Origin of the sequence: Cyclobacterium sp. SYSU L10401 (genome assembly GCF_010993705.1) — a bacterium.
Classification (GTDB): Bacteria; Bacteroidota; Bacteroidia; order Cytophagales; family Cyclobacteriaceae; genus Cyclobacterium.
On sequence record NZ_WOFO01000010.1, the window covers coordinates 57,672 to 115,342 of the forward strand.

The window sequence follows — 57,671 nt, forward strand, 5'->3', positions numbered from 1 at the left end:
GGATGGATCTGGCCAGGTACGCAGATTCCAAAGGGTATGAAGCGGATAGGCCACGCCAAATCTGGAAATACAGGGATTGGTTGATTAAGGCTTTTAATGAAAACATGCCTTTTGACCAGTTTGTTACAGAACAGCTGGCTGGAGATTTATTTCCGGATCCCTCGGATGAGCAATACATTGCCACTGCCTTTCACCGCAATACCATGAACAATGATGAGGGGGGGACGGACAATGAAGAGTTTCGTACATCAGCAGTTCTTGACCGGGTCAATACCACCTGGACGGTATTGCAGGGAACCACCATGGAATGTGTGCAGTGCCACAGCCATCCCTACGATCCCATCAGACATGAAGATTATTACAAAAGCCTGGCATTTTTCAATCAGACAGCAGATGCCGACATTCCCAGTGAGGCCCCGGTGTTAATAAATTTTGAGTCACAGGAAGATAAGGGTAAGCTTGAAAAAATTCAGTCCTGGGTGAAGGGACATTCCGGTGAAAATGAAGGTCAGGATGTAACCTATTTTACCAATTTAATTCGTCTGGGTGAACCTAAACTTCATCCCCATTATTTTGAGCAGATGGATAAGGGCATACCTGTGAAAGGCACTGCCACTTTTAAAGTAGATCCCCTGATTTATTCACGGACCAAGGAGCTTCCTTTTGCAGGGGAGGACCGCTTGATGTTTAAGGTGCGGGCCAGTGATCATGGTGGAAAAATATCCTTTCGATTGGATAGTCTGGAAGGTAGCGAAATAGGATCATGGGTGGTTCGCAGTAAAACCAAAACCAGGTTTAACGAAGAGACAAAGGAGGAGAATTCCTTTGCAGTAATGGAGGTTGTTTCCCTACCTATAAAGCAGCTTCAGGGAAAGCATGACTTGTACCTGGTGTATGAAGGGGCGGAGGAAAAAGAGTTGACCTGTACCTTTGAGTGGCTGATGTTACATCATTCCTTGCCCGGAAAAGAAAACCCCGCCTACCAGGAAGTTGAAGAAGCATTTTACGAAATAAACAATTCCGAAAAGGAGAAAGAGACCACCCCGGTAATGGTCTCCTTGCCGGACCGGTACAAGCGGGAAACACGTTTATTCGAAAGGGGAAGCTGGATGGTTCCAGGAGATACCGTGTCCACAGGTGTACCTGACATTTGGAACGCATTCGATGATCAGTACGCACCCAACAGACTAGGATTCAGCCAATGGCTATTCAGCCCGGAAAACCCGCTAACGGCCCGGGTGATGGTCAATAGATTTTGGGAACAGCTGTTTGGCAGGGGGCTGGTGGCATCATTGGAGGACTTCGGTTCTCAGGGCTTTGCACCTAGTCATCCCGAATTATTGGATTGGTTAGCCCTGAGGTTCATGCAGGAGCACAAGTGGGACATCAAAAAGCTGCTCAAGGAACTGGTCATGTCAGCCAGTTACAGGCAATCGTCCCATTTCAGGGAGGATATTAAAGAAATAGATCCTTTGAATGAATGGTTGGCCAGAGGGCCGCGATTAAGACTAACCGCTGAACAGATCAGGGATCAGGCGCTTGCAGTGTCCGGACTGTTGAGTGACAAAATGTATGGACCAAGTGTCATGCCGGAACAGCCGGAGGGCATATGGCAGGTAGTGTATAGTGGGGACCAATGGCAAACCAGTAAAGGAGAAGACAAATACCGCAGGGCCCTATACACGTTTTGGCGAAGGACAAGTCCTTACCCTTCCATAATCGCCTTTGATGCACCCAGCAGGGAGTTTTGTCTGCCTGAAAGAATAGCGACCAATACACCTTTGCAGGCACTGGTATCGCTAAATGACCCGGTCTACCTGGAGGCAGCCCTGGCTTTGGGAAGAAAAGTGCTGGAGCTGGCTTCAGCTAATGAAGATGAAAGACTTTCCATGCTGTATAGCATGGCGGTAAAAAGAGGGATGAATGCGGATAAGCTGGAGGATTTGAAGACCCTGCACCAACAGACCAGGGTTTATTTTGAAGCCCAGCCTGAAGCTGTATGCCAATTGATAGGAGAAGAGAATGAAACACTGGCCATTTATACCGTATTGGCCAACGCCATAATGAATCTGGACGAATTTCTGATGAAATCATGAGTAAGCGAATAAGTTTAGCCGACGAACAACGATACCGGTACCTGCAAAGTAAAACCCGCAGGCATTTCCTAAAGCAATGTACTACCGGTCTGGGTGCCCTGGCACTGGGAGGAATGATGGGTTGCAGTCATTCGGCAGGTCCGGGATCCATGCAGGGAAAAATGGATGAGCTGCTCAGCCAGGTACCTCACTTTGCTCCAAAGGCCAAGCGAATCATTTACTTGCACATGGCCGGAGCGCCCTCTCAGCTAGAATTGTTTGATTACAAGCCTGAATTGGCCAAATTAGACGGAAAGGACTGTCCCCAATCCCTATTGGAAGGCAAAAAGTTTGCCTTTATTCAGGGCATACCCAAAATGCTGGGGCCACAGGCTAAATTCAGGCCCAGAGGAAATTCCGGCATGATGGTTTCGGATAATTTACCTCATTTTTCCAGCATTGTAGATGATGTGACCCTGATCAAAACCATGCATACGGATGAATTCAACCATGCTCCGGCACAATTGCTCTTGCAGACCGGTTCGCCCAGGCTTGGCAGACCGAGTATGGGGAGTTGGGTCACCTACGGCCTGGGCTCTGAGAACGAAGATTTGCCGGGATTTATGGTGTTGGTATCCGGAGGAAATACCCCGGATGCAGGAAAATCCGTTTGGGGAAGCGGCTTCTTGCCTTCGGTATATCAGGGGGTGCAATGTCGCTCTGAAGGAGACCCGGTGCTTTATGTTTCCAATCCATCAGGCATGGACGGAAATCTTCGCAAGCAAACCATTGAAGCCATTAACCATATCAACGAAAAAGAATACAGGGAATTTGGTGATCCCGAAACGCTAACCCGAATCTCCCAATACGAAATGGCCTACCGCATGCAAACTTCCGTGCCCGATGTCATGGATATAGAAGATGAGCCGGCATACATTCACGAGATGTACGGTACGGAGCCAGGAAAAACTTCTTTTGCCAACAACTGCCTGCTGGCCAGAAGGCTGGTAGAAAAGGGCGTTCGCTTTGTGCAGTTATTTGATTGGGGCTGGGACATGCATGGCGTGGCGGAACGGGAATCCCTGGATGAGGGCCTGCCGATTAAGTGCAAGCCGGTAGATCAGGCCATGACGGCATTGGTAAAGGATTTGAAGCAGCGGGGTTTGCTGGATGAAACCCTGGTGGTATGGGGAGGTGAATTTGGCCGGACCCCCATGCAGGAAAACCGGGGAGGCAGGGAATGGCCCTATAAAGGTAGAGACCACCATACAGAGGCTTTTCCGGTATGGATGGCAGGTGGAGGCGTAAAAGGAGGGTTTACCCTTGGTGAAACCGATGAAATAGGTTATTATGGTATCGAAGATAAGGTGCATGTCCATGATTTACAGGCCACCATTTTGCACCTCATGGGAATGGATCATGAAAAATTTACCTATTTTTCCCAGGGAAGGGATTTTAGGTTGACCGATGTGTCAGGAAAAGTAGTAAAAAAAGTTATCGCATAAATACATGGAGCAGTCGTCAGAAATCGTCATCTTCTTTGGAAGATTTCATCCTTTGTTATTACACCTACCCATAGGCTTTTTGGCCCTGGGATTCCTCATGGAAATATTATCCCGCAGGGAGCAGTTTGCCTACCTGAAACCGGCCATTGGTTTTGTGTTGGGTTTGGGCGCCATTTCTGCTTTCGGCACGGCCATCCTGGGCCTGATGCTGGCCCAGGCCGGTGATTATGGAGAAGATTTGTTGTTTGTCCATCAGTGGGCCGGCATCTTGCTGGTGCTTTTTGCCTTTGGGACCTGGTGGCTGTACCTTCAAAAAGAGAAAAAAGCTACGGTCAAACTGAGAAAAGCTTACCTGGGATCCCTTTCCCTGATGATGGTGTTTCTGGGGGTAGCCGGACATTATGGAGGTTCGCTCACCCATGGATCCAATTACCTGACCCAGTACATGCCCAATGGGCTAAAGAAACTGGCAGGTATGCCTGTAGAGGAGAAAGGCCCCAAGCTGATCGAAAACCTGGATGAGGCGGTAGTATATACGGATATCATCCACCCCATCATGGAAATTCGCTGTAACTCCTGCCACAATTCTGACAAGAAAAAAGGGGATTTGCAAATGCATACAAGGGAAGCATTGCTTAAGGGAGGTGAAAACGGGCCGATCTTTGAGGCAGGAAATGCAGCGGAAAGTGAAATGATCAAGCGGATTCACCTGGACCAAAACCACGATGATCACATGCCTCCCAAAGGCAAATCTCAACTGTCCGACGAGCAGGTGTTGTTGTTGGAGTGGTGGATCAATGAAGGTGCACCCTTTGATAAGAAAGTAGCCGAGCTGCAGGCCGATCAGGAGGTACAGTCCGTATTGCTCACGCTGGCGGACCCCAATGCCAATAAAACCGCCGTGGAAATTCTCCTTGCTGAGGGAACGGTAGTTCCGGATGAAGAAAAACTGAATGCCTACGTGAAGGAAGGTATCGCCATCAAGCCCCTTTCCAACGATGCCAACTGGCTGCAAGTCACCTTGTACAAAAATGATCCGGTTGATGAGGTATTGAACAGGCTGGCAGCCGATTTTCCCGAGCAGGTTACCTGGCTGGATGTGAAGGATACGCCATTGACAGACGAGGGTTTGGCAGCCATAGGGAAATTTAAGAATCTTACCCGTTTGCGGGCAGAAAAGACAGACATTTCCGACGCCGGACTGGCACATTTAAAGGACCTGCAATACCTCGAATCCCTGAATATTTATGGGACATCGGTAACGGATGAAGGCCTAGCCTCTCTAGAAAATCTGGAGAACCTGAGGAGGCTTTATGCCTGGGATACGCAGGTCAGCAAAGAGGGGGCAGCCAGGCTTCAGGAAGCCGCCACCCAGCTTGACATCAACCTGGGCTACGAAGTGGAGGTCATAGACTCCCTTACCGTAAAGGTTCTGCCGGTAGCGAATCAGGAGTAATAGGGTTCTGGTACGAGCAGGTATGATGGGAAAATGGTCGTAGGTGTACCGATATGGGTTCAATGGGATGGAAGGCGACGACGAGGTAAATGGACCTGGAAGGAGCTATACGACTGAATTCAGACAGTATGATCCTGTCGTAGGAAGGTGGTGGGGTGTAGATCCCCTTGTAGAAGAATTTCCGTGGCAATCGCCATACAGTCCGTTTAATAATAATCCGATTAAACTAGTAGATCCTGACGGGCGTGCAGCTGTTGACATTGACGTAACCAAAAATGATGATGGTACTTAGAATGTAGTCGGAGGTCAGGCTAATGCGGATAAAAATATTTATGTAGTTGATAGGAAGAGTGGCAACCGAACAGGAGAAGTTATTGGCGAAATGCTCACCGAATATTCTTTTCACGGAGAAGATGGAAATGCTGTGGTTGGGGCAGTTATCAATCCCAATGACAATTCTGGCCAAAATTTTATGAATAACGATATTATCAAAGGAAACCCCGGATTGTTTCACTATATGAAAAATGCAACCGGTGGTGAGAAATTTGATTTTAAAAGAGATGGAACTAAACCTGGTGACGCAAACTATAACAACCCTCAATATCACTATAGAGGGATGTCATTTAATGGCAAGATCGCTTCTGCTAGAGATATTGGAAATTATGCTGCTGGAACGTAGCGGGAGTAAAAGGGTTTAGTTGGGGTTCTTCTAGACTAGCTTTTGATGCTTTAGAAAGTTATCAAAAAGGAGGTCTAGCAACGGAAGGTCAGCTGACACAGCAAGCACAAAGAGCGGGACATAATGCAGGATATCCAATTTTTCAACAAAGAAAATTTGAAAGAGAATGGCAGAAAGCAACAAATCCATGGCCACCAGGACCGAAATTCTAAGGAAGCTCATGAAAATTGCCATTTTATTTATCCTTTTGATAATATCGTTTTTGGTTTGGTTTGATCAATCACGATCTTTTTATTGTTTGTCAAATGACAAATGCATCACAGTATGGAAACGATTAGGGAATAAGTGTTATATAATTCCGGGTAAGTATTATGGCTTATTAAGGCCTTCTGATTACGTTAAAACGACAAATGATAATGCTCTCACTATAATTTATGATGATTTATCTGGGTATGACTTTGTGATTTTCAATGAATATGGGAAAAAGTTGAAAATAAATTTATCAAGTGATAGAATAAAGTATTTTGAAAACTTTGAGAGAGATATTTTTATAAGTGAATTTTTTGTTAATGAACGGATCAAGGATAATTTAGCCTATCTACAAATAGATATAAAAGAAAATCTTGTTGTAATTAATGGGGTAAAACAATAGAATATAATGCTTAAAGCAAAAACCCGAACTTGCCGGGTTTTTGCCTTATAACGCCGCCACATTTTTATTAAAAAAGTCCTTGAATTTCTTTTTGGTAAGCATGGTGTCGATGATTTTAAATACGGTGCTACGGTAGTCCTCGTCGAGTTGGTTGATGAGTTTGATACGCTCAAACTCCGGTTTATCCTCCAGAGTCACTTCGCCGGGCAGCTCCCCTTCATAGTTGAGGACCTGATCTACGGTCATTTTGTCCCCGGCGAGGAATTCCGACGTAGACTAGTATCTGGTCGGTTCTGTGGTCATTTTGAAGAATTTTGCCGCTTTATAAAGCTCTTCTATGATGATTCCCCTGGTACCTTGTCCCAATTACCGAAGGCGGCAGAACAGAAACTACATTAGCAGAGATAATGGGGAATGTAATAAAATTAAAAATCGTTAACTTTATGGGATAATCAAAAAAATCATCAAATGGATATTGCGGTAAAATACAGGATCATATCGGAAATCATCAATACCAATGATGAGGGTGTTTTAAACGCCGTCAAATTACTTTTGAATATTGAGGACGAAATGGATTATTGGGAAGGGTTAAATGCGGAAGACCGGGCAGCCATCGATGAGGGTCTGGAGCAGTTGGATAAAGGACAACACGTGTCCCATGAATCGGTCCGTGAGGAAATCAAAAACCGGTTCAATTTTTAGGTTTGGCATTGGCGATCCGCTATTCTCTTCGTGCAAGGCATGAGGAAATAGAATTGTTGGAATATGTAGTTCGGAAGTTCGGACAACAGAAAACAAAAGAAATATATGTCAATATTGAAAAAACATTAGATCGGATATCGGAATCGCCGAAGATGTACCGGGAATCCAATAAAAGAAATGGCCTAAGAAAATGCGTTTTCAGTAAACAGACGAGCATTTATTACCGCATAAATGAAGACCATATAGAGATCGTGAGTTTTAGGCCTAATAGGAAAGATCCCAACAAGTTTAAAATATAAATTATCAGGTACGGGTCAACAGGTCTTAAAGAAGAGAAAATTCACGGTTACCAACCAGCTCAGGTTCCTTCTTTTTTTATTTTCCTTATAGTGAATTTCATTTAATGTATTCGACACCTCCTTTTTTTTCAACTGAAAATTTTTCAACTGAAAAAGAAAAAACTATCTTTATTGGTTGTCCAAAGGGGCGAATCGTTCTTTGTTTATCTGCCGGCAGGCCCGGAAAAAGGTTGTGAGGAGGTTGGAAAAGCTCAGGAAATAGTTGTGCGGGAGCGTACCGTTATGGGTTCAACGGTATGGAAGGCGATAATGAGGTAAATGGCCCCGGAAGGAGCTATACGACCGAATTCAGGCAGTATGATCCCGTGGTAGGGAGGTGGTGGGGTGTTGATGCCCTTTCAGATCAAATGCCACAATGGTCCCCGTATAATTTTGTTTTCGACAATCCGCTAAGAATGGTTGACCCGACCGGGCTTGCCCCAGATGATTGGGTAAAGGACAAGGAAGGTAAGGTTGAGTGGCGTGACAACGTAAACTCTGCTGAAGACCTGGACCCGTTGTCGGGAGATCAATATTTGGGAAAATCAGGAATAGGTTTGGATGAGACCTCGGGCAATACGCTGTTATACAATTCCGACGGTAGCATCGACCAGGGTGTCAGGTCAATGTCAGCGTTTACCGTAACAGGTGAAGCGACCTCTCATGGAAAGGTGATGAGCAATCCAGTTGTTAAGGAAATGAGGGCGAATAGTAAGCGAATAAGGAGCGAAGCCTTGCCCTTTGCCAAACACATGACTAAAAGCACTATTGATGGTGTAGGATATACGGGAGCGGGAATATCAGCAGTTGGGACAGTAGTAACTCCTTTTGTACCTCATTTAGGAGTTGGGTTATTAGCAGTTGGTGGCTCGGTTTCTACAATCTCTGGTGTGGCAAGTGCTACTATGAATTTTGCGGAGGGGAATATTAGTGGTGGTTTTGGTGATGTCGGAATGATGGTGGTAGGTAAGTATGGTAGTTCTTTGATAAAAAATCTCAGAAACAGAAGGAGGATAATCAACTGGACGGAACAGGTCGTTCTAGAATCCACCCTCGAATCCTCATTGAATATAGCTGACGGCATAAGGGAGAATATGCAAGATAGGAAATAAAATGGAGTTATTTTTAGGTTTACTTATGTTGTTTATTGGGCTTTACCTTAACAATAAGCAATTGAGAAAGGATAAAGCAGGTATTTCAATATTTAACATGTATTGGAAGTCCAAACGAATGGGTTTGGTTTATGTCCTCATATTAGGAGGATTAGCGATTCTTTTAAGATTCCTAGTAATTTGGATTAGTTCATTGTAAGCGGAATGTTGATTCAAAATTAATTCCACAGAAATAGGAATGTTATCACATATTAGTAACCCGACTAGGTGTAGAATCCGCTACACCCTATTATTCCGAGTCTCCTTTCAATTCATCATCCATTATAAGCCATTTGCAATGGCTCACTAAAGAACCTCTTGGTAAACAAATGTCTATAATTTTGAACAGTGGCTGGCTGAGGTTTGAAAAAGTATCCAAGCCAACCATCCCTTGGTTCATTAAATTAATTAGTAATTGCTGTTCGGATAAACTATTTTTAGCTATCGGAGAGGCTTACCAAATAAGAGATTATTGCGGTTAAAAAATGATGATGATTTTTATAGGGTTGTTGATTTTCATTTTGGGCGCATATCTTTACTTTCGGATTATCCGGAGAGATAAAGTAGGTGTCCATAAAAATTTAATGCAATTCATAAGATTGGTAGAAACCTGTTTATTTATGCTCTATTATTAGTAGGATTTATAACGGTAATGAGGGAGCTGATTGTATGGTTGACATCCTAAAAGGTAGAGTAAGTTTTTAAAAGGAAAGTCCGGTGGTTCGTCCTTGCTTTTTTGATTTTCAGTGCCGCCACATTTTTCTGGAAGAAGTCTTTGAATTTTTTGTTGGTGAGCATCTTGTCGATGAGTTTGAAGATGGGCTGCCTGTCCTCTTCATCGAGCAGTTGGATAAGTCTTAGCTGTTTGACTGCGGTAAAGACAAGGACATAGGTAAGCCGCCGTTCGTCACCGTGATCGGGCAAAAAGCAAGGCCTGCCTGTTGGATCAGCCTTTCTTGGAGCTTCCCATTACTCCCTGATTTGCTCAAATACAAATACCCCCTTTTTATTGGCGACCACGATATCCAACAGCCCATTGCCATTAAAGTCTTCTGTAATCACATGGACACCTACACCGGAATCTGTATCGATCACATGTTGGATCCATTGGGGGTCCGGTCCCGGAACAAATTCGTACCAGGACAGATAGGGCGTATCGTATTCGCCGGGGTCGTTGCCCATATGGGCAAAATACCGTTTGCCGGTAACCAGGTCCGGGTGTCCGTCTCCATTGATATCCACCAGTTCCAGTCCGTGCGTTTGCGTAAAGGAATCGTCGATCAGGTGGGTTTCCCATTGCCCGGATTTTTTCTGTTTATGCCACCAGATTCCCAATTGATGGGCCGAGGAGGAAACGACGTCAGCAAGACCGTCACCGTTAAAATCATGTACGTACATCTGAGCCGCCGGCTCGCCCAGGTTGGCGGGGTGAAATTTCCAGGGGCCTTTGGTAGGGTCTTCAGGGCCTTCCCACCAGCCTTCGGTGATGATTAGGTCCTTTCTTCCATCCCCGTTGATATCTCCCATGCCCAGTCCATGAGCAAACTGCGCTGTGCCCGGGCTTTCTTTTTCACTGATTGGGTATTTTGTCCATTCCAGATCATTTGGGCGGGTCGGAGCTTTGAACCAGATCATTTCGCCCGTCTCCGGAATGCTGCCTACGATATCCATGATGCCGTCCTTGTCCATGTCAAAAAAACCGGCCGACTCGTTGCCCAGCGATTCGGATATCATATGTACCGGCCAATGGCCCGGTTGGTTTTTGGGATTTTCAAACCACTGTACCTCCTTCCCCGGAAAGCCTATCCTGACAAAATCAACCCATCCGTCCTGATTGACATCCATGCCGTAGCTGATAAAGGCATTGCTGTAGCCCTTGTCGTAGTGAAATGCTTGCGGTTCCTCCAATTCGTGGGCCGTCCAGTCCGGTGCTTCAAACCAATAGGCCCCGGCCATCACGTCCATTAAGCCATCCTGGTTGACATCGCCTATGGCAGCTCCTTCCGCCAGAAAGGTGGTGCTTAGGGTATGTTTCTTAAAAGAAATGTGGGTAGCAGGAATTCCGGATGTATTTTGCCGGGCAAGGCAGTGACTGAACCCAATCAGTCCAATCAGGACGATTAGTGAGGCAATTTTTTTGGTAACAATTGAGATTGTAGAAAACATCTTATCTGAGGCTAAGTAGGTAATTCATTAAATCGTTGAACTGTTCCTGATTCAAGGCAGTGCTGAAATAATCCGGCATCAGGGTAATGGTAGAGGCGGTTTGTTCTTCAATATCATTCTTGGAGATGGTAAATTCTTTTCCGGCCTGATCGGCCATTACAAAAACCTGTCCCTCCTCACGTCTGAAAAGCCCGGATACGGACTGCCCGTTTTTCAGTTTGAGCGTATAGGTCCGGAAATTCTCGGAAATATTTCGGTTGGGATCCAGCACTTTGGTGGCCAGGGCGGAAAGTCCCCAATTGCCAATGCCGTCCAATTGAGGCCCGATCATGCCGCCGCCTTCATCGACCCGGTGGCACATGCTGCAATGCTGTTCGTACAAGGTTCTTCCGGTGATAATTTGTTGAGCGCTTTCTTCAAAGTTTTCAACCCGTTCAGCAATCAGGAGCTGCCGTTCTTCACTGATGGGCCGTAAATTTTCTGTAAGCAATCTGAAAGCTTCCATCTGGGCTTCAGAGGCGTTGGTAAGGTAATTTTCTTCTACTGTTCTTTGCTTTAAAATTCTGGCAGGAGCCTTACCTTCCCTTATATTGGCAATCAATAAGTCCTTACCCTCCCGGCTGGATGCAAGAAGGGCTGCCAGGGTTTCCTGTAGTTCCAGTGGAGCGTTGTTCATTGCCTCCCCGAGCAAGTCCCTGATATTGGAGCTTTTATCATAGTTAAGGGCGGCAGCTATTTTTTGCCGGAAACTCAAGGTGTTTTCAACATTGTTCAGGCTTTTCTGCAAAAAGCCGGCCTGGCTGTCGGGCGCTGTTTCCATCAAGGCCCTGGCGGCTGCAATGCGTACATCTTCCTGCAAATATTGTTTGTGTACCAGTTTTTGCAAAGGGGCGATCTGTGATTTTAACTGAAGAATGCGGGCGATTTCTGTAGCAAAAATCAATTGTTCAATTTCATCTTCGTTCCAGTGATTGGATTTGTCGATTAAATTACTGATAATGCTTTCGCTCAGGGAAATGTTCCAATTTTGTATGGGTTCAGGCCAGTCCTTTCCCTGAAGGTCTAATCCTTCATTCAGGGCATTTGCTTTTTTGAATTCAGCTATTCCATCACCTTGTTGCCTGGCAATCCGCACCACCCTTTCCATCCTGGAGGCGGGAAGATGGGCTGCCATTGCTGTCAGGTAGGGTAAAAGCCGTTCTTTAGAAACGTTTTGCTGTTGCAGGTGATGCAACAAATACTCTCCCGCAATTCGGGATGGCACATCTGAAAAAACCAGGGCTACTTCATCAGCCTCCTGATCCGACCAGGATTCTGCGGCAATAAACGCGGCAATTTCCGGTTGCTGCGCATGTCTGAAAAAAGCATGTTTTAGCGCATATTGCAGGTGGCTGTCCTGATCACTGGTTTCGAGCAGGGCAGTCATAATGGGACGGATCATGGCTGGATCATGATGAACGATCAGGTTTTCTGCTGCTACCCGTCTGATATGTGCCTGATCATCTACTAAACCGTTTCGGGTCCATTCAAAATGTTGGGGACTAAACTCCCGCCGGTTTCCAAGAATCCGGTGGGCATGGATTCTGACCAATAGATCGGGGTGTTGCAGGGCTTTTTCCAGCCTGCCCTCATCCAATTCACCTAACCGTTGGAGCGCCCATAAGCCTTGCACCAGTTGTCTGGAGGGTGTTTTTCTATGGTTGACGATCTTCTCAATGGCAGATTGGGCTTCCTTTCCATACCTGTCTACCAATTCATCTGTGGCCGTCATTCTGGTTTGAAGCACCGGATCCTTCAAAGCTTCAATCAACCTGGCCATGCTGGCTTTGGACCAGTCAGTAACTTCTTTTTCCTGTCCATTATAGGTGATTTTCCAGATTCTACCACTGTTGCGGTCCCTTTCGGGATGATCCAGGGGCACTTCATAGTGGCCGATGATGCTATTGTAAAAATCTGCCACATACAAGGCGCCATCAGGGCCTACTTTGATATCCACCGGCCTGAACCAGGGATCTTTGCTCACCAAAAAATCTGCCTGGCGCGTGGCTTTTGGAGTAGATCCGGTAAAACTCATGGTACTTCTACTGATCCTGCAGGTAACCACATCCCCAGAATAAAAACTATTTTGATAAGCTTCGGGGAATTGGGTATCTGTGTAATAGACAAGGCCGGAGAGGGCTGTGGAATTGAGCCCGTAATCCATCATGGTAGGAGCGAATCCCAAATTTGGTTCTTTTTTACCCCATTGCGTATAGTTTCCGTCCCTGATCAGCTGGTAAATGGGCAGGGTATGGCAGTCGGCAGAATAATGGTAGCCCAGTTCATCCAGGTCAGAACCAAAGGGGTTTATCCTTCCGTCACTGGTTTTTTCTACCCGATTTCCGTCCGGAGTAAACCTGAAGGTGTTTCCGGAAACCATTCGGATGGAGTCCCCGTCTTTACCGGAAACCGTAGATATATTACTGAAGCCATGGGACGCATGTATCCATCCATCCAGCCCCCGGAAAAGGTTATTGACCATACCATGGGTATCTTTGGTTTCAAAAGGCCCCAACAAAACTTCTCTCTGCTCAGCCTTATCATCTCCGTCCAGGTCATAAAAACGGTAAATATTGGGAATGCTGAAGCCTATCGCACCTCCTTTGATCGGTTGAATACCAATGGGTATATTCAGGTCCTCAGCGAAATGGGTGATTTTATCCGCCTTCCCATCGCCATTGCTGTCTTCCAGAATACTTATCCTGTCTGTACCCTCTCCTTCACCTGCCTTGATGGGGTATTCCGAAGATTGGCTCACCCAAAGCCTTCCTTTTTCATCAAAAGCCATGTTGATCGGTTTGCTAATGTCTGGCTCTGAAGCAAAAAGGGTCACTTCAAAACCCGGAGGGAGAATAAAATCTGCCATCTCTTCCTCGGGACTTTGGAATTCCGTCGTCCGGACATGTTCCGCATACATGGGATCCGGAGCTTCTTCCACATAGGTAGCCGTTTTTTCCTGGGGGAGTGTTACAGTTGATGCAGCAGGTTTGGGCTGCTGGCAGGCATTCAGGGCCAATAGCAAGCCCAACAAAGGTAATTTTTGGGTTTTCATTGTGTAATTCTGGGAATAAGGTAATGACCCTTTCAACATAAGCTTTATTCCTCAAACTTACAACCACCCGGTATTTCCTTTTTATAAATGGTAAAAAAAATAGGATTGACTTGTTGGAAATCCAGCTAACTTCTGTCTTTGGTTGTTTTTAAAAGTCCCAACCCGGAACTGAAAAACACAAAACCCAACACAAAAAGAACCAAAATCGTTTTCCAATCTCCGTCTTCAGGTACTAAAAAAAGGTAAGACCCATAAACCAATGCCCCTAAACCCAGGATGGTCAATAAGGGTCCGAATATACGTTTAAAATTCATAATGACTTTTTTCAACAAGATTTCTCAAAAATACTGCCAATGTCAGGTGATCGCCAAATGCAGACTTTGGAGGGCAGTTAGCTGGACGCCGCAAAAAAGGCTCTGAATCAGGTTTATAATCCTTTCGGGCCCCTGCAGGGAACCGTTTAGAAATCTGTATCCGGATCTTCCAGGTTGAGCCTTTGTATCCAGATGTTCCGAAACAAAACTTCGTGTCCTTCAGCTTGCAGCTTGATTCCACCTGGTCGGTTGGTAATGCCCTTTCCACCATCTCTACCTCCGTCCAGGCCAGAATTGGCTCCTCCCCAAACTTGTTGGATCGAAACATTTTCATGAATTTTTTCTCCATTGAAGTAGATGGTGGTCATGGCTTTTTCAGAAAGTTTTCCGCTGTCGTCAAACCGGGCGGCCCGGAACTGAATATCGTACGCGTTCCATTTTCCCACGCCATTATATACCCGGTATGGGGCTGCTTTTTCATTGATAACAGCAGCCATACCATGGTCTGTACTATCCCCATCCAGAATCTGGATTTCATAGCGGTTTTGCAGGTAGACCCCGCTATTGCCTCCCTCTTCCTTGATCAAAAACTCCACATGAAGTCTGAAGTCTGTAAACTTCTGCTTGGTAACTATATCCGCTGCCCCATATTTTCCGCCGGCTCCCGCAGGGTCATTGGCGCTGACGGCAGTTCCCTTGTCTACGGGGTCCGAGACAATTTCCCATTTTATGGGAAGTTCAGCAGCTAATCTGGGTCCCTCCCAATAGGTCCAGTTTTTATGCAGGGAGCGTTTCTTCCCGTTAAAAAGCATCTCAGCTTCTTTGGGGGCTTCAGCACCTACCCCTGTTTGCGCCAACAACTGAAATGGCATCAAGACTACCAAGAAAATACTGAAGATAAAAGCTACCGGGATTCGCTCGGAAATGGTTTTAGAATGGCTCATGGATGATTATGATTAGTTGGATAGGTTAGTTTATTGGTGGACATCCCTTAACAGGTCATTGATCGTTTTGACCGGATTAAAGGTAATTAAAGGCACTTCTACGAAAATGGAGTTCCAATGGGCCATGGAGCCGTTCCATAATCCCGGCAATTCCTGGGCTTTTAAGTCCCTTCCACTTTTGGATTTTTGGGTGATGAACCCGGTTTTTGGGTCCCTGAATTCCATCAGATTAAAGGCATTTCCTTTGTAATCTTTGATTCCACATACCAAATCAGTGGGATTAAAATGTGTGGAGGACTTGAAAATTTTTGCCTGCGCAGCATTGTCCAGATCAAGCTGGGCCGTTTCGGCAATTTGTAAAGAAAAAGTGCCATCTTCCTCTTTTACCCAAAATGGGCCTCCCCCAGGTTCACCCGTATTTTCCACCATGCCACAAACCCGGATGGGCCGGTTGAGTTTTTTTCGTAAAAAGGAGGCTTTTTCTGAAAGTGTCTTTGAATGGAAGGAAGTAGGGAGTTTACCACCAAGCACATCAGTAAAAACATGGGCAGCCCTTTCAAGGGTGATTTCATCTATGGCCAGATCCATTCCTTTGAGTGCTTTAAAGGTATTTTCCTGTGCATGCAACAGTACCCCACCAATGGCTTTTTTGTAGGTATTTGTGGTTTCCTTGAGGCGGTCCGGTACCACATTGTCTATATTTTTGATAAATACCAGATCGGCATCAATGTCATTGAGGTTTTCCAATAAGGCACCATGTCCAGCCGGTCTGAAAAGGATGGACCCGTCTTCATCAATAAACGGCTTGTTTTCCAAATCCACAGCTATGGTGTCGGTGGATTTTTTTTGTTGGGAAAAGCTGACCTCAAAATTGAAACCGAATTTGCTTTTCATAGCAGGCTTTACTACAGCCACCTTTTCCTCAAATTTCTTTTGGTGTTCCGGAGAAACGGTGAAGTGAAGTCTTACCGTATTGTTTTTTCCAAGGCCGTATTGAGCCCCCTCTACAAAATGTTCTTCTACGGGAGTGCGGCTTCCCTCAGGGTAGTTGTGAAACTTTAACAGCCCTTTGGGTAAATTGCCGTAACCAAGTCCCTTGTCCTCTAAAAGCTGGGTGATAATGCTGGAATATTTTTTGTCTTTTAGCGCCTCCTCCAGACTGCTGCCCTCATTTTTCAGACTTTCATCCAAATCTTCCCTAAAGGCAAATGATTGGATCTCAGAAATGAATTTTTTTACAAAATCATCCTTCTCCAGTGAAGGGTTCTCTTGCTCCAGAAAAGCAAACAGGTTTTTAAACATTCTGCTGGCAGCGCCACTTGCAGGTACAAACTTCACAATTACCTGGTCTCCGGATTTTGCCGAGTAATCAGCCAGTGCTTTTTGCAGTCGCTCTTCATCCAGGACCAGAATACCATCTCCTATTTGAGCTGCTTTTTGAATATCCAGAAAGGGGAAACCCGATTCGAAATGATGAATTTGCTCTTCCACTACTTCCAGGGGCATGCCCTGCTTTTCGATTTGTTGCTTCTGTTCTTTGGTTAACATGGATTGAAAAATGAATGGTTTAATAATACTTTCCAATATAACAAATCCATCCGTCAAAGGCCCCATATTTTCAGGGAAAATCTCCCGCTGGATGATTTCCGGGGCCTGGGGAATTGGCTATTTTGTTCTGAAACACCGGTTTAGAAGAGGTATTTGGAAATTTAGCTCAAACAATTTGTCGGGATTGAACTTTAACCTGGATAATGTATTAGGTTTCGCTATGAATGCTGTCAGCTTACTTCAAAATGAAGCCAAAGAATCATGATGAAATCGAGCATGTCGCTAGCGACACACGGAGAGATGACTATCAACCATGCGAGATTCTCCCGATTAAGGATCGGGACAGGCTATGTGGCCATTAAAGAACAAATTATAGACACATGAAAAAACAAAAGTTACATAAGTTCTGCCCGGTATGTGGTCGCCCATTTACCTGGAGGAAAAAATGGAAAAAGGACTGGGAACATGTAAAATATTGCTCCAAAAAATGTCAGTCATTGCGCCCAAAACCCCAGGACAAACCTGCATGAAAATCTGCCCGGTTGCTGTCAGCAAGTAATCCGGTGACCAGGGAGTGACTGCCCATAAAAAAACCACCATACTGCACTCCAAAGCCCCCCGTCAGGCCTGCAATCTGATGTTGCATCCAGGGAGAATATATCTCCAGTTTACCCAATACCAATCTTGGGGTCAATACGAGCAGGTCAGGTCCACTTAATTGTTGATTTCTATTTTCATCCACTATCCGTTTTTGGGCATATAGAGAGACTTGAAATTTTGGGACAGGACTGAATTCAACATAAGCAGACAGTAATTGGGGTAATTTGATTTTGGTTTGGGATGATTGCCTGTCAATGGTAAAATACCCACTATCTATCAACTGTTGTTCAATATCTTCCAGATCTCCCTGCAGGTTATCAATCCGAAAGAATTCATTTTGGGGTATGTTCATGGCATAACTTCGGTTGATTTGATCCTGAGCGGCTGTCATGCTTCCCATATTTTTTAGGGATAGTCCTGAATTCAGAAAAGTTCTACCAAAAGTCCGTAGTTGATAACTTACACCCAAATCCATGGCAAATCCATTCGGAGTGAGACCCTGCCATAAGTTCTGATCAAATGCCGAACCACTGTTGCTGTCCCAACGCTCGTCATAAGACAAGTTCAATGCGCCCCTTGCGTCGGTCAGACTGATTTGCTCCGAGTCGCTTACCAGGGTGGCCTGAATTTCATCCAGACCCAGGTTGGCATAGGTCCCGGGAAACAATACTTTAAAATGACCACCCAGCGATAAAGCATGAAGGTCATTGTCAATCAGACTGGTCCCGACCATCAACCCCAACTCCATCCATCCAATGGCATTGATGCGCTGGTTATAGGGTAAATTGAGTTCCGTTTGGCTGTTACCTCCGGAAATACTTTCATTGATGATCGCATCGCCCAAATTGGGATTGAAATCTATGATATCTGCCTTGCCCTTTACCTGGGAGGTAAAACCGAAAGACCAGCGATCCACGCGAATGCCTACAGAAGGACCCATGACTGAGAAATCAGTCCTGAGGTTAACCGGCTCTGAGATGTTTTGAAAGATGGTTTCAAACTGGTCCGGATCTGACAAAATATCCTGGTAGGATAAAATGTTGTTGCTTAAAGCTGCATCTGCCGAAAAAAAGGTGACTTCCACTTTTTTGGTAAGGTGATTCAACTCTGCCGGATTCATCCATGCGTTGACCAAACCTTTTCTCTGGCTGTTTTGAATTCCGAAATAACCCTGCTGACCAAGACTTAAAAAGGGAGAAAATAGGATCAGGGAAAAACAAATAAGTGCTGTTTTTTTCATTTTTTGTCTGATTTCTAAAAACGTTTAATCGATAAAAAATTTTTTTAAAATTAATTAATTTATGGCATTTAATGATAAGGGTTGGGTAAAAAATAACGTAATTTGAATTACCTGTTAGCATATGTATTTTTGAATGAGTTTGTAATAATGTTGATCAAAATTGTATTCCTTTTTAAGGTTGGCTTGTTTAGTTGTCTGATTGCTTTTCAGGCCTATTCACAATCCTCGGGTGCCCTGCACCTATCCACAGGTATACAGGATTTTACTACCAGGGACCAGGGCTTTTCATCCATGAATTATGGCGGTATCAGAACTGCCAGCAAAGCCATTTTCCAGTTGAACAAAGCCCATAAAACCGAATTGTTTCAATTTGAATTTGCCTATGGAAATTTAAAAAACCGCATTGGCAATTCCCTGAACGGGATGAGTATTGGTTTATTGAACCATACTTTTTATCACCGCAACAAGCCCCTTGAAAGAAAACTTCATTGGGGCTGGTCCAACCAGAATGTCTTCCATATCCGAAGCCATAATGGTTTTTCCAATTATAGTTTACGTTATGATTACCTGACCGCCTTTGGTCCATCTGCCCGTTATTTGTGGCCATTTCAATGGGAGGAACAGCGGTTTGAATGGGAAACCATTGCCCATCTTCAGGTTTTGGGATTTCAGATCAAATCCGGGTACATTGGAGCTGACCCGGAGGGTTTTTCAGAAGAAAATGCTGCTACAGGTAATTTCTTGAAAAGCATGAAGCCTTTTATTATAGGCCGGGACTGGAGCATGGGTCTGAATTCGTCTCTCTATTGGAGCTTACCCTCCGAAAACAGCCTGGGATTGAGGTATGGTCTCAGCATGATGGCCTTAAATGAGGGGCAACCCGTTTCACGGTTTGGCAGTGCTTTGGAATTGGTATTAAAGGTGAAATTATGGTAAAGCCTATCTGGATTTTTTCGATTTTGGTAATTTTTTGTTGTTCCTGTGAACAGTGGGTGATGCCCAAAGATCCGGGCACTGATCCGGTGGAAGTATTTGATCAGCTATGGGAAGATGTGTATGAGCGGTACTCCTTCTTCGACCATAAGAACCTGGACTGGGAGCAGGTCAGGGCGCAGTACAGGCCCGAGGTAGAAGATGAGATGGGCCAGCTAGAATTGTATGAGCTGTTGGCTGATATGTTGTTTGAACTTAGAGATGGGCATGTCAACCTGAGTACGGGATTTAACCGGAGCAGAAACTGGGAGTGGTACCAGGAGTTTCCTGTCAATTATGATGAAAACCTGATAGAGGAAGTTTATCTGGGACGTGATTACTGGATCAGTGGTCCCTTATCACATCAAATGATTGGAGATATTTTATATGTGAATTACCGGTCATTTGCCCAAACCATTTCAACTGCGAATCTGCAAGTGGTTTTGGAGAGAGCGAGGAGGAGTCGGGGCCTGATCATAGATGTGAGGAATAACGGCGGGGGGAATCTGAGCAATGCATCTCTTCTGGCATCTGCTTTCGCATCGGAGGAAACAGTGTATGCCAGACAAAGGATAAAGTCAGGTCCTGGAACCAATGATTTTGGTCCATGGAGAGACATGAAGATCAGCCCATGGGAAGAAGGAACCTTTTCGGGACCGGTAATCGTACTGACAAACCGCAGGTCCTACAGTGCCACGACCTTTTTTGCACAGATGATGAAGGTGCTGCCCAATGCCATCACCCTGGGAGACCAAACAGGTGGGGGGGGAGGCACCCCTGTTTTCGGAGAATTGACCAATGGCTGGACCTATCGGTTTTCGGCAACCCAGACCGTGGATCTGGAGGAACGCCAATTGGAGGATGGGGTTTTGACTGATCTGAGGGTAGACCTTTCAGAACTGGCAGTTAGGAGGGGAGAAGACAATATGATATCTGCAGCCATAGCAGTGATTCGCCAACAGTAGTTGTCATTTAGCCAGGATTGTTTTTGAAGGGTGAGTGATTTTATTAGCAGCCTGTAAGGGGTCAGGTACCTTTACCGCTTTTGTTATAATTTTGTGGTATTTAGGATGACAAACCTGACCAGGGAAAAAGGGCACAAATGTTTTTTAAATGACAGTTAAGGGTTTCCAGGCCTAATGGTAGAAGCGGGAAATATTTGAAATTTTGCTTGCTGCTCAATCTGGAAAAAATAACAAGTTTGCGTATCTTGTACCCAATTGCAAATCAGAGCGGTTTTCGGATCTGTTGGTTCATTTTAATGATTTGAAAACCTTATTTTTATTTGAAAAATTAAAGGAAAAAGGATGTTTGCGAATCAAGTTGACCTGTCACTTTTTGAGGAATCTTTGGATGATAAAACACTTCAGGCCTATTTTAACAGGGTGGGCTATTCCGGAGAAAAGGAAGCTACCTTTGCTTCTTTGGAATTGCTACATTACCTGCATCCTCAGGCGATACCCTTTGAAAACCTGAACCCGTTCTTAGGTATTCCTGTCCGGCTACAGTTGCCTGATCTGGTAAAAAAAATGGTTTTGGAGGGCAGGGGAGGTTATTGTTTTGAACAGAATATTTTGTTTGGACATGTGCTAAAGACCATGGGGTTTCTGGTAAAGGGGCTTTCTGCCAGGGTTTTCTGGGAGGTGCCGGAAGGCGAGGTAAAACCCAGAGACCACATGTTGTTGCTGGTACAGGTGGAAGGGAGGAAGTACATTTCAGATGTGGGTTTTGGTGGTTCTTCTTTTACCGCCCCTTTGTCATTGGATAAGATGGAGGAACAAGTTACGCCCCATGAAAAATACCGGATCAATAAAGTAGATGAGTTTTACTATTTGGAAATAATGGTTCGTGAGGAATGGAGACTTTTGTACCGCTTCAGCCTGGAGTCCCAGTTACTACCTGATTATGAAGTGGTCAACTGGTACCTCTGCCAGCATCCCGATTCCATGTTTGTGTCTTCGATGATGGCTGCCCGCTGCATGCCATGGGGGCGGTACACCTTGCTTAATAACAGGTTTACCACACACCGAAAAAATGAGGAGAGCACAAAGCAAACCTTAACTGACATCAGGGAGTATAAAGCATTGTTGGAAGAGATTTTTCTGATCCAGCTGCCACCTCACGAAGAGATGACGGAAAAGTTTAAAAAAGTGCTGGCCGAAGCCTGATCATTCCGCATTATTTTTATTGAACCTACTATTTATGAAATATTATATCCGGATTTTGTGTTGTTTGCTGTTGGTGCAATTTGCCGGAGAAGAGGCAAATTCGCAGGGTTTTGTCAAGCGGTACCTCAATTCCATTATCAACGACACCAGTGATATTTCAAAGCCCCAATTCCTGATGTACCCAACCCTGGCCTATGCACCTGAAACCAGCTGGGAAATCGGTTTCAGTACACTGTATGTATATTATGCCAATAGAGATACAACAAACCGGTTGAGTGAGATCAATGGTTTTACGTTTTTTACTTTGGAAAATCAATATGGATTATGGTTTGATCATGCGAACTATTCTCCGGGAGACCAATGGTTTTTCCTGGGACGCATAAGGCTTCAAAGTTTTCCTTTACTGTATTATGGCATTGGGAATGCTGCCCCGGCTGATTACCTGGCAAGGGTAGATGCCAACCAGATCTTGATTAAAGAAAGGGTATTGAGAAAAATCAGGGGCAATCTATTTTTTGGATTGGAAATGGACTGGCAAAGACTCAGTGAGGTGGTGTTTTTACCTGCAGAATCAAACCCCTCTTACGAACTACCTCCCGGTTATCAGGGAAGTTCAAATCTGGGTCTTGGTCTGGGAGTGGTATATGATGACCGGCACAATGTGTTGAACGTAAGGGATGGGTTGTTTTCCGAATTGGCATGGATGAGGTACAATCCTTTTTGGAATAGTGCTTTTAACTTCAGTACCATACTCTCCGACACCCGCTATTACCGGCCGGTGGGAGAAAACAATGTCCTGGCCACCCAGCTTTTTGGCCAGTTCAATTCCGGAACTGTCCCCTTTAACCAATTGTCCCTGATGGGAGGTGAAAGTTTGATGCGGGGCTATTATACGGGAAGGTATCGGGGGCAGAATCAATTGGCAGGACAAGTGGAAATGCGGTTTTTACCCTTCCCCCTGGGTTTTACTGACAGGCTGGGAGGAGCAGTTTTTGCGGGCGCAGGGCAGGTGTTTTCCAGATGGCGGGATTTTGATTGGACGGATACCGTCTGGTCCGCAGGAGGGGGGATACGGTTTTTAATTTTTCCCAAAAAGGACATTTATACCCGGCTTGATGTGGCCTTTACCCGGGAAGGTTCCGGCTTTTATTTTTTTATTGGAGAAGCATTTTAAGCCAGATCATCCGTTCAAAAGTCCTGCTATTTCAAATCATTAATGAAGCCACTTTCCTTCAATTTTTGCTAATCAAATGATAATCAAGCCTGTAATCGATCAGAGGATTCCTCAGCTCGCTTTTTTTTTTGATGTCTTCAGGCATCTGTCCCACCTTCCAGTTTGCCGGTTTTCGGTATTTACCTTCTTTTTTAAATTCTTCAAAGGTTTCAGGATCATCTTTAGCTGATCTTATGGCCTTAATGATATAAAGAAGTCCTAAACTGATGCCTACCGCCACAAATAAAAAGGTGTAAGTTTCCATGATCTGATAATTTTAAAAAAAAGGCTTTTGCCAATAAATTTAGTTTTATACTTGTTCTTAATCCTTTCTTCGAATCAGAAGGAATTAATTATAAATCAAAATTAATAAAACTTTATTACATATTTTAATAAAAATTAGTTGTTTTTTTGATTAATTTTTTGTAAATATAAAATAGTATTTTGTTGTATTATTTTTGTATTTCGTGATCCTTGGCGTAAAAATGGCTTAGTGAGGTACCCTTAAACCTGAAAAATCCCGCATTATGATATTTTTTTTGACATTTTTTATCCATCAATTTCCCTTAAAATATTTGGGTGTAGGGAGTAATATCAATAGATTTATTTTATTGAATTCTGAAATACAACCATATGCCTGTTATCCGTTTGATCCTTCTTGTTGTTTTCGTTTTATCAATTGTATTTCCCGTTTGGGCCATAGACATCCATGTGTCACCGACAGGGGATGATGCCGCTGCAGGAAGCCCAAAAGAGCCATTAAAGTCTATGGCAGGAGCACAGCATTATATCAGGAAATTGAAAACAAGTGGTATGTTTTCTGAGGACATAAGGGTAATTTTCCATCAGGGAGATTATTACCTCTCTTCACCGGTATATTTTGGGATAGAAGACGGAGGAACAGCCGCCTTGTCTGTTACCTATCAGGCTGCAGCTGGCGAAAAGGTGAATTTCATTGGTGCAGAAATGATCTCCGGATTTGAGGCTAATGAAAATGGCATGTACCAGACCCAGGTTAAGGGAAGCCAGTTTGAACAGCTTTATGTAAATGGAAAACGGGCCGTCAGGGCTCGGACCCCGGATCAGGGAAAGTTCTTTGATGTGGTGGATGTAGAGGAAACGATTTTTGAAGGTGCGGAAGAACGGGTGCCGACTTTTGCCATGCAGGAGGTATTTGTGAATCCTATGGATGCCCAGTCATTGAATCTATCCGAAAATTTGCAGGAAGAAGATGTTCTAGCGGTTTTTTACCACAAATGGGACAATACCAGAAAATTCATTCAACATTATAATGCCGAGACAAACAGCTTTTATTTTTCTGGAGGGGGCATGAAACCCTGGAACCCAATCAACGAATCTTCCCGGTTTTATGTTGAAAACCTGAAATCCGGCTTGGATGCCCCAGGGGAGTGGTACCTGGATACTGATGGTACCTTATATTATATTCCCAGGGAGGGAGAAGATATGGAAAAGGCATTGGTTTATGCACCAGTAACAGAGAGATTATTGGTTATTCAAGGGGAGTCAGCTGAGCATAAGGTGGAGAACCTCCATTTTAAAAACCTTAACTTTCTATATGGCGGTTACCAAACCCCCAGGTCCGGAAATGAGCCTGCGCAGGCGGCAGCTCCTATCCCGGCATTGATCATGGTAGATTGGGCTGATGGGATTTCTATCGAAGGGTGTGAAATTGCCCATACCGGTGTGGGAGGCATCTGGTTTAGAAACGGTGTAAGCAATGGTATTATCAGGAAAAATTATATCCATGACCTGGGTGCCGGAGGTGTAAAAATCGGACCATTTGCCGCTGGTACTTCCCCGTCTTTGGAAGATCGGGTTTCCGGTTTCAATCTGGTAGAAAACAACATCATCAGAAACGGCGGTTGGGTTTTTCCCTGTGCGGTAGGAGCCATGATTTTTCATGCGCATGACAATAGTCTGGTACACAATGAAATTGCTGATTTCAGATACTCGGGAGTATCTGTAGGCTGGGTCTGGGGTTATTCCCATAGTTTTGCGAAAAGAAATACCGTCAAATACAATCATATCCATCACCTGGGCTGGGGGGATTTAAGCGATATGGGTGGGGTATATACACTGGGGCCCTCAGAAGGGACGGTGGTAAGTCACAATCACATACACCATATCTATTCCATGACTTACGGAGGTTGGGGGTTGTATACGGATGAAGGTTCGACAGGGATAGTTATGGAAAATAACCTGGTTTATGCCTGTAAAAATGCAGGCTTCCATCAGCATTATGGAAAAGAAAACGTCATCAATAACAACATTCTGGCTTACAACAGGATCTCCCAATTGCAGGCCACCAGGGTAGAGGACCACCTTTCATTTACTTTCTCCAACAATATCGTATTGTATGACCGAGGCAGCCTCCTGAGTAGCAATTGGGAAAATATCCGACTTGAGTCTGACCACAACCTGTATTGGGATGAACGTGGAGGAGTTCCGGATTTTGGCAGCCTGGACTGGGAGGCCTGGCAAAAGAAAGGGCATGACAAACACAGTGTGAACAGGGCACCGGGATTTACGGATCCCAAAAATTTTGATTTTACCTTTAAGGACGAAACAACCGTGAATGATATCCGCTTTGAGCCATTTGATTACAAAAAAGCAGGAGTATATGGTGATCCCGCCTGGGTAAAACTCGCCGGCTTTGATCCGGACCGGGCCAGGAAGTTTGATGCGTTGGTGGTTCGCCTTTCTTCTCCTTAAAACCTGATTTTCAATTTTCCCCTGTGTGCATCTCAGTAAAATTTTGTTAATTTAAGGGGTCTAGTCAAAGACGGATCCTGATTTCAACCTATTCAATCTAAAAATGTATTTTGATCAATATTTCTGCAACATTTTATTTTTTCGTAGGTTTCCTTTCGGGGTTATGATCCTGAAGACCAGGCAGGCTGAGCCTTCTGTGCAACCGGGATACCAGTTAAGTTTTTACCCTACCATTAAAACCTGGAGACCCTACCCACAGTGTAAAAAGTTTATATTTGAGTTGGGTTTAATTTCAAACCATGCATATTTAGCAAACAATCAATAAACCTGTAAACGATGAATAAGGAAAAAAAGAGCTTGCTATCCCGTAGAAAATTTATGGGCACCGGCCTGCTGGGTGCAGCAGGAGTAGGTGTATTGCCCCATGTGAGCCTGGGCAAAGAAAGTCCAGCTAAAAAAATGAAAGCTGAAACTTTTCGTTTGGGCTTTATTGGACTGGGAAGACAAGGCAATGGACTGTTAAACAGTTTTATATCTCTTCCAGATGTGGAAGTGGTAGCAGGATGTGATGTATATGCGGCCAAAAGGCAGCGGTTTCTCAATAAAACGGAATCCTATTACAAGGAGAACAAGCGGGAAGTAAAAGTGGATGTTTATGAAAATTACCACGACCTATTGTCCAGGAAGGATGTAGATGCCTTGGTCATTGCCACGCCGGATCACTGGCATGCCCTGATGGCCATAGATGCCTGCAAGGCAGGGAAGGATATTTACCTGGAAAAGCCACTCACCTTTACCATCAAAGAAGGGCAGGAATTGGTCAGGGCTGTCCGGGAAAATAACATCGTTTTGGCTACGGGGAGCATGCAGCGCTCCTATGCCAATTTCCAACAGGCGGTAAGGATGGTTCAAAAGGGAAGAATCGGTCAGGTAACCAAGGTTTATGCCTGTGTAGGAGGGCCTCCCAAGCCATTTGACTTGCCGAAAGAAGAGCTGCCTGAAGGTTTGAACTGGGACCTGTGGATGGGCCCCTTGAATGCTCCCATTCATTTTAATAATGAGCTCAATCCACCCATATCCCTCAATCCTCCGGAAAATGAAAAAATCTGGGGAGGCTGGCGCTGGTACAAGGAAACCGGTGGGGGCCTGACAACTGATTGGGGAGCCCATATGTTTGACATCGCCCAATGGGCGATTGGCATGGACCGTAGCGGGCCTGTAGAAATTATTCCGGCTGGTTATCAGGATACGGCATACCTTACTTTTAAATATGACAATGGCGTGACCGTAACCGAACAACCCTTTGATGAAAAGGAAAGCCGGGGATGTAAGTTTTTTGGAAAAGACGGTTGGATAGAAGTATCCCGTTCCCACTACGAAGCGTCAGACCCTTCCCTTTACCAGGTCCTGGATGAGGGAGAAAGTCTGCAGGGAGGTGGAGGCAGGGCCCATCACATCGACTTTATTGAATCTATCCGGAGGAGAAAGGACCCTATTGCCCCGGTAGAGATTGGTCACAGCACCTGTGTGACCTGTAACCTTGGCAATATTGCCTATGAACTGGGCAGACCACTTAAGTGGAATCCGGTTCTGGAGCAGTTTGAAAATGATCCGGAGGCAGAGAAGCACTTGCACAGGGCTTACAGGCCAGGGTATCGCCTTTAAACAGTAGAGAAATACAAACCAAAGGAGGGAGAAGCGATAGAGGGCTTTATACTTCTGGTTCCCATCTCAATCGACACATTTGGGTACCCAATGACGGATTGTGGTTAGAGGAGAGGAATTCCTTCCCATCGACTTGGTAAATTTCCGGAGCCGCACAAGGAATTTGTCCCAGATACTTTTGCGATGCTGTTTCATCCTCCCTGCCGAAATCCAGGGGATCTTCACTGCGGAAAACATGGGTGATGGCTTGGGTATAATTCTGGGTCCTGAAAAGGTAGAAATAACCTTCTCTGTAAACCACATGGGGACATTCGATTTCCCACCAGTTGCTGCCGTACTGGTGTGCCCGATGCACCAGTTGGTAGTTGGACCAATGAAGCAGGTCCCGGGAAATGCGAACGAACATCCCTCCCTTTTCCGGATCCCCGTCCTCCAGACCGGTATAATACAGGTGCCAAAGGCCGTCTATCTTAATCAGGCAGGGATCCCTCGCTTCTCCCGGACCGGTAAATGCCCGGCTCAGCCCGTCATCAAAGGCATGCCTGCTCCAGTTTAGCCCGTCGGGGGAGGTCATGATGCAAATCTGACATTCGGTGTCAAAGCTTTCGCTTCGGGTTTTTCCCTGGACTGGAACCCCTTCCCTGTTTCTTCCGGTGCTGTGCCCCCCGTAAAACATATAGTACAGCCCGTTTTCTTTCACGAAAAATGGGGATTGGATCCACTCCTCGTTTCCCCATCCGTTAATGCTTTCTCCAAAGGCCTCGTTTGCCCGGATAAATTCGCCGGTGTCTTCCCAGGGACTGTCGGTAAGATTTTTGGCTTTCCAATGGTACAGGATTCTTCCCCAACCGGTATGGCGCACACAGCCCCAGAGGTGCCAATGCCCGTCCTTGGCCTGAAAGAGATGGTGATCCACAGATTCGTAGTTTAGGAGGTCTCCGTTATCACCCATTTTGACAGGGATTGTATGGCTTCCCTGTGCCGGGGGAGGACCAATCAACCACCAGTCTTCGTCCAGTACCGGGCGGAGTTTGGTTTTGTTAAGGGTCGTGCCGTTCGTTTCAGTTGCTAACCGAAGCAAACTGCCTCCGCTCAGCATACCGAGCGCTCCGCAATAGAGACTGCTTTTCAGGAAGCTCCTGCGGTTGGAGGGATTTGGTTTGGGGAGGATGGGTTGATGTTTTTTTTTCACGGAAATTGAAAAGGTTACCTAAATGCTGATTACTTGCCCTTTTACAGGGGATACGCATGGCTATTGAGAACCAATTTACAACATGTATTTGTGTTTTCCTTTTCAGTAATGAAAGCTTTTTTATGGAGTTACCTTACAGGTGATCTTGAATCAGTTGGTATGCTTTCGAAGGGTTGAGGGATGGAGCTGGGTAAATCGCTCCGAATCGGATTGGAAAATCTGTACATAAAAATCCCCCTTTCTCTTATGGTTTAAGCAAGGGATTATCGGACGGAAATCCCCGCTGGGTGGAGCATCCACGACACCCTTCTATTTTGAGAGCATATTTGGGCGACGCAATCGTCAAAAGGCCATTTGGAATGGCCAGAAACAAACCTTGGTCGGGCTGGTTTCGGAGGATTTTTTTGTAAGAGCTTATCGGAAATGGTAAATGAAATAATCTTCCTAGCGATTTACTTTAAATAATTGTCAAGAAAAAAATTTTTAATTAATTAACTATTAAATTTCAATATTCATTTGAATAAATCACTATTTTTTTCAAAATTTAATAGTTGATTTAACAGTGTGTAAAAAAGTTTTATGAAGGGTGGTTTTCGCTGATATGGAACTTGAAACAGCATTTGTTTCAGTACCTATAGGTACCATAAAACTTTTTTTAGAGAAATAGAGATTTACACCCCAAAACAGGCAAGCAAAACCAACTGCCGTGTTGCAAGGACCGAAGGCATTGACCCAAATCAAAACCTGGCTTTGTTCTAGAATATTACCCTATTAAACCGGGATCTAACTATTAAATAGATCCATGATTCAAACTATTTCACTACTAAATTTTAAAACTTTCATGAACGAAAAATTACCAATTAAACGGGGGACGAGAAATTTCCTGTTTGCTGTTCAGTTCCTGGCCCTGTTGGCGTTATGCCTTCCCGGAACTTCGCAGGCGAATGAAATCCCCGAAAGCGTTCGGGACCTGACCATTCAGGGCACCATTTTGGACGAGAATGGGCAACCCATGCCCGGGGCTACGATAACCGTAGCCGGAAGCAATACCGGGACCGTTTCCGACATTGACGGGAAATTTTCCCTTACCGTTCCCGATCAGGCAAGTATCGTGGTGTCTTTTATTGGCTATACCACCCAGACCATAGAGGTGGGTAACCGGACGGAGTTTACCATTCAGATGATCGCTGATGAAACCTCCTTGAATGAGGTGTTGGTGGTAGGTTACGGTACCCAGGAAAAGCGGGATGTGACCGGTGCGGTATCCTCCATCAAAGGCGGCGATATCCAAAACTTGCCCGTCTCAGGTGCGGCTCAGGCCTTGCAAGGGAGGGCTGCCGGTGTCAATGTGGTTCGAAATGGGGGTGCCCCGGGAAATCAGGGCTCCATACGGATCAGGGGAACAGGCACCCTTAATAATGCAGACCCGCTGATAATCATAGATGGTGTACCAGGAGGAAATTTAAACGATGTGAATCCCAACAACATCGAATCCATTGAGGTGCTCAAGGATGCCTCGGCTTCTGCCATTTATGGAACCCGTGCGGCCAATGGCGTGGTGATTGTAACTACGAAAAGGGGAGATTTTGACCAACCCTTGAAATTTGAATTGAACGGATACACAGGGGTTTCCAATGCCATCAAAACCATTGATGTACTGGAAGCACCGGATCTGGCACTTTTAAAGCGGGAACGCTACACCAATGACGGCCTGGCCATCAATCCCATCTGGGAAAACCCCGCCTATCAAACCCAACAAACCAACTGGCAGGAAGAATTACTGGGACAGGGCAGCACCCGAAACATGGACCTGACTTTGACCGGAGGGAATAAAAATTCTTCCTTTATGTTATCGGGGGGCGTTTTTGAAGAAAAGGGAATGATTACCAATTCCAACTTTCGTCGGCTTAGTTTTCGGTTAAACTCCGATCACAAGATCAGCGATCGGTTTAAAATTGGCCAAAACCTGCAATTGGTATCCATCAACCAGGTCAGTCCCAATACCTTGTCGGCTCAAACGGGCGTTTTATGGAGCGCCATCCGGTTTCATCCGGGACTGCCGGTTCGCAATGCGGATGGAAGCTATAGCTCCTCCCAGATATCCGGAGAGTTTGGGGATATCAACAATCCCATTTTCACGCAGGAAACGCAAGATAATAACAACACCAGCCACAAACTATTGGGTAATGTTCAGGCGGAATATGAGATACTGGAGGGCTTGAAAGTCCGTGCCAATTTTGGCCTGGAAGGGGCCATTAGTGATGGCTACAATTTCAATATTATTGTTGACGATCAGATCAGGGCAAGTCCCCGAAATTCATTGTCGAGAAGCTACAATGAGTATTATTCCCTACTGGCGGAATATTTTGTTTCCTATGACAGGGTATTTGCCGATCTGCACAAAGTGAATTTTGTAGGAGGGTATACCACCCAAACCTTTAACTCAGATGGATTTAATGCCAGTAAGCTTGATTTTATCGATGAGTCCTTTGATCAGCGGTTTTTAGACGTGGGTCAAACCCTGAATTCCATCGGAGGCGGCAAATCGTACGATGCGCTGGCTTCTTATTTTGGCCGGATAGCCTACGATTACGACGAAAGGTATTTGGTTACGGCTACTTTCAGAAGTGACGGTTCATCGAAATTCGCACCGGGAAATCGATGGGGTTATTTTCCCGCCTTTTCGCTGGGCTGGCGGATTTCGGAGGAAGCCTTTTTCCAAAATGTGGGTTTTATCTCCAATCTTAAGCTTACCGGGGGCTGGGGAAGTCTCGGAAATCAAAATGTACCGGGCTTGCAGTATTTGGCCCTTATCAGCTCTGGAAGAAGGTATTCCTTTGGGGGTAACCAAACGGTGGGTGCCGCACAAACCCGGATCCCAAACCTGAACATTACCTGGGAATCTGCCCAGATGACCAACTTTGGTCTGGACATCGGTTTCCTGGAAAACCGGTTGTTGGCCAATTTTAATTATTTCATTAAGGATACCAAGGACATGCTGATCGCTCCCCCTACCATTGGTAGTATTGGCACGGCACAGATACCGAACCAAAACATCGGGGAACTACGGAACCAGGGATTGGAGATGGAATTATTGTTTCGGGAAAATAAAGGTAAGCTGTTTTATTCCGTCAGTGGAAACGCTTCTTTTATAAGAAATGAGGTAACCCAGCTGGCCGATGGTAATTTTATCGGTTCACGCCTATACGGTCGCTCCAGTCAGGAATTGTCGCGGACATACGAAGGGTTTCCGATTGCCAGCTTTTATGGATGGCGGGCAGATGGTATTTATCAAACCACTGAATCCATTCAAAACGATCCCAACGTTTCCAATGACCCCAGAAGGAGCGAAGGATTGATACAGCCGGGAGACGTTCGGTTTATTGACCTGAACGGGGATGGGCTGATTGACGAACAAGACCGGGAAGTCATCGGAAATCCGCATCCCAAGGTGGTGTATGGGTTAAACGCAGAACTAGGATACGGTAACTTTGATTTGAGTTTGTTCTTTTTGGGCAATGCCGGTTTTGATATTTATAACGCCGACCGGATGCAGGGCTTAGACCCCACCTATCCGTTTAACATGTATGCCGAAACCATCAATCGCTGGAATGGACAGGGAAGTAGTAACGAAATCCCCAGGATGACGACCAAGCGGGATAATCTCAATCACCGTACTTCTGATCTGTTTTTGGAAAAAGGTGATTTCTTCCGGCTCAAGAACCTGGTAGTAGGGTACACCTTGCCCGAAATGCTTACCTCCAGGGTAGGGGTGACCAAAGCCAGGTTTTATGTCACCGGGCAGAATGTCTTTATCCTGACGGGATACACCGGAATGGATCCTGAATTGGGATATACGGACGGAAATCTACAGTTAAATGCAGATTTTGCTCAATATCCACAAGCCAGAAGCTGGACGATTGGTACCACCATTACATTTTAAGTTAAGCCATGAAAAGATCAATTTTATACCTATTGCTATCTTGCACGCTGCTAGCGGCCTGCGAGGATAATATACTTGAAACGGTCCCCTATGGCCAGTCTACCTCTTCTCAGTTCTGGAGAAATGGCGACGATGCCGTGGCGGCCGCCAATGCCATGTACGAACCGCTTGTGAACCACGATTTTTACGGGCATGCGGAGCATACGTTCGATATTCCTTCAGATGATCAATACCGAGCGGGAGATCACGGAGAAGATCAGGCCATTGAGTCCTTTACCTTTGATGCTGGAAATCCGCAGTTGTATTATAGCTGGAGACATAAGTACGAGGTAATATCCCGGGCCAATGCCGTACTCATCAATGTACCGGAGATATCTATGGATCAGAATCTAAAAAACCGCACCCTTGGGGAAGCCCATTTTCTAAGAGGTTTTATGTACTGGCGCTTTTTGGTGATTTATGGTGGGGTGCCTTTAATTCTGGAGGAGGATGCCCTGGCAAATGAATACAACAAAGAAAGAGCCAGCATGGAAGAGATGCAGGCTCAAATAACTGCTGATTTGCTGGCTGCGGCTGAGTTACTACCAGAAAGCCACGATGCGGACAATTTGGGCAGAGCGCATAAGGGATCTGCCAGAGGCTTGCTGGCAAAATTGTATCTGTATCAGGAGGATTTTGCGAATGCTATTGAGTATGGACAACAGGTGCTAAACGGCCCCTATCCTCTGGCTGAAAATTTTTCCGACAATTTTAGGGTGGAAACCCAGAACAATCCCGAGATGCTTTTTGCCATTCAGAGCTTGCAGGGCTGGAGGGAAAACAACCACGTGATCTACACCACCCCCCGGCCTTGGGGAGGATGGGATTTTCACGAACCGGTGCAGGATCTGATCGATGAATTTGAGGAGGGGGATCCCCGCCTGGATTATACCGTTTACCAGCCGGGAGATATGGTGGACTTAGGAGGAGACCGTGGGGCGACCCCTTATACAGAAGATTTGTCCTCTACGGGATACCATTTCAGAAAATACAGCTCCTGGCGGCCACAAGGTGGTCTGAACATGAGTCACAATAGCCCCATTTTGCGGACCGCAGATGTCTATCTGATCGTAGCGGAGGCAAAAATCCGATCCGGACTAAATGGCGACGCAGAGATCAATGCTGTTAGGGAACGGTCCGGAAGAACGCCGCTGACCAATGCCAGCATGGAAGACCTGATTCACGAAAGAAGGGTGGAGCTGGCCGGTGAAAATCAACGGCATCAGGACCTGATTCGCTGGGATAAAGCGGGCCTGGTAGACATTGTAGCCCTCTACCAAAAGGACCTGGGGCCCCTGAAGCCGCCCAGAAATTTTGAAAGGCCTAAACACTATCTGTTTGCCATTCCCCAGCGGGAAATTGACCTTAGTAATGGTGTTTTAACTCAAAATCCCGGGTATTGATGCAGAAATGGACATTTTTCCTTATCGGTTGCGCTGTTCTGTTAAGTGCCTGTCAACGCAACACGGAGCAACAATTGCTGGGGAAATGGAAGTTGGATTCCGCTTATTACCATTACAATCAGTTTGGCTTTAGCAGTGGGGACTGGCATCAGGAGGAGGTGTATGAATTTCTTCCTTCCGGCGAAACCAGGACCATTGCCCAGAACTCATTCCTATCCAATGAGTACGAAATCAAAGATGGGCAGCTAAGGTATCTTGATAAGGAAGGCGTACTGATAAACACCTACGAAATCCTACTTGTCGATGGGGATCAACTGGTTCTACGGGCAGAGAAGGAGCCGCTGTTTAAAGGAAACAATCAAAACCGGTTTGAAGTACGCTATTTCTCCAAATTGGATTGAATCGGATAGGAATCCAACTGGTTTCCATCCAAATCGAAGTAGTCAATTCGAAGCAAGTCTTTTTCAAAAATGATTCTATTGGGTTGCTGGGTCAGGTATCCGGCTCCCCAATAGAATTCTTTTTTACGGACTTTTCCGGAGCGGTAATGAAGCATGACGTAAGCCGTTTTTTTTACCCTGGGTGGAGAAAAATGCGCAGGGGAAGCCGGAAAGAGGTTCAGCCATTCAATGGCCTGATTATTCTTTAACGCCAGGGCCAGGGTTTGTCCGCTTTTTTGCAAGGTGGCATGGGTTAATCCACGTTGATCTCCGGAGACCCAGGGATTTTGTTGCGGTACTTTTAGGGTTCCGGCAGCATCTCCATGCAGCATCAGGCCATAAGAGGCATCGTAAGGACCATTGATCGCTTCTCCGGCAAAATTGTTTCCCGTAAGAAATAGGTCCGTTTTTCCATCTCCGTTGAAATCCTCCGCCAAGGCGCCATAAACAGGAGCAAGCTGGGCTTCATTTGGCAGTGGGCTGATCTGAAAACCGCTGTCGGTATTCATCAAAATGACCGATGCAAATTGCTCCACGGATAACTGCTTAGGTGCTTTCTCAGCGGTAGCTTCAATTAGGGATGCCATATCCGCCAAGGCATAGTCATGGTAGGTTGGATAGGTTTTTTTTAAGGAAGGAATCTGCTGGAAAAGATCGTCCCGTGGGTGCACGGGAACCCTCTTCCCATCCCTTACATGCGAAATAATGGCTTCCATACTGCCATTGGCATCAAAATCAGCCCAATGAATCTGAAGGGGTGCTTCCTTTCGGGTCCGGTACCGGCTGTTCAAGCCCAGGTTGCCCAGCACATAATCCGTCCTTCCGTCCCGGTTCAAGTCGGTTCCGATGATGCTATTCCACCATCCGGAACTGCCTTCCAGCCCGGGGAGGCTTTCTTTTAGTATCAGTTTACCGTTTTGGTTTTCGAATAGGGTAATTTCCATCCATTCGCCTACTACCCATAAGTCCAGCCAGCCATCGTTATTATAATCGGACCAGAGGGCGGCGGTTACCATTCCTAGCGTATCCAATCCCGGAGCCACTTCCTGTATCACATTGGTGAATTGACCGTCTTCATTCATCAAAAGCTGCGATGTTCCCGGGAGCGGATACTGATTGGGCGCTAACCTTCCTCCAATGAATACATCCATATCCCCGTCTTTATCAAAATCCCCGGCAATCACGCAAGAACCACTTACCGGGTTGTCAGGAAGCCGGTCTTCTGAAAGTACCAGGTTTCCCTCTCCTGTATTCAGGTAAAGGCGGTCCTGATAATAAGTAGACTCGGGTGGGAATTCATTGCCTCCAGAAACCACATACAGGTCTTGGTCGCCATCGCCGTCCGCATCAAAAAACAGGGCACCCATATCTTCATAAAGGGCATCCTCCTTTGGAAGGGATTCGATCGTAAAACGGCCATCGGGGTGTTGGATAAATAACTGCCCCGCCTGTCCGTGGGCTCCGGAGAAAAACAGGTCTTCCCTTCCGTCTCCATTGAGGTCGCCTACCGCTGCCCCCGCCCCTAATTGGGAATGCTTGTGCGGCAACAGGGGCTGAAGGTTGAAATCAGCGTAGTATTTTTCTTCATGGGTAAAAAGGGGTAGGTCCGGAACCTGCTTTTCCTTGCTTTCCGGTGCATCCGATTTTTTGCCGGCCACCTTTTCCCCGGAACTACTTTGATTTATTTCCAGGGTTTGGTCAGCTAAAACATCCCGGAACCGGCTGCTTTCCCCATCCGGCCAAAGTACCAGCAATGAATCGATTCGGTCGGAGTTTCCCAGTCCAAAATGGATCGTTTCGGATACCGAAGACTGATAGCCCCGACTCAGGTAGTGTTCGTGAAATTGCTGAACGGAATCCGTCCATAGATATACCCTGGCTCCGATGGCCTGCAGGTTGGGAAGCTTGCCCTCTAGCTTGATTTGCAGGTAGTGTGCCCCTTGCTTCCGGGAATTGTTCTTATAGACCGATGCGCTTGCATAGGTATTGTTGATGATCAAATCCAGTGCGCCGTCGCCGTCCAGATCGGAAAAAGCCGCACCGCTGGAGTAGGAGGGGAGGTCCATGCCCCAGTCCCTACTGACCTCTTTAAAGGTAAGGTCCTGTTGGTTTTGGAATACAAAATTGCGGATGTGCGCCCCCTCCAGATGTTGGAGAGCTTCACTCACCTGCCTGCTATTGAGACGTGAAAATCCGGAGCGGTAATCCACAAAATCCCGGTTGGTGATATCTCTGGGATATCCGTTGGTAATCAGTAGGTCTTTCCAACCGTCATTGTCCAGATCCAGCCAAAGCGGTGCCCAGCTCCAGTCGGTAGCACTTACCCCGGCCATATAGGCGATGTCTGAAAATAACGGTAGATTTTCCGGACTTTTTCCACGGTTTAGCTGCAGCGTGTTACGCATCAACTGCGGCTCGTACCCGCTTTTAAGTTCGGACAGGTACCGGTCGTTACCTGTTTTTCCAAACATTAATTTTTGCCGGTAAGAGTCGGGGGGCAACATGTCCACACTGATGATATCGGGCCGCCCATCGTTATTAAAATCGGAGATGTCGTTGCCCATGGCAGAATAACTGGTATGGGGAAAGACGTTTCCCGCCACGTTTTCGAAGGTGCCGTCTTGTTGGTTGAGGTAGAGCAGGTCGTTGGACAGGTAGTCGTTGCTGACATAGATGTCCGGCCAGCCATCCTGATTGATATCGGAGATGGAAACTCCCAGTCCGTAGCCTTCGATGGTAATGCCTGCCTCGGTGGAAATGTCGGTAAAGGTTTGATCGCCATTATTTCGGTACAGCTTATCGGTATTCAGCATTTCCCCATGGATACGCTTGGGCCGAATGATATTGGGCCCCGTTTCATCGGTCATATTGTTGAGCAGGTACAGGTCCAGGTCCCCGTCCCGGTCGAAGTCAAAAAAGGCCGCTTGCGTGCTGAATCCCCGGTCCGCCAGTCCATAGCTTTCCGCCATTTCGGTAAAGGTCAGGTCTCCCTGATTGATGTACAATTCGTTGGCTCGTTGGGGGGAGCCATAGGGTCCCGAGAAACAAATGTAGATGTCCCGCAGGCCATCCTGGTTGATGTCAATAATGCTAACCCCTGTGGCCCATTTGCCTTGGGTATCTATGCCGGACCTTGCCGTGCTATTTTCAAAAGTAAAATCCCCTTTATTGATATAGATTTCCGATTTTCCCATGTTGGAGGTAAAGAAGAGATCGTCCAGGCCGTCCCCATTAAAATCAGCGACCGCCACACCGGCGCCGTTGTAGAAATACTCGAAAGTAAGAATATTCATAAACTCGTCCTCAACTAAGGTGTTCTGAAAATCGATACCGGAATGAGAGGAAGGAATTTTCGACAGCAGGCTGGGTTCCTGGCAGGAAATCCCCAAAAGCAGGGCCAACATTGCCGGAAACGAACGTACAGTAGGTAGCTTCATGGAGCGCAGGGTGATTGAGCTAATTTAAGAATTAAAGATACTGGATTTGGTAGGGGAATGGGAGACGATGGGATTAAATTTTTGTGAAAATGTCGGTTTGGCGGTTGGCTTTTTGTGCTTGGCTTTTGGCGGGGTTTCGTGCGCTGCTGCCTGTTTAGTTTTTGCGAAGGGATTTTGGTTGTTTTTTTAGGCTTTTTAATGAAAAATTTAGTATTATTAAACCCTGACAGCGCAATGATTTTATCAGGTCAATCCAACTGACTTTCCACTGAATGTTAAAAAAAGGAACGAACGGTACTGTGTTTGCCGCGCCTTCACGGTGGTCTTGGCGTGAAAGACCTGGTTAGGATACTTTTCCCAGAAAAAACCAAAACCTGGGAATCGATTGTCTCTACCGGAATAGCCAATAGGTATCGTTACCAAGTAGCAATAGCGTGTAGTCGGTATCAAAAAAACACCCGTTCACGCGTGATTCCTTCTACGAAATTCTTAATTTGTTCATTTAAAACCAGGAGTCGGGTAGTGGACATAGTCCGTAAACACGCAACTAGGCTCAAAATATAGTTTACACAGATTTTGGCACCAAGCAAAAAAAACAGAACTAATAATGAACTTTAGAAAAGCGACAAAAAATGATATTTCAATAATTGTGGAAATGATTGCTGATGATGAGGTTGGAAGAACCAGAGAAAATTTTCAGGTTCCATTACCATCCGAATACCTTAACGCTTTTGAAAAAATAACCACTGACGGAAATCAAGAACTCATTATTGTTGAAAACGAAAATGCTGAAATTATCGGAACGTTACAATTGTCCTTTATTCAGTATCTGGCTTATCGGGGTGGAATTGGAGCGCAGATAGAAGCCGTAAGAATAAAGAAAGACCAAAGAGGACGCGGAATTGGAAAAGCAATGCTTAAATGGGCTATAAATAGAGTAAAAGAACGGAATGCTCATTTACTACAATTAACGACTGACAAAAAACGACCGAAAGCGATTAAATTCTATGAGGACTTAGGGTTTAAAGCAACTCACGAAGGAATGAAAATACACTTTGAATAAATAGCATGCTGCCAATAGCGTATATAACTTATGGCGGGGAAAGTGTTAAATTCGTGGTTTGTGCTTTTAATTAAATTTGGTCTCGTTGGACAGGAAGGTTCTCCGAAAACCGCCACAAGTCCTATACGTAAAACGAAAGCCTTCTTTAGCCTTTATTCAAATATCCTTTTATCAAATGGAAAGGCGACTACGCTGATAATTTTGATTTTTTTAAATTCCTTAGGATAAGGGTTTATTAAAATATTGAAATCTCCCTGTACTACCGCGGAAGGGACTTTTAATAGGCATTCGTCAGAATCAATAAATTCATCCCCAATTTTCTGTGTGCTGCGGTTGGGTGGATGGTGATTCCAATTGTCAGGAAGGTCCTGTATGCTAATTTCCTTTATTTTTAGGGTATCTGGAATTTCGATTTCAATCATTGTATAGTCACTCGGCAAAGTAGCCAATGTTACATGCACGGCCACTTCAGCCATGGCCAGGGCCCTGCTTTCGGCAGTATAAATCATTTCAGTTCCTATTGAATTCCATCTGTTTCCTGATTTTGAAGCTCCTTTGCCACTTAAGGTGGTAGCATATTTCTTTTTCGATAGTCTAAAAACCCGCATTAGGCAAAAATACCCTGGTCAATTCGATTCAATTCTGCCATTACCATCTCTTTCCCATAGGAATCCTTTAGCAATTCAGCTGGTTTTAAATTGCCTAACGCGTAGGAGGGGGTGTTTAGCCAAAGATAAAATTGTTCTGAGGTATCAAACACTTCATTTCCCAAATGGGTAACTTCAGCTAATTCAATAATTTTCTCTGTATGTATCGGTTTAAAAAAATAGTCCGTCTCATTGCTGTGTCTGTGTAAGGTTTTTTTAGATACGTTCAAATATTCCGCCCAATCCTCTTCGGTAAAAGGGGTGATATCCTTTATTTTACTAAATAAGGTGTAAGGTAAACCCTGTCTGATTACACGAATGATTAACATTTTATTTTCAAAAAACTCTGAATAAGTCAACCCTTCAGCTAGAGTTTCCGGCTTGACATTGGCCACTTTTGAAAGTAAATCCCGCAATTCACTGACAATACTCGTTGAATCAGCTGAATAATTCTTTTGTTCTTTGGAAATCATAGTATCGACGTTTGTCTTTAAATATAAGACAATTGTCAAAGGTTTAAAAATTTATGGCATCCAAATTGAAGTTTTTGGCGAATAGCCCCCAATCTGGTCCGTTTTTTACTACCCAATCTAAATCCTGAAGAAAAAAGTTGGTTTTGGAACAAGTTGTTTGCTTGTTGGCGAATTGATTCAGACAGGATGCACCGGTTCAAAGTCTCCCGTTTTTATTATCCTGTAATTTCCTTTATTGTCAGCTAAGCTATTGGTATGGTCCAGTCAGCCCCAAAATTGACCAGGAAAAGGAATAATATTTGTGGTTAAGGGGTATTAGCTGTATATTTAAGTTCATTCCAAACCGAAAACCAATAAAAACCATGAATTATACCCAAAGCTTTTACACCTGCTTGATTGCAGTGATGGTAATGGCTGCCTGCGGCAGTCCAACCGAAGAAACGGAAACCCCATCCCCTTACTTTACGGCTGATGAAGACCAGGGGGGATTGAATTTAGGTTCCGGACTACAGGCCTACGTAGTAGCGGAGGACCTGGGAAGGGGCCGGCACTTGGCCGTGAATGAAAATGGCGACATATACATGAACCTGCGCGAGGCTACCGAAGAAGGTGGAATTGTTGCCCTTCGGGATACAGACGGCGATGGCCGGGCAGACGACATCCAATACTTTGGCGATTTTGGTGGTACCGGGATGGCCTTTTATAAGGGTAACCTTTACGCTTCAAACGACAGCACGGTGTTCCGGTTTACCTTTTCGGGAGACAACCTGATTCCGGATAACGCCACCGCACCCGATACGATTGTTTCCGGTCTGCCCGTGCAAACTTCCCATGCGGTGAAGCCATTTACCTTTGACGAGCAGGGCCACATGTACGTCAATGTCGGCGCACCTTCCAATGCCTGCCAGGAGCAAGACCGTACCCAGGGATCCCCCGCAATGGATCCTTGCCCGCTATTAGAGCGGCACGGCGGCATTTGGCGCTTTGATGCCGAAGAAACGGGACAAACGCAACTGGAACACGGTTACCGCTTTTCTACGGGTATACGAAATGCCGTGGCACTGGACTATAATGCTGCAGATGGCCACGTATATGTGGTTCAGCATGGGCGCGACATGTTGCACGGCCTCTTCCCTGATATGTATACCGAGGAGGAAAGTGCCGAGCAGCCAGCGGAAGAAATGTTCCGCTTAAGTGATGGTGCCAATTTTGGCTGGCCGTATTGCTATTATGATCCTTCTCAGGACAAAAGGGTGACGGCTCCGGAATACGGGGGCGACCGGGAGCAAGCCGAGCGCTGCGAAGGTACCGAAGGGCCTGTAATGACCTTCCCTGCCCATTGGGCACCCAATGACCTGCTATTTTATACCGGTGATCAGTTGCCGGAAACGTACAAAGGCACTGCTCTGGTAGCCTTCCACGGGTCCTGGAACCGGGCGCCTCTGGAGCAGAAGGGATATTTTGTGGCTGCTGTGCCGTTTGAAAATGGTGCGCCAACCGGAACACATGAAGCTTTTGCAGAAGGGTTTGCGGGAGTAGAAACCATAGAGGCCCCCAGTGATGCCAAGCACAGACCTACTGGTATCGCCCAGGCTCCGGATGGAACGGTATTGATTTCTGACTCGGTAAGCGGAAAAATATGGCGGGTATTTTACCAGGAAGACGAGACCATGGCCATGAAATAACCCTTTCTATGGTTATCGAATGACCTTAAGTTTAGATATTGAATAAAGAAGGATGATTATGTCGGCTTTCGCTTTGGAGGTCGGCATATTTCTTTTTTTCTACAGGAATAGGAAATGGCCGTACTTTCAGTTTTAGGGGGCTGATTTTTCAACTTATTAGAAAATATATTGGACTTCTGAAAGCGCCAAAAAAACCTCAGAGGAGGCTGATCTTCGGATCGGATAAATGGCAAGGGCAACTGATGGGACGAATACACTTGTTTGAGTTTGAAGACCAGGGTTGGTTTCCCGGTTTTTTGAGGGACTATGGGACGGACTTTTTGCAATTCCTCTCTAACAAGACAGGAATGTACAAACCTATTGTTCCCCTGCTTGTGGAGACTTTAAAAAAAAGCCAAACAGAGACCATTATTGACCTGGCTTCAGGTGGTGGCGGTGGACTATTAGCACTTAACAGAGAACTTAAGGAAAGAATACCAAAACTTGAAATTAAACTCACTGACTATTATCCAAATTTAGCTGCATTTGAATACACCAGGAAACTGGCAGATAATATTGAATACGAACTAAAATCAGTCGATGCAAGAAATGTTCCCTCTGAATTCAAAGGGCTTAGGACGCAATTTCTTTCATTTCATCATTTCAAACCAAATGATGCCAAATTAATATTGCAAAACGCAGTTGACTCCAGAAGTGGCATTGCCATATTTGAAGCACAAGAGAGGAGTTTTCCAAGTCTATTGGCCATGTTGTTTTCTCCTATTACGGTTTTACTGACAACCCCTTTTATCCGGCCTTTTAAATTGGGAAGATTAATTTTCACTTATTTGCTTCCAATAGTTCCAATATTTGTCCTTTGGGATGGGATAGTCTCATCTTTAAGGACATATTCCTTAAAGGAAATGAACAAACTCATTGGTGAATTAAATGAAAGCCAAAAATATGATTGGAAGGTTGGGAAAATAAAATCCGGACCTTCAAAGCTATTGTATTTAATTGGGACAGAGAAAAGTAACAGCGATACTTATTCTAAATCATTATAAGCTTGCGAGACAAAGGTTAAATGGCAGGAAGAAACGTACTGGTATATTCAGCTTTGCCTTTCTGGGCTTTACTCCAAGCTTATTTAGTTGGTTTAAAAGAGATTTCTCAAACAGGTGAGGGGTGGTTGAGGTTTTGCTGTGCTATCCTACCAATCCAACAAATGGCTCTTTAGGATACCCTATGTTGATTGTGATTGGACACTGAATCAGGTTGATTTTTTTGAATTTTAATGCAGGATCATGGGTGATGTCAGTAGTTGAAATTGGTCCGGTCTATTCCTGATTTGAACAGCAAGCCTTTGGGTTCGTGGCATATTCTTTGCGACAACACAGATCGTACGTATCTAAATCTCCTACCCATGAAAGGTTTTTTCTTGTACTGGTTTCTGATAATCAGCTTGTTTTTAATCAATGGTTGTGTTCAGGAAAATCCTGATCCGGAACCTATAGAAAATGAAACCCTACAATTGGTTGAAGCTTTTCCCAACCTTCCATTCAACCGACCGCTGGAAATCCTACATGCCGGGGATGATAGCGACAGGATATTTGTGGTAGAGCAAAGGGGGGTTATTTCCGTTTTCCCTAACCAAGCAGAGGCCGAAGAGAAAGGTACCTTTTTAAACTTGGTGAACCAGGTGAATGATTCCGGAAACGAAGAAGGCTTATTGGGGCTTGCCTTTCATCCGGAATATGCCGACAATGGGTTTTTTTATGTCAATTACACCGCTTCCAATCCGGCACGAACGGTAATTTCCAGATTTAGGGTTTCGCCTTCCGATCCGGACAAGGCCGATGCGCAAAGTGAAACGGTACTGTTGGAAATCGAGCAACCGTTTACCAATCACAATGGGGGCAAGCTTGCTTTTGGTCCCGAAGGGTACCTGTATATAGCCGTGGGAGATGGAGGTTCCGGGGGAGATCCACAGGGCAATGGTCAAAACCGGGAAACCTTGCTGGGATCCCTGCTGAGGATTGACGTAGATGCACAGGCAGGAGATTTAAATTATGCCATACCGGAAGACAATCCATTTGTTGGAAACGGGGAAGGCTTTAGGGAAGAAATTTTTGCTTATGGTTTGAGAAATGTTTGGAAATTTAGTTTTGATACGGAATCCAACCTGCTATGGGCGGCAGATGTAGGACAGAACCGTTACGAAGAAATCAGCCTGATTGAGAATGGCGGGAATTACGGCTGGAATACCATGGAGGGTTTTGAATGCTTTGAGCCTGCATCCGCCTGTGAAACGGAGGGACTGGAGCTGCCGGTGTGGGCCTATGACCACAGTGAGGGAGACGGTTCTGTTACAGGTGGCTATGTGTATAGGGGTTCGGCCCTGCCGGATCTGGCAGGAAGGTATATTTATGCCGATTTTATTTCCGGGAAGATCTGGGCACTGGACGTTACGGATAGGAGTAATCCCACCAATACCGAATTAATGCTGGCTCCGTTTCCTGTCGCCGCATTTGGATTGGATCCGTCCAATGAACTGTTAATTTGTGGGTTTGATGGGAAAATTTACCGGCTGGAATATCAGGCGGCGGATTAATTTCTATTTTACAATGCTATCAATGAAAGGATAGTATCCTTGCTAAGGAATATCCTATTTGCTGATTGGGGCAGATGGAGGGATAGGTGCTCAATGGAATTGGCGTTTGGAAGTGGTAAGGGGATAAATGGATATTTTTAACCTTGATTGCTATTTGCACTTTTGATTTTTATCAGGATCATGGAAAAATTATCATGGGTTTGACCCATGCAATGGTCCAGGATTTTTTCTTTGATCCTTTCTGGCTCCTCTTTTTTTACAAGCCATTTACTTATGTGCTTATCGGTGATCCTTTCCAATAAGCCGTCAGTACAGAGCAAAAAGTAATCATCTTTTCGGATATCGCTAATCATTTTCACTTCAGGAATTCGCTCTGATTTCGCTGTTCCCAAGGTTTTGGTAATAACGTTTCTCTTAGGGTGGTTACGGGTTTCTTCTACGGTTAGAAGACCTTGCTCTACCAATCTGTTTACATAGGAATGGTCCCAGGTTTGGTAAAGGATTTCACCATCCCTGACCTGAAAAATTCTCGAGTCCCCCATCCAGGCAAGAGTTGCTCCGGCCTGATGAAAACTAACGGTGGTCAAGGTGGTTTTCATCCCTTTACTTTCGGGCTGCTTGTTTTCATAGGCCATCATTTTTTCCCTCGCAAATGCAACGGCAGTTTGCATGAACCGAGCATCGTGAATGGTATTGGGGTGATGGTTAAAGTATTCGGCCATGGAATGGCAGGCAATCTTGGAGGCGATTTCTCCGGAAGGAGCACCTCCAACCCCGTCACAACAAATAAAGGTCTGGAATTCACCGGAAAGGCACTCTTCATTGGGGAAAAGGTAATCCTCATTATTTTGCTTTTCCCCAATTTCGCTGAAGGAAACGGCTGGTAGCAAATCGATTGAGGTGTATAAAGGTTTAAATTTCATCGATTAATTCTAATAGTACGTTGCTGAAGTACAAGGTTAATTTTGATTGTAAAAAAGCAGCATTGGATTGGTTCAGGATATCTCTGGCTGTCAGGAGTTCCACCGAACTGATTTTCCCCAGCCTGTATTTTTCTTCCTGTAGGGCGTAGGACAATTTGTTTTTTTCCCAGGCTTCGCGGGTGATTTTATACAGTTCTCTGGAAGTGTCAAAGTCATTGATCAGTTGAAGGGTAACAGAGGTGATGGCGTTCTCTGTCTCCGCCAATGCTAATTTGCTGTTATGCAATTTGATTTTTTCCTGTTTCACCTGATTGGCATTTCCCATTTGAGTGAAAACCGGTATGCTGAGATTAAAGCTCAGGTATTGCCCCAGATTATTTTGTATTTGCCTGGGCAATATAAGTTCCCCATTCTGATCGTTTCCTAAATTTACGTTGTAATTGGAAAAAACACTACCTCCTATGCGTAAGGTTGGAAAAAAACTGCGATTGGCACCTTTTAATATCATTTCAGTTACTTGGTTTTGTGCCTTTGCCTGTTGTAATTCCGGATGGTGCTGACCTACATGCCGGAGGATTTCTTCCCTATAAATGGGTTTGAAGTAAATTTTTTCCACTTCAGCCGTATCCACAGGTGCCAGGGTAAAATCGGTGTCATAGCTTAGATTTAACAATTCCCTGATTTGCTGCAAAACCAATGTCGATTCATTCTTTACTTTTATGAATTCCGCTTTCTCCGTACTAACCCTGGCTTCGAAAGTGTAGGCTTCGTATTCCGAAAGTCTTCCTATTTTGATCTTTTCATAGATGATCTCCAATTCATTTTCCAGGGTACTAATATTGTTTTGAATCACTTTTATTTGCTCTTCCAGCAAGATTTGATCCGCATACAATTGAGTCAATTTAGTGAGCAATTCCAGTTCAGCTGATTTTTTGGCGTATTGGGTTTCCTGAACACCGAATTCCTGTTCTTTGATGGCAAGTAGGTTTTTGAAACCTGAGAATAGGGTCATGCGTAAACTAAGCCCCATTTCCCCTCCGCTAAATTGCTCAAATGCAAAGGAATTGGTCACAGGATCAATGTTTTTTCCAAAAGAAAAATAATGATTCATGTCATAGGTCAAAGAAGGTAACAGTTGATATTGAGCTGTCGATTTTTCAATTTCCTGAATTCGGACATCATGATGCATTTTTTGAAGGTTCAGGTTTTGATTGATGCCTATCCTGAAGCAGTCTTCCAGGGAAAGAACCGTTTGTCCCTGGACCTGCAGGATCAGAGGGCCTATCCATAAAATTGTCAGGATCGTTTTTTTTACATTCATGAGCCGTCGATTTTATTGAATATTTTCTTGATAAATACCTGGTAAATGGACATCCTGTTGAGGATGATTTCACCCCTTACTGCATATCCCGGCCTAAGGGTCAGGTCGTTATTTTCGGGGAGTTTGATATGTGCATAGTATAGTTCGTTTTCTTTCCTTTCCGCAATAAAATCCAGTGTGCCTTCCATCGTTCCAAAGTCATATTGGTTAAATGCATCCAATTTTAGCCTGGCCCTCAAGCCTTTTTCTAGAAAGGGGAGTTCTTTTTCGGGGACAGATACTTTTGCGTAATAGTTGGAGGTTTCCGGGGCGATGCTTACCAAAAGGTCTCCTTTCAGGATCAGGTTACTGGAAAGCTTGGTGTTAAATAGGAAATTGACTGTCCCTTTTTCGCTGGCAGTAATGTATTGCAAGGCGAGGTCTTTTGTGAGCTGTGTATAGGTGGCCTCCGCTTGTTTGATTTGGTTATCCAATTCTATTTCGGTTTGGTGTAGCGTGTTAAGGTTTTCTTCCAGCTCCAATTTTCCAAGTATCAGCTCGTTTTCCATTTTCTCATAGGCGTTTCTTGCCAACTGTTTTTCTCCGCCGTAGGTCATGCTTTCGTCTTCAAGTTGCACGATGCTTTCTTTCAGTGACAGGTAGCTGTCCCTGGCATCATTGAATTCATATTTGCTTAACATGTTTTTATGGTACAAGATAGAATCCCCTTCATACTTTTCTTTGGCGGATTGTAAACGGCTGTTCATCAGTTCAGACTGATAGGCTGTCATCTCCATGTGTCGTTCCAGAAGTTGGGTGTCCAATGCTAGTTTTTGTGAAGAAATCCGGGTGCTGCTGGCATAGGTATTTAACTTTGTTCTCAAGCTGGACCTCAATTCCGAGATGGTTTTGGCCCTGGCTTTCAGGTAGGCGAGTTCATTTTCTATTTGGTTTTTTTGGGCTTCCAATTCCCGGTTTATAATGATGACCAGGGTATCTCCTGCATCTACAGACTGCCCTTCTCTGGTCAGAATGGCTTGCAATTGTCCATCAAATGGTGCTTTCAGATCTTTCTGAGGGTTATCTGCAATGATTTCACCCTCGCTAATGGTAACCGACTCATTGATTTTGATGGTGAAGAACAAAACCAAAACCATGAGGGTAATGAAAATAAGACTTCTGAAAAACCAAAGGGTAAATTTATGCTCCCTGATACTGTAACTGTAGTTGTTCGATACTTCCATTTTTTACGATCAGTTTTTTGGTAAATCCAACATGTTCCAGTGGCTCATGGGAAATAATGATAAAGGAACGGTTTTCCTCTTTATTGATGTAGTTCTCAATTTTTTCTCTGGATTCCCGGTCAATACCGGATAGGGTTTCATCCAAAATGATCAATTCTGCTTTGGATAAAAAAGCCCGCATGAGCAATATTTTCTTCCGCTGACCGGTAGATAAGTTTCGACCCTGCTCATTGATAATAAAATCCAGACCCTCCGTTTTCTCTGAAATGAACTCATAAAATCCCAGTTCTTTTGCCAATTCCAGCACCTTGCTTGTATGGATGTCGTATTGAAAAGCCATATTATAGCCCAGGGTGTCATTGAAAAGGATGTCTTCATTGCTTACCAGCAGGATTTTCTTACGAATAGATCCTTGTTGGTAAAAGGAAAATTTCTCTCCATTCAGGAAAATCTCACCTGATTCCGGTGGATAAAGCAGCGATAGCACCTTACAGAAGGTACTTTTGCCGGTTCCATTGCGACCCTCCATATGAATTTTCTCCCCCTTGAAAATCTTAATATTCAGGTCACTAAAAATCGGTTTGTGAGGCAGGTAACTGAATCCTACTTGTTGAAATTCAATGGATTCTATCTGATCAATTTTGATTTTTTGGTGGATGGATTTAGGTTCCGGTTGGCCTGCCTTACTAAAATCAAAATACCTGCGAAGGATGATCTCATTTTCCTGAATGTCCAGGCTTTCGTCCAAAATGCCCCTTACTGCTGAAAAGACTTGTGAAGAAAATGCAATATAGGTGATGATCTGACCCGCTGTGATGTCCTGGTATATAATGGCACTTCTGGATAAAAATAGCATGATCATGGCGGAAGCTATGGCAATCACCATATGAATCACTCCCGAGTTTAACAGGGCGACATACCTCACCCTTTTTTGAATCGCCAGTATTTGTTTAATCTTCGGTATCAGCCTTTGTAAAAATGCCGTTTCCATCCTGAATGATTTGATGACCTGAAGCCCATCAATATTTTCAAAAAGTGCGGAAAATAAATTTGATTTTTCGAAAAAACGCCGGTTTTCGTTAGACCTGATATGGGGGGTGATTAAGTAAAACCATATGATAAAGATAACCAATACAGCCACTACTATGAGGGTGACCTTCCAGTGTATGGCAAACATCAGTGCCAAAGCGGCTATACTGACAAAAGCGTCAATCAATATTCTTGTAAAAAATTTTATAAAGAATGACTTCAACTTGAGGCTGTCTTTGATCCGTTCGGTAAGATCTCCACGGCTAAAAGTCTGGATATAGCGGATGGGTAGCATATTCAGCTTCTCTGCAAAAGAAGTCAGAAAATAATTATCGAAAATATTTCCCAAGTGAATGGCAATGTATTTTTTATAAATGCCGATCATCAGGTTAAAAATCTTGAAAAACATCAAACCAAATGCAAAAAACAGTAGCAGGTTCAGGTCCTTGTCCGGGAGCACATGGTCGATCAAAACCTGACTTTTGAACAGGGTAAACTGGGTGAAAAATGAAACTAAGATCGCAGTAGCAATATAAATACTCCATAGTCTGTGGAAAGGTTTCATTTCCTTAAATAGCCGGAGATAGGGATTTTTAGATCGTTCGTCGGTGGCTTTTGCTTCTGTTGAAATCTGCACCCCAGCCCCCTTTTTAATGGTGAGGACCACAGGTACTTTTAACCTGATTTTTGAAGATTTGATTTTCATTGCCCGGAACTGCTTGGGCAACATGCTCAGGTCCTGATGGAAAAGTAAATCTGCCAGAAAATCCTTTTCAGCACGTTCATTGGCAAACCCAAAATTCTTTTTCAGATAAGAAAAGTAAGTCAGTTTATTGATTATGGTGTCCTTGTCCATCTCCTCGACCTCTTCCACAGAGATGCCATAAGGTTCCAGTTCCTGGGAAACTATTTGTTCGATAAGGTCATGATTATTCACAAAATCATAATTGACACTGGCATAATGGGCACGGTGCATCAATTCAGAAAATGACCACAGGTAGCTTTGTCCGTCTGCAGGATCCAGAATTTTTAGCTTTTTATTTTTTAAGCCCTGGATTACCACAAAATGTAATCCTTTCCTGTTTTTAATGGATAGGATGCAGGGCGTAGCGTCTTTGATCTTTTGAGCATCAAATTTAAGGCTGTTGACATCAAGCAGGTTGAATTTTACATCAAAAGATTGATTTGAAAAGAAATCCTTGATGTCGTGAAGGCTGGAACCCGTTTCTGAGATGAAAATATTATCTTCAATGTATTCCCTTCCTACAGGAATGTGGTGCAGATTGTAAATAATCTTTGCCGCGCTGATGCCACAATCGTTGTGCTTAAGTTGTTGTTCATTCACACTACGCATAGTATTTTTTTTCTTGTCCTGTCTTTACGATTGCTGTTTGCTTAAAACTGGCCAATAAATCCCCCGCATCCTGGTACCTTTTTTCAGGATTTTTGGAAACACACCGGGAAATGATATTTTTCAATGCAGGGTTTGTTTTACCATTCCAAACGGTTTTATCCGGAACAATGAACTCGTCGTTTTTTATGCTATGAGACAAATCCTCCCATATAAATCCCTTAAAGGGTTCATTTCTAAAAAAAATAAAATACATGACCAGGCCTAATTGATAGATATCCGAATAGAAATCAGGGAATTTGGTGAATTTGTTTATGGTTGTGGTATTGATTCGTTCGGGAGGCATGTAGTACATTACGCCGCCCTTTTTTACGGTTTCGGAGGCCAGGTGATCATGGGTAAGGGCCAGACCCAGGTCGATGATTTTTACATTTTGCTTTTCACCCACCATTATATTCGAGGGATGAATGTCCCCATGTATTATTTTGGCCGAATGTAGTAGGGCAAATCCCTTTAAAATTTCAAATATCAATTCATAGGCCTCACTTTCTGTCAATAGGGGATGGTGCCTTAAAAACCTGGGCAAACTTTCTCCTTCTATCCATTCCATGACGATATAGGCATATTCATCGCTTGCCTGGTCAAAATGATAAGCCCTGCACAGGCTTTCTACCCTTTCACCTTTGCATAACAAATTGTATTCATGCTTGAATTGGGCGAGTTCTTTTTGAAATTGTTTTGGGTTTTCTGTCTTTTTGCTACTTAATAATTTAATGACATAGGTTTGAAATCCCCCGTTTTTGCGAACTTTATAGAGGTCCACAAATTTTTTATTGGATATTAAATGAAGGATGTCAAAAATCCCTAACGTATCACCTGCCTGAAAATAGGGTAGCCTGGGCTGTGGATTCTCGCCTGCCTTTTCACTCACTAAGAAGCTTCTTTTCTTAAAAATTTTAAAAATGGTTTCACAATGTGCCATTAAGTTGTTTTTCTCCGTTCCCAGTTCCCCTGCAATCTCATCAACCACCTCGTCCAACGTTTTAGCTGAACTAAATTTCTCAAGGAAATACCTGACACTGGAATTGATTAAAAAACCTTTTTTTAGATGGCCTGCAGTGATTACATGATGATTTTCTTTGAAGCGTACAGGACACAGTTCCCGATTGTAGTCCATAGGGGAAATGATATGCAAGCTTTTTGAAATTCGGTATTTTTCCATTTTGCGGCTGTTTTGATGTAGTTGGTTTCCAGGAGTATAATTTTGACACTCCGCATTGGGAAAGAAAGATGACCCGGCTAGGATCAACCTGCCAGGCCATCTTTGCTTAGCTTGGATTAAGAACTGGAAGAACTTTCAGAGCTCACAGAGCTCAATGAACTTTCAGAGCTTACGGAGCTTTCACCACTCATAGAGCTGGCACTGCTACCTGCGGCTACGATTTCATTGATGTTTTCTCCTTTCAATTCAGACATGAATTTTTCTAAAGTAATCATGATGATAAAATTTAGGTTAATTGGCTACTCTGTTATGTAGGGTTTTCACCGTACCCCTCCAGGTACCATGGTCTGGTTTTTACAAAACCTATTGGTGGGTTTTATGCTAGCTGCCAATAAGTCATTGTACTGAGTAATCGAAGCCGAGGTATTATTTGTAACTATTATTTAACAAAAAATTAATATTATCTCCTGTTAAAGGGCTAATTGGGTCCAGTATTTTGTTGTAAAAATTAATTTCATTTTGAAAAAGGATTAAAAAGTTAGCTTTTTTATGCCGTTCATTTACATTTAAAAAAAATACTGAAAAAATACCTTGATTTTGGGGCTTAACGGCTGGCTATTTTAAAATTTACAGAGGGTTAAAAATGTAAATTGGTCTTTATTGGCTAATGGTCGATTATTAAAGAAGCCTAATTTTTTCGAATTGTCAGTATTTAGCCCAAAGCCTATCAACAGGCTGGTATACGAGCTCCTGTAACCCTTGAGGTTTTTGAGACCTCGAGGGTTTTGATACGTGTCCGTTCGGCGAGGAGACCGTCGGGGTTTTGGAAACCCCAACGGTCAATGTCTGTAACCGTTGAGGTCATCGGGACCTCGACGGTTTTTTCGTGTACGCTCCGCAAAAATGTAAATTAGTCTATAATAATTAATTGTTGATTTCAAAAAGTGCCTTATTTTTTCCAATTGTCGGTATTTAGCCCAAAGCCTATAAACAGGCCGGTGTACGAACTCCTGCTGCTGCCAGCTACCCTTACCTCAGGTTCACCGGGCCTGGAAGTAGTTTGCACCATTTCATCTGTTACCCTTAGACCCTGTTGGTGCCTGATACCCACCGTAAAGTAGTTTTTGTTTCTGGTATACCTTTTTATACCTGCCTCAAGCCTGAGCCCTAAACCGTAAGGGTTTACTTGGTTTACATCCCTGTTAAAGTTGTCATGAAGTTCGTTAAAAGCGGTATTTGGGTTTCTGATCTCCTGGGGAAGTAGTGTGAAGCCAACGGATGGCTGCAAATAAAAGCCATATTTTTCTTTTTCAATAGTGTACCTGGCTCCTAAAGCAAAAGTGGGCATTTCATAGTTGGTAGGACCCAGATAGGTAAACCCACCAGTTCCAAAATCCCCGGAATTCCTCACTGCCATGGACCTGACAAATAATTCCGCCTGGGTAACGAGTTGCCAATGGTCTGATAAACGGGTAAGGGCTCCCAAACCAAGGTGATAACATAATTGGTTGTAAGGTTCGTTTTGGGGCTGGATATTAGAAGGGCTTGTTTCAAAATCCATATAGGAAAGGGAAGGCCCTCCATATACTTCTAACCTTATTTGAGCTGAAGAATGCAGGCTAACGATAAAACAACCTATGAAAAGTAATAAATGTAGTTTTTTGAACATGGTATTATAAATTAAATTCCATAAATAAATACATCACCCAATATCCATAGAAACTAAATGTTAAAGAAATTTTTTAACATATTTTATAGTTTGGAGAAATAAGTTAAAAATTTGATAGGACAGATGGGTTATGAAATCACAAGATTATTGGTCCGAATGGGGTGCCAGCATCGATACTCACCGGATTCTCGATCAAGGCTACCGGCTTGATGGGTCTTGCAAAAAGTAGGTTTCACTCTTTCTGAGAGGTTAAAATAGGGAATCCAAATTTAGTAAAGGGGGACGACCATTGCACTACTTTCGCCCAAACGTTAAAAACAGCTTAGTCAACAATATATTTTCACCATTTTATATCCTACGGGCTATAAAAATCCGGAGTCATTTGATTTTAAATTAAATCAAATGCTGATAGAATTATTTTTTTTAGGTTTAGTTTATGGTAAATATAATTTTATATGCAAGTAATTTACCGCAGTTAATTTTATTATATTAGGAATTTTATTTATAAATTATAAGTCAATTACTCTTCTTGCAAAATGTAGCATCTCAAAATAACTCCCAGACTTATGTTGAATATCATTGTTTTCTCCAAAAAATCATTGCTAAGGTTTCTACTTGTATTTCTTTTTGCTGGTTGCAGTTTGTTTGAAGGTCCCGAAGGCCCGCAGGGGGATCCAGGTCCTCAAGGGGAGCAAGGTCTTCAGGGAGAGCAGGGAGAAGAAGGTCCTCAAGGAGAGCAAGGAGAACAAGGCCCTCAGGGAGAGCAAGGAGAAAAGGGGGAACCAGGAGCTCCAGGGGAGGATGGCAATGCCAATGTATTGGTTAAAACCATTTCAGTCGCTAATTCGAACTACGAAGACGATTATTTATCGGCAAAACACAGTAACAATACCCTTTTCTTTTTTCCTGCCAAGGTAGCCAAAATTGAAGATCCGGACATTACAGAGGATATCATTGACAATGGTTTGGTATTGGCATACATTGAAGTTCCGGTTGGTTTGGCTTTCAATCCCAGCCAATGGACGAGTCTTCCATATACCTACAGGCATCTCAACCAAATTTATTCAGGCAATTATTCCAGTGCCTATAGCCCGGGTACCTTTACGCTGTATTTTTATTTTACCAGAAACATGGATGGGTCCATGCCAAATATCCGTGATTGGGAAGTTCCCACCAATCGCATCAAGTATATCATTATCAGTGGAAATGTAACTGCTCAGATGTCCAACGCAAGAATTGACCTGAGCGATTTTGAGGCAGTTGCGGAATATTTGGAAAATGGAGGCATCGACGGGTAATTCGGCGTAGTGAGTCTATTAGAGGAATTCTAGTACTGCTTATTTTCCTGGAATTAAAAATGGAACTGCTTTACCTCGCCTTATCTTTTATTTTAATGGTATTACCAATTATTTTCATAAAAAATCCCTTCACTTCTCAGGCTATTTTCCAGATTCATCAAAGCCGTTTTTATGGATTGAAAACTTACCGTCAGCATTGCGATAGGCAAAGTCACCAAACTTACCATGCCATATAATCCAAGACAGGCGAAGTAATTGGCCAAAATGGTACATGCCATCAAAATAGATGCGGTCCGTTCTTCCTATTGATGATTCCGCTGAAAATTCTCATTCAAAATGAGAAGTCAAAAACCTTAAAGAAAATGGAAAGCTACATCATTCCCTTTTGTTTCAAAAAACTGCCTTTTGCAAAAGGAACATTAATGTTCGCTTACGGGCAAAATTTGATGACTGGTGACTTATAGATATAAAGGCTTCACTTTGCTTTTTTATTTATTTTTTATATTTTAGTTGACATTTTCCATTTGTTTCACGCCTAATTGAGCTCAGTATGAACCGGACATTTTATCAAATTGCCCTATTTTTCTGTGGTCTTCTACTATTGGCAGGGCTAATTCAGGGCTATTTTTATTTTCAAATCGGTATAAAAATATACAGTCTTGAATCTTTTATTTACTGGTTTTTGCTTTTGAATGGCATTTTAATTTTTTATTCTATCATTTTGCTGAAGTACTTTTATCATAAAAGATACCGCTATTCGTTTTTTTCCTTTTCCTTGGTTACCCTGACCACTTTTGCCTATGGCTTAGTTGTATTCCAGATGTTATGGTCAAGGGAAACCTCCAGTTTTTTACCTGTGACTCTTTTAATTTTGGCAGGATCTGGGGTTATATATGGGCTAACCCTAATATTGTCTCAAGCAGCTGAGCGACCCTGGTTAAAATTGGGAGGCCTTTTAATTTTTTCGATCGACCTTTTTCTCTTTTCCACCTTAGCCTGGTCCTTGCAATACCCCGGCAGCCTGCCGAACATGGAAACCTACCATGAATGGGTAGCCCATCTCGGCCTTTTGGTTCCGGTACTCTACCTGTTGAATTTTTCGTCTGAGTTTAATAAATTCAAGTTTAAACATGAAGAAAACAAACTTCAATATGCCTTTAATGGCATTTTTGGGGTTGGCGGTGCCATTTCGTTGCTTCTGGTTTTGGTGGTAGGATTTCAAAATTTTAATGGTGTTCTATGGTTTGTACAGCAGCCTCAGAGGGCTCAGCGCTTGGCAGAATCTTTTGAGGCACGAACATATGTTAATGAGAGTGGTGATACGCTTAAATACCGTTTGATGAAACCGCAGGATCTGAATCCTCAGAAGAAGTATCCCATCGTGGTAGCCCTCATGGGGGCGCAGGGTCGGGACCGGATAATGTGATCCAGGTGGATGGATCCTGGACGGCACAGTTATTGGCCAAATCCAAAAACAGGGAGAAATATCCTTCTTTCCTTTTTGTTCCCCAATGCCCTCCTGGATCGAGTTGGGGTGTAGTTCCGAATCTTCCCGTTATGGATGACTTGGTTTTTGAGGCCATTAAAGCTTTGGAAACCGAGTTCCCTATTGACGAAACCAGGCGCTATGTGATGGGGGAGTCCCTGGGAGGCTATGGATCATGGCATTTCATCAGCACCCAACCCAAAATGTTTGCTGCCGCAATACCTATCTGTGGGGGAGGCGATCCAACGCTTGCCAATAGAATCGTGGAAGTGCCTATCTGGGCATTCCATGGTGCCAAGGACCGTATTGTTCCGGTGGAAGGTTCCAGAAAAATGATTTCAGCCATCAAGGAAGCCGGTGGAAATCCCCGGTATACCGAATTTGCTAATGAGGGGCATATCATTTCTGAGTCCTTCCAAAAAACAGAAGGTCTGCTGGACTGGGTTTTTGCCCAGCAACTTTCCAGGTGATAAAATTGGAGTCCAGGGCGGAAGTTCTATACGCTCGCCCCAATACCTATGCGGAGCCTTTCTTTATAGTCTAAGAATGAAAAAAAAGGCAAGGAAATCGCATTGCCATTTTTGAGTTTATCATTAGTAAATCTCATTTATTCATCAAAAAAAAAGATCTGATCAATTGGGAGTTTAAAGAGCTTGGAAAGCTTGAAGGCGGTGGGTAGGCTGGGATCGAATTTCTCCTTTTCGATCGCATTGATGGTTTGTCGGGAAACACCAATAATTTCAGCAAGATCCTCCTGCGTCATATTTCCGGCGGTTCGCAGTTCTCTAATTTTATTCTTCATTGATACCGTCGGCTATTTATCAATATTGAGGTCAGGTATGTAAGTCCGATGAACATGACCAGCATGCTGATTTGAGCATCATGCTTGATCAAATTAGTGGTGTCCAATAGGGAGTAGGACATTCCAAAAATGACCGCCAGACCAAGTGTGATGCCGATTGATTCGAGATGAATTTTTTTCTCCAGTTCATCGAAATGGTTGAACAGGTCCCGGTTGGCCAGAATCATTAAGATGCCATTCGCAAAGTTGACTACTATCGCAAAGGGTGTCAAAAATGAATGATTGTCCCAGATAAATTCAGGTCCGAATGTGGCAATTGCCATGGTGGCTACCCAAGTCCAGGTCCATACGGCTAATTTTTTTATTCTTTTGTTTCGTTCCAGTTTCATTGTTTTCATGATCTTTTTGTAAAGTATACTTTACAAATGTAAATAAAACTTTACATATGTCAAGTTTTATTTACATTCATTTTTTATCTCCGACCCTAAGACCTGGAAAAAGGAAAGTTCCATAAAGGTTCTTTTTTGATTACCTATCAAAATTTTTGGAACGATAGGATGTTGATTTCATTATATAGTTTTAAAAATGGATACTACCTTCATCACTGATTTTTAACTGGATTCCACCAACTTTTTCAGCTTTTTTAAAGCTTTGGGATAGGTGCTGTCAAAGTATTCCGAATGTTCATCTGTAACATCTACTTCTACAATCACCCTTGTTTTTTCTCCCATTTTTTCAAACCTGTAATTCTCGTGCCCTCCTGCCCACAGGTCCACCTGTGGACCTTCTGTAATTTCAGTGTCCCCATCCAGGATCCCGTAATGCTGGATGGAAACAAATTTATTCGGAATGTTTTCGGCAATTCTGGCCACCATACCACCCCGGTTTCCTTTGTCATCTGTCCCAATAAAGTGGATTTTCTGCCCTTTTTCCCAGCTACCTTCATAAGTGGAAGTGGGGTTAAAAAGTGCGGTCCATTGTTCATAAGTGCTTTTATCGCTCAGCCCCAGCATGATATCAAATACTTTTTCTAAGGGAGCATTGATTTCGATTGTAAACTGCTTTTTTTCCATGGTGTGGTTTTCTGTATTGTTTTTAACTTCTTCCCCACAAGCTAACCTTTTCAAATTTAGCCATTTGTTTATTAAAGTGGAGGGTGTAAAAGCGTCAATATGAAGGGTAATTATCGACATCTTGGGGCAATCCGCGGTATTGATCCGCAA

General features: G+C 44.2%; 50 protein-coding genes and 1 pseudogene (1 of these 51 only partly in view). 26 read left to right on the top strand and 25 right to left on the bottom strand.

The window, feature by feature from the left end:
* From GL182_RS19630 to GL182_RS19650, 5 genes are all read left to right on the top strand, one after another.
* Positions 1 to 2,096, top strand: the 3' portion of a protein-coding gene (locus GL182_RS19630) for a DUF1553 domain-containing protein (protein WP_163381494.1). It extends 721 nt beyond the left edge of the window; the window shows 2,096 of its 2,817 coding nt (coding positions 722-2,817); its start codon lies off the left edge, out of view; its stop codon occupies positions 2,094 to 2,096.
* On the top strand, positions 2,093 to 3,580 hold the full coding sequence (locus GL182_RS19635; RefSeq protein WP_163381495.1) for a DUF1501 domain-containing protein: 1,488 nt from the start codon (positions 2,093 to 2,095) through the stop codon (positions 3,578 to 3,580). The genes GL182_RS19630 and GL182_RS19635 overlap by 4 nt, the downstream gene beginning before the upstream one ends.
* 4 nt (positions 3,581 to 3,584) lie before the next feature.
* Positions 3,585 to 5,036: a c-type cytochrome domain-containing protein gene (locus GL182_RS19640; RefSeq protein WP_163381496.1), complete on the top strand. Its 1,452-nt coding sequence runs from the start codon at positions 3,585 to 3,587 to the stop codon at positions 5,034 to 5,036.
* 43 nt (positions 5,037 to 5,079) lie between these two features.
* Positions 5,080 to 5,328: an RHS repeat-associated core domain-containing protein gene (locus GL182_RS19645; protein WP_163381497.1), complete on the top strand. Its 249-nt coding sequence runs from the start codon at positions 5,080 to 5,082 to the stop codon at positions 5,326 to 5,328.
* A gap of 90 nt (positions 5,329 to 5,418) precedes the next feature.
* A complete protein-coding gene (locus GL182_RS19650; RefSeq protein WP_163381498.1) occupies positions 5,419 to 5,715 on the top strand; it encodes a hypothetical protein in 297 nt (98 codons plus the stop codon).
* A 30-nt stretch (positions 5,716 to 5,745) separates the two neighbouring features.
* Here GL182_RS19650 and GL182_RS19655 read toward each other — a convergent pair whose 3' ends face one another.
* Positions 5,746 to 5,937, bottom strand: a complete 192-nt coding sequence (locus tag GL182_RS19655; protein ID WP_163381499.1) for a hypothetical protein — start codon at positions 5,935 to 5,937, stop codon at positions 5,746 to 5,748.
* On the opposite strand from GL182_RS19655, the gene GL182_RS19660 reads away from it, so the two are divergent.
* Positions 5,936 to 6,367 carry a hypothetical protein gene (locus GL182_RS19660; protein WP_163381500.1) on the top strand — a complete coding sequence of 144 codons (432 nt, stop codon included), beginning with the start codon at positions 5,936 to 5,938 and terminating at the stop codon, positions 6,365 to 6,367. The two genes, GL182_RS19655 and GL182_RS19660, sit on opposite strands and share 2 nt — an antisense overlap.
* Positions 6,368 to 6,412: 45 nt before the next feature.
* Here the strand turns inward: GL182_RS19660 and GL182_RS19665 are convergent, their stop codons facing one another.
* Positions 6,413 to 6,613 (bottom strand): transcriptional regulator, encoded by a 201-nt coding sequence (locus tag GL182_RS19665; protein WP_163381501.1) that lies wholly within the window; start codon positions 6,611 to 6,613, stop codon positions 6,413 to 6,415.
* A gap of 222 nt (positions 6,614 to 6,835) precedes the next feature.
* Between GL182_RS19665 and GL182_RS19670 the strand changes: the two genes are divergently transcribed.
* From GL182_RS19670 to GL182_RS19680, 3 genes and pseudogenes are all read left to right on the top strand, one after another.
* Positions 6,836 to 7,069: a hypothetical protein gene (locus GL182_RS19670; protein WP_163381502.1), complete on the top strand. Its 234-nt coding sequence runs from the start codon at positions 6,836 to 6,838 to the stop codon at positions 7,067 to 7,069.
* Positions 7,070 to 7,077: 8 nt separating this feature from the next.
* On the top strand, positions 7,078 to 7,368 hold the full coding sequence (locus GL182_RS24520) for a type II toxin-antitoxin system RelE/ParE family toxin (protein ID WP_410492721.1): 291 nt from the start codon (positions 7,078 to 7,080) through the stop codon (positions 7,366 to 7,368).
* 284 nt (positions 7,369 to 7,652) lie between these two features.
* Positions 7,653 to 8,519: pseudogene (locus GL182_RS19680) on the top strand (RHS repeat-associated core domain-containing protein); the annotation flags it as partial.
* A 720-nt stretch (positions 8,520 to 9,239) separates the two neighbouring features.
* Here the strand turns inward: GL182_RS19680 and GL182_RS24340 are convergent.
* From GL182_RS24340 to GL182_RS19710, 6 genes are all read right to left on the bottom strand, one after another.
* Complete coding sequence (locus GL182_RS24340; protein WP_240469899.1) at positions 9,240 to 9,482, bottom strand: hypothetical protein; 243 nt, start codon at positions 9,480 to 9,482, stop codon at positions 9,240 to 9,242.
* 45 nt (positions 9,483 to 9,527) lie between these two features.
* The gene (locus tag GL182_RS19690; protein WP_163381505.1) at positions 9,528 to 10,724 is read right to left on the bottom strand and encodes an FG-GAP repeat domain-containing protein; all 1,197 of its coding nucleotides are present in this window, start codon (positions 10,722 to 10,724) and stop codon (positions 9,528 to 9,530) included.
* A gap of 1 nt (position 10,725) precedes the next feature.
* Positions 10,726 to 13,815, bottom strand: coding sequence for a PVC-type heme-binding CxxCH protein (locus tag GL182_RS19695; RefSeq protein ID WP_163381506.1), 3,090 nt, complete (start codon positions 13,813 to 13,815; stop codon positions 10,726 to 10,728).
* A 125-nt stretch (positions 13,816 to 13,940) separates the two neighbouring features.
* On the bottom strand, positions 13,941 to 14,129 hold the full coding sequence (locus GL182_RS19700; protein WP_163381507.1) for a hypothetical protein: 189 nt from the start codon (positions 14,127 to 14,129) through the stop codon (positions 13,941 to 13,943).
* Positions 14,130 to 14,275: 146 nt separating this feature from the next.
* On the bottom strand, positions 14,276 to 15,001 hold the full coding sequence (locus tag GL182_RS19705) for a DUF1080 domain-containing protein (protein WP_240469907.1): 726 nt from the start codon (positions 14,999 to 15,001) through the stop codon (positions 14,276 to 14,278).
* A gap of 102 nt (positions 15,002 to 15,103) precedes the next feature.
* Complete coding sequence (locus GL182_RS19710; RefSeq protein WP_163381509.1) at positions 15,104 to 16,621, bottom strand: DUF4301 family protein; 1,518 nt, start codon at positions 16,619 to 16,621, stop codon at positions 15,104 to 15,106.
* Between the two features lie 380 nt (positions 16,622 to 17,001).
* On the opposite strand from GL182_RS19710, the gene GL182_RS19715 reads away from it, so the two are divergent.
* A complete protein-coding gene (locus tag GL182_RS19715; protein WP_163381510.1) occupies positions 17,002 to 17,151 on the top strand; it encodes a DUF2256 domain-containing protein in 150 nt (49 codons plus the stop codon).
* Here GL182_RS19715 and GL182_RS19720 read toward each other — a convergent pair.
* The gene (locus GL182_RS19720; RefSeq protein WP_163381511.1) at positions 17,112 to 18,461 is read right to left on the bottom strand and encodes a DUF5723 family protein; all 1,350 of its coding nucleotides are present in this window, start codon (positions 18,459 to 18,461) and stop codon (positions 17,112 to 17,114) included. The genes GL182_RS19715 and GL182_RS19720 overlap by 40 nt on opposite strands.
* A gap of 147 nt (positions 18,462 to 18,608) precedes the next feature.
* Here GL182_RS19720 and GL182_RS19725 point away from each other — a divergent pair, with 147 nt between their 5' ends.
* The 4 genes from GL182_RS19725 to GL182_RS19740 all read left to right on the top strand — a co-directional run bounded on the left by GL182_RS19725 (position 18,609) and on the right by GL182_RS19740 (position 22,775).
* Positions 18,609 to 19,397 (top strand): hypothetical protein, encoded by a 789-nt coding sequence (locus tag GL182_RS19725; protein ID WP_163381512.1) that lies wholly within the window; start codon positions 18,609 to 18,611, stop codon positions 19,395 to 19,397.
* The gene (locus GL182_RS19730) at positions 19,391 to 20,398 is read left to right on the top strand and encodes a S41 family peptidase (RefSeq protein WP_163381513.1); all 1,008 of its coding nucleotides are present in this window, start codon (positions 19,391 to 19,393) and stop codon (positions 20,396 to 20,398) included. Before GL182_RS19725 ends, GL182_RS19730 begins: the two co-directional genes overlap by 7 nt.
* Before the next feature lie 342 nt (positions 20,399 to 20,740).
* Positions 20,741 to 21,601 carry an arylamine N-acetyltransferase family protein gene (locus GL182_RS19735; RefSeq protein WP_163381514.1) on the top strand — a complete coding sequence of 287 codons (861 nt, stop codon included), beginning with the start codon at positions 20,741 to 20,743 and terminating at the stop codon, positions 21,599 to 21,601.
* 34 nt (positions 21,602 to 21,635) lie between these two features.
* Positions 21,636 to 22,775 carry a BamA/TamA family outer membrane protein gene (locus GL182_RS19740; protein ID WP_240469900.1) on the top strand — a complete coding sequence of 380 codons (1,140 nt, stop codon included), beginning with the start codon at positions 21,636 to 21,638 and terminating at the stop codon, positions 22,773 to 22,775.
* Positions 22,776 to 22,833: 58 nt separating this feature from the next.
* Here the strand turns inward: GL182_RS19740 and GL182_RS19745 are convergent, their stop codons facing one another.
* Complete coding sequence (locus GL182_RS19745) at positions 22,834 to 23,079, bottom strand: hypothetical protein (RefSeq protein ID WP_163381515.1); 246 nt, start codon at positions 23,077 to 23,079, stop codon at positions 22,834 to 22,836.
* Positions 23,080 to 23,447: 368 nt separating this feature from the next.
* On the opposite strand from GL182_RS19745, the gene GL182_RS19750 reads away from it, so the two are divergent.
* Together GL182_RS19750 and GL182_RS19755 are read left to right on the top strand one after the other, a co-directional pair.
* Positions 23,448 to 25,547 (top strand): right-handed parallel beta-helix repeat-containing protein, encoded by a 2,100-nt coding sequence (locus GL182_RS19750; RefSeq protein WP_163381516.1) that lies wholly within the window; start codon positions 23,448 to 23,450, stop codon positions 25,545 to 25,547.
* 336 nt (positions 25,548 to 25,883) lie between these two features.
* The gene (locus GL182_RS19755; protein WP_163381517.1) at positions 25,884 to 27,212 is read left to right on the top strand and encodes a Gfo/Idh/MocA family protein; all 1,329 of its coding nucleotides are present in this window, start codon (positions 25,884 to 25,886) and stop codon (positions 27,210 to 27,212) included.
* 46 nt (positions 27,213 to 27,258) lie between these two features.
* On the opposite strand, the gene GL182_RS19760 is transcribed toward GL182_RS19755, so the two are convergent.
* A complete protein-coding gene (locus tag GL182_RS19760) occupies positions 27,259 to 28,404 on the bottom strand; it encodes a hypothetical protein (RefSeq protein ID WP_163381518.1) in 1,146 nt (381 codons plus the stop codon).
* Positions 28,405 to 29,245: 841 nt separating this feature from the next.
* Between GL182_RS19760 and GL182_RS19765 the strand changes: the two genes are divergently transcribed.
* The 3 genes from GL182_RS19765 to GL182_RS19775 are packed head-to-tail and all read left to right on the top strand — an operon-like array spanning position 29,246 to position 34,190.
* Positions 29,246 to 32,347 (top strand): SusC/RagA family TonB-linked outer membrane protein, encoded by a 3,102-nt coding sequence (locus GL182_RS19765; protein ID WP_163381519.1) that lies wholly within the window; start codon positions 29,246 to 29,248, stop codon positions 32,345 to 32,347.
* An 8-nt stretch (positions 32,348 to 32,355) separates the two neighbouring features.
* Entirely contained in the window at positions 32,356 to 33,789 is a 1,434-nt protein-coding gene (locus tag GL182_RS19770) for a RagB/SusD family nutrient uptake outer membrane protein (RefSeq protein WP_163381520.1), read from the top strand.
* Complete coding sequence (locus tag GL182_RS19775; protein WP_163381521.1) at positions 33,789 to 34,190, top strand: hypothetical protein; 402 nt, start codon at positions 33,789 to 33,791, stop codon at positions 34,188 to 34,190. The genes GL182_RS19770 and GL182_RS19775 overlap by 1 nt, the downstream gene beginning before the upstream one ends.
* On the opposite strand, the gene GL182_RS19780 is transcribed toward GL182_RS19775, so the two are convergent.
* A complete protein-coding gene (locus GL182_RS19780) occupies positions 34,169 to 37,666 on the bottom strand; it encodes a VCBS repeat-containing protein (RefSeq protein WP_163381522.1) in 3,498 nt (1,165 codons plus the stop codon). The two genes, GL182_RS19775 and GL182_RS19780, sit on opposite strands and share 22 nt — an antisense overlap.
* A 607-nt stretch (positions 37,667 to 38,273) precedes the next feature.
* On the opposite strand from GL182_RS19780, the gene GL182_RS19785 reads away from it, so the two are divergent.
* Positions 38,274 to 38,729 carry a GNAT family N-acetyltransferase gene (locus GL182_RS19785; protein ID WP_163381523.1) on the top strand — a complete coding sequence of 152 codons (456 nt, stop codon included), beginning with the start codon at positions 38,274 to 38,276 and terminating at the stop codon, positions 38,727 to 38,729.
* Between the two features lie 152 nt (positions 38,730 to 38,881).
* Here the strand turns inward: GL182_RS19785 and GL182_RS19790 are convergent, their stop codons facing one another.
* Positions 38,882 to 39,337, bottom strand: a complete 456-nt coding sequence (locus tag GL182_RS19790) for an RES family NAD+ phosphorylase (RefSeq protein ID WP_163381524.1) — start codon at positions 39,335 to 39,337, stop codon at positions 38,882 to 38,884.
* A complete protein-coding gene (locus tag GL182_RS19795; RefSeq protein ID WP_205603693.1) occupies positions 39,337 to 39,888 on the bottom strand; it encodes an antitoxin Xre/MbcA/ParS toxin-binding domain-containing protein in 552 nt (183 codons plus the stop codon). The genes GL182_RS19790 and GL182_RS19795 overlap by 1 nt, the downstream gene beginning before the upstream one ends.
* A 323-nt stretch (positions 39,889 to 40,211) precedes the next feature.
* Between GL182_RS19795 and GL182_RS19800 the strand changes: the two genes are divergently transcribed.
* From GL182_RS19800 to GL182_RS19810, 3 genes are all read left to right on the top strand, one after another.
* Entirely contained in the window at positions 40,212 to 41,534 is a 1,323-nt protein-coding gene (locus GL182_RS19800) for a PQQ-dependent sugar dehydrogenase (RefSeq protein WP_163381525.1), read from the top strand.
* Between the two features lie 242 nt (positions 41,535 to 41,776).
* Positions 41,777 to 42,577, top strand: coding sequence for a hypothetical protein (locus GL182_RS19805; RefSeq protein WP_163381526.1), 801 nt, complete (start codon positions 41,777 to 41,779; stop codon positions 42,575 to 42,577).
* A gap of 359 nt (positions 42,578 to 42,936) precedes the next feature.
* Positions 42,937 to 44,124 carry a PQQ-dependent sugar dehydrogenase gene (locus GL182_RS19810; protein ID WP_163381527.1) on the top strand — a complete coding sequence of 396 codons (1,188 nt, stop codon included), beginning with the start codon at positions 42,937 to 42,939 and terminating at the stop codon, positions 44,122 to 44,124.
* 137 nt (positions 44,125 to 44,261) lie between these two features.
* Here the strand turns inward: GL182_RS19810 and GL182_RS19815 are convergent, their stop codons facing one another.
* From GL182_RS19815 to GL182_RS19845, 7 genes are all read right to left on the bottom strand, one after another.
* Complete coding sequence (locus GL182_RS19815) at positions 44,262 to 45,047, bottom strand: PP2C family protein-serine/threonine phosphatase (RefSeq protein ID WP_163381528.1); 786 nt, start codon at positions 45,045 to 45,047, stop codon at positions 44,262 to 44,264.
* Positions 45,037 to 46,368, bottom strand: coding sequence for a TolC family protein (locus GL182_RS19820; RefSeq protein WP_163381529.1), 1,332 nt, complete (start codon positions 46,366 to 46,368; stop codon positions 45,037 to 45,039). The genes GL182_RS19815 and GL182_RS19820 overlap by 11 nt, the downstream gene beginning before the upstream one ends.
* Positions 46,365 to 47,591: an HlyD family secretion protein gene (locus GL182_RS19825; protein ID WP_163381530.1), complete on the bottom strand. Its 1,227-nt coding sequence runs from the start codon at positions 47,589 to 47,591 to the stop codon at positions 46,365 to 46,367. The genes GL182_RS19820 and GL182_RS19825 overlap by 4 nt, the downstream gene beginning before the upstream one ends.
* On the bottom strand, positions 47,548 to 49,974 hold the full coding sequence (locus GL182_RS19830) for an ABC transporter transmembrane domain-containing protein (protein ID WP_163381531.1): 2,427 nt from the start codon (positions 49,972 to 49,974) through the stop codon (positions 47,548 to 47,550). The genes GL182_RS19825 and GL182_RS19830 overlap by 44 nt, the downstream gene beginning before the upstream one ends.
* Positions 49,967 to 51,193, bottom strand: coding sequence for a serine/threonine protein kinase (locus GL182_RS19835; protein ID WP_163381532.1), 1,227 nt, complete (start codon positions 51,191 to 51,193; stop codon positions 49,967 to 49,969). The genes GL182_RS19830 and GL182_RS19835 overlap by 8 nt, the downstream gene beginning before the upstream one ends.
* Before the next feature lie 116 nt (positions 51,194 to 51,309).
* Positions 51,310 to 51,468, bottom strand: a complete 159-nt coding sequence (locus GL182_RS19840; RefSeq protein ID WP_163381533.1) for a hypothetical protein — start codon at positions 51,466 to 51,468, stop codon at positions 51,310 to 51,312.
* 674 nt (positions 51,469 to 52,142) lie between these two features.
* Positions 52,143 to 52,862 (bottom strand): outer membrane beta-barrel protein, encoded by a 720-nt coding sequence (locus tag GL182_RS19845; RefSeq protein ID WP_163381534.1) that lies wholly within the window; start codon positions 52,860 to 52,862, stop codon positions 52,143 to 52,145.
* A 566-nt stretch (positions 52,863 to 53,428) separates the two neighbouring features.
* On the opposite strand from GL182_RS19845, the gene GL182_RS19850 reads away from it, so the two are divergent.
* Positions 53,429 to 54,160 (top strand): collagen-like protein, encoded by a 732-nt coding sequence (locus tag GL182_RS19850; RefSeq protein ID WP_163381535.1) that lies wholly within the window; start codon positions 53,429 to 53,431, stop codon positions 54,158 to 54,160.
* Positions 54,161 to 54,261: 101 nt separating this feature from the next.
* Here the strand turns inward: GL182_RS19850 and GL182_RS19855 are convergent, their stop codons facing one another.
* A complete protein-coding gene (locus GL182_RS19855; protein ID WP_163381536.1) occupies positions 54,262 to 54,438 on the bottom strand; it encodes a hypothetical protein in 177 nt (58 codons plus the stop codon).
* A 752-nt stretch (positions 54,439 to 55,190) separates the two neighbouring features.
* Between GL182_RS19855 and GL182_RS19860 the strand changes: the two genes are divergently transcribed.
* Positions 55,191 to 55,586, top strand: coding sequence for a hypothetical protein (locus tag GL182_RS19860; protein ID WP_163381537.1), 396 nt, complete (start codon positions 55,191 to 55,193; stop codon positions 55,584 to 55,586).
* Positions 55,587 to 55,591: 5 nt separating this feature from the next.
* Positions 55,592 to 56,116 carry a dienelactone hydrolase family protein gene (locus tag GL182_RS19865; RefSeq protein ID WP_163381538.1) on the top strand — a complete coding sequence of 175 codons (525 nt, stop codon included), beginning with the start codon at positions 55,592 to 55,594 and terminating at the stop codon, positions 56,114 to 56,116.
* A 137-nt stretch (positions 56,117 to 56,253) separates the two neighbouring features.
* Here GL182_RS19865 and GL182_RS19870 read toward each other — a convergent pair whose 3' ends face one another.
* From GL182_RS19870 to GL182_RS19880, 3 genes are all read right to left on the bottom strand, one after another.
* On the bottom strand, positions 56,254 to 56,448 hold the full coding sequence (locus tag GL182_RS19870; RefSeq protein ID WP_163381539.1) for a helix-turn-helix transcriptional regulator: 195 nt from the start codon (positions 56,446 to 56,448) through the stop codon (positions 56,254 to 56,256).
* Positions 56,445 to 56,846 (bottom strand): hypothetical protein, encoded by a 402-nt coding sequence (locus GL182_RS19875; protein WP_163381540.1) that lies wholly within the window; start codon positions 56,844 to 56,846, stop codon positions 56,445 to 56,447. The genes GL182_RS19870 and GL182_RS19875 overlap by 4 nt, the downstream gene beginning before the upstream one ends.
* Positions 56,847 to 57,059: 213 nt before the next feature.
* Positions 57,060 to 57,575, bottom strand: coding sequence for an SRPBCC family protein (locus GL182_RS19880; protein ID WP_240469901.1), 516 nt, complete (start codon positions 57,573 to 57,575; stop codon positions 57,060 to 57,062).
* Positions 57,576 to 57,671: the final 96 nt, after the last annotated feature.

What these genes read in the sequence shown, in the direction of transcription:
- GL182_RS19635 (WP_163381495.1), top strand. Translation starts at nt 2,093, where the DNA reads ATGAGTAAGCGAATAAGTTTAGCCGACGAACAACGATACCGGTACCTG.
- GL182_RS19640 (WP_163381496.1), top strand. Translation starts at nt 3,585, where the DNA reads ATGGAGCAGTCGTCAGAAATCGTCATCTTCTTTGGAAGATTTCATCCT.
- GL182_RS19650 (WP_163381498.1), top strand. Translation starts at nt 5,419, where the DNA reads ATGCTCACCGAATATTCTTTTCACGGAGAAGATGGAAATGCTGTGGTT.
- GL182_RS19660 (WP_163381500.1), top strand. Translation starts at nt 5,936, where the DNA reads ATGAAAATTGCCATTTTATTTATCCTTTTGATAATATCGTTTTTGGTT.
- GL182_RS19655 (WP_163381499.1), bottom strand. Translation starts at nt 5,937, where the DNA reads ATGAGCTTCCTTAGAATTTCGGTCCTGGTGGCCATGGATTTGTTGCTT.
- GL182_RS19665 (WP_163381501.1), bottom strand. Translation starts at nt 6,613, where the DNA reads ATGACCGTAGATCAGGTCCTCAACTATGAAGGGGAGCTGCCCGGCGAA.
- GL182_RS19670 (WP_163381502.1), top strand. Translation starts at nt 6,836, where the DNA reads ATGGATATTGCGGTAAAATACAGGATCATATCGGAAATCATCAATACC.
- GL182_RS19690 (WP_163381505.1), bottom strand. Translation starts at nt 10,724, where the DNA reads ATGTTTTCTACAATCTCAATTGTTACCAAAAAAATTGCCTCACTAATC.
- GL182_RS19695 (WP_163381506.1), bottom strand. Translation starts at nt 13,815, where the DNA reads ATGAAAACCCAAAAATTACCTTTGTTGGGCTTGCTATTGGCCCTGAAT.
- GL182_RS19700 (WP_163381507.1), bottom strand. Translation starts at nt 14,129, where the DNA reads ATGAATTTTAAACGTATATTCGGACCCTTATTGACCATCCTGGGTTTA.
- GL182_RS19705 (WP_240469907.1), bottom strand. Translation starts at nt 15,001, where the DNA reads ATGCCATTTCAGTTGTTGGCGCAAACAGGGGTAGGTGCTGAAGCCCCC.
- GL182_RS19710 (WP_163381509.1), bottom strand. Translation starts at nt 16,621, where the DNA reads ATGTTAACCAAAGAACAGAAGCAACAAATCGAAAAGCAGGGCATGCCC.
- GL182_RS19715 (WP_163381510.1), top strand. Translation starts at nt 17,002, where the DNA reads ATGAAAAAACAAAAGTTACATAAGTTCTGCCCGGTATGTGGTCGCCCA.
- GL182_RS19720 (WP_163381511.1), bottom strand. Translation starts at nt 18,461, where the DNA reads ATGAAAAAAACAGCACTTATTTGTTTTTCCCTGATCCTATTTTCTCCC.
- GL182_RS19725 (WP_163381512.1), top strand. Translation starts at nt 18,609, where the DNA reads ATGTTGATCAAAATTGTATTCCTTTTTAAGGTTGGCTTGTTTAGTTGT.
- GL182_RS19730 (WP_163381513.1), top strand. Translation starts at nt 19,391, where the DNA reads ATGGTAAAGCCTATCTGGATTTTTTCGATTTTGGTAATTTTTTGTTGT.
- GL182_RS19735 (WP_163381514.1), top strand. Translation starts at nt 20,741, where the DNA reads ATGTTTGCGAATCAAGTTGACCTGTCACTTTTTGAGGAATCTTTGGAT.
- GL182_RS19740 (WP_240469900.1), top strand. Translation starts at nt 21,636, where the DNA reads ATGAAATATTATATCCGGATTTTGTGTTGTTTGCTGTTGGTGCAATTT.
- GL182_RS19745 (WP_163381515.1), bottom strand. Translation starts at nt 23,079, where the DNA reads ATGGAAACTTACACCTTTTTATTTGTGGCGGTAGGCATCAGTTTAGGA.
- GL182_RS19750 (WP_163381516.1), top strand. Translation starts at nt 23,448, where the DNA reads ATGCCTGTTATCCGTTTGATCCTTCTTGTTGTTTTCGTTTTATCAATT.
- GL182_RS19755 (WP_163381517.1), top strand. Translation starts at nt 25,884, where the DNA reads ATGAATAAGGAAAAAAAGAGCTTGCTATCCCGTAGAAAATTTATGGGC.
- GL182_RS19765 (WP_163381519.1), top strand. Translation starts at nt 29,246, where the DNA reads ATGAACGAAAAATTACCAATTAAACGGGGGACGAGAAATTTCCTGTTT.
- GL182_RS19770 (WP_163381520.1), top strand. Translation starts at nt 32,356, where the DNA reads ATGAAAAGATCAATTTTATACCTATTGCTATCTTGCACGCTGCTAGCG.
- GL182_RS19775 (WP_163381521.1), top strand. Translation starts at nt 33,789, where the DNA reads ATGCAGAAATGGACATTTTTCCTTATCGGTTGCGCTGTTCTGTTAAGT.
- GL182_RS19780 (WP_163381522.1), bottom strand. Translation starts at nt 37,666, where the DNA reads ATGAAGCTACCTACTGTACGTTCGTTTCCGGCAATGTTGGCCCTGCTT.
- GL182_RS19785 (WP_163381523.1), top strand. Translation starts at nt 38,274, where the DNA reads ATGAACTTTAGAAAAGCGACAAAAAATGATATTTCAATAATTGTGGAA.
- GL182_RS19790 (WP_163381524.1), bottom strand. Translation starts at nt 39,337, where the DNA reads ATGCGGGTTTTTAGACTATCGAAAAAGAAATATGCTACCACCTTAAGT.
- GL182_RS19800 (WP_163381525.1), top strand. Translation starts at nt 40,212, where the DNA reads ATGAATTATACCCAAAGCTTTTACACCTGCTTGATTGCAGTGATGGTA.
- GL182_RS19805 (WP_163381526.1), top strand. Translation starts at nt 41,777, where the DNA reads ATGGGACGAATACACTTGTTTGAGTTTGAAGACCAGGGTTGGTTTCCC.
- GL182_RS19810 (WP_163381527.1), top strand. Translation starts at nt 42,937, where the DNA reads ATGAAAGGTTTTTTCTTGTACTGGTTTCTGATAATCAGCTTGTTTTTA.
- GL182_RS19815 (WP_163381528.1), bottom strand. Translation starts at nt 45,047, where the DNA reads ATGAAATTTAAACCTTTATACACCTCAATCGATTTGCTACCAGCCGTT.
- GL182_RS19820 (WP_163381529.1), bottom strand. Translation starts at nt 46,368, where the DNA reads ATGAATGTAAAAAAAACGATCCTGACAATTTTATGGATAGGCCCTCTG.
- GL182_RS19825 (WP_163381530.1), bottom strand. Translation starts at nt 47,591, where the DNA reads ATGGAAGTATCGAACAACTACAGTTACAGTATCAGGGAGCATAAATTT.
- GL182_RS19830 (WP_163381531.1), bottom strand. Translation starts at nt 49,974, where the DNA reads ATGCGTAGTGTGAATGAACAACAACTTAAGCACAACGATTGTGGCATC.
- GL182_RS19835 (WP_163381532.1), bottom strand. Translation starts at nt 51,193, where the DNA reads ATGGAAAAATACCGAATTTCAAAAAGCTTGCATATCATTTCCCCTATG.
- GL182_RS19840 (WP_163381533.1), bottom strand. Translation starts at nt 51,468, where the DNA reads ATGATTACTTTAGAAAAATTCATGTCTGAATTGAAAGGAGAAAACATC.
- GL182_RS19845 (WP_163381534.1), bottom strand. Translation starts at nt 52,862, where the DNA reads ATGTTCAAAAAACTACATTTATTACTTTTCATAGGTTGTTTTATCGTT.
- GL182_RS19850 (WP_163381535.1), top strand. Translation starts at nt 53,429, where the DNA reads ATGTTGAATATCATTGTTTTCTCCAAAAAATCATTGCTAAGGTTTCTA.
- GL182_RS19855 (WP_163381536.1), bottom strand. Translation starts at nt 54,438, where the DNA reads ATGGCATGTACCATTTTGGCCAATTACTTCGCCTGTCTTGGATTATAT.
- GL182_RS19860 (WP_163381537.1), top strand. Translation starts at nt 55,191, where the DNA reads ATGGAAACCTACCATGAATGGGTAGCCCATCTCGGCCTTTTGGTTCCG.
- GL182_RS19870 (WP_163381539.1), bottom strand. Translation starts at nt 56,448, where the DNA reads ATGAAGAATAAAATTAGAGAACTGCGAACCGCCGGAAATATGACGCAG.
- GL182_RS19875 (WP_163381540.1), bottom strand. Translation starts at nt 56,846, where the DNA reads ATGAAAACAATGAAACTGGAACGAAACAAAAGAATAAAAAAATTAGCC.